General features: G+C 73.7%; 45 protein-coding genes and 1 pseudogene (1 of these 46 running past the window's edge). 32 read left to right on the top strand and 14 right to left on the bottom strand.

Annotated features, from left to right (window positions below; translation table 11 throughout):
• Nucleotides 1-1,942, bottom strand: the 5' portion of a protein-coding gene (locus tag AB0M03_RS11230; protein ID WP_363490887.1) for a DEAD/DEAH box helicase. 359 nt of this gene lie to the left of the window's left edge; only the first 1,942 of its 2,301 coding nucleotides appear in the window; its start codon is at nt 1,940-1,942; the stop codon falls past the left edge of the window.
• A 231-nt stretch (nt 1,943-2,173) separates the two neighbouring features.
• Here AB0M03_RS11230 and AB0M03_RS11225 point away from each other — a divergent pair, with 231 nt between their 5' ends.
• Complete coding sequence (locus AB0M03_RS11225; protein ID WP_363490885.1) at nt 2,174-3,772, top strand: DUF4192 family protein; 1,599 nt, start codon at nt 2,174-2,176, stop codon at nt 3,770-3,772.
• A 40-nt stretch (nt 3,773-3,812) separates the two neighbouring features.
• Here AB0M03_RS11225 and AB0M03_RS11220 read toward each other — a convergent pair whose 3' ends face one another.
• Complete coding sequence (locus AB0M03_RS11220) at nt 3,813-5,126, bottom strand: alpha/beta fold hydrolase (RefSeq protein ID WP_363490883.1); 1,314 nt, start codon at nt 5,124-5,126, stop codon at nt 3,813-3,815.
• Nucleotides 5,127-6,148: 1,022 nt separating this feature from the next.
• Here AB0M03_RS11220 and AB0M03_RS11215 point away from each other — a divergent pair.
• The 7 genes from AB0M03_RS11215 (at nt 6,149) to AB0M03_RS11185 (ending at nt 15,953) form a co-directional block, all read left to right on the top strand.
• Entirely contained in the window at nt 6,149-8,158 is a 2,010-nt protein-coding gene (locus AB0M03_RS11215) for a glycogen debranching N-terminal domain-containing protein (RefSeq protein WP_363490881.1), read from the top strand.
• Between the two features lie 236 nt (nt 8,159-8,394).
• Entirely contained in the window at nt 8,395-9,138 is a 744-nt protein-coding gene (locus AB0M03_RS11210; protein ID WP_363490879.1) for an NUDIX domain-containing protein, read from the top strand.
• A gap of 270 nt (nt 9,139-9,408) precedes the next feature.
• Entirely contained in the window at nt 9,409-10,611 is a 1,203-nt protein-coding gene (locus tag AB0M03_RS11205; RefSeq protein WP_363490877.1) for an ATP-binding cassette domain-containing protein, read from the top strand.
• Complete coding sequence (locus AB0M03_RS11200) at nt 10,608-11,420, top strand: hypothetical protein (protein WP_363490875.1); 813 nt, start codon at nt 10,608-10,610, stop codon at nt 11,418-11,420. The genes AB0M03_RS11205 and AB0M03_RS11200 overlap by 4 nt, the downstream gene beginning before the upstream one ends.
• 192 nt (nt 11,421-11,612) lie before the next feature.
• Nucleotides 11,613-12,539, top strand: a complete 927-nt coding sequence (locus AB0M03_RS11195) for an FCD domain-containing protein (RefSeq protein ID WP_363490873.1) — start codon at nt 11,613-11,615, stop codon at nt 12,537-12,539.
• Nucleotides 12,540-13,172: 633 nt separating this feature from the next.
• Complete coding sequence (locus AB0M03_RS11190; protein WP_363490871.1) at nt 13,173-14,810, top strand: RNA polymerase sigma factor; 1,638 nt, start codon at nt 13,173-13,175, stop codon at nt 14,808-14,810.
• A gap of 225 nt (nt 14,811-15,035) precedes the next feature.
• Entirely contained in the window at nt 15,036-15,953 is a 918-nt protein-coding gene (locus tag AB0M03_RS11185; protein WP_363490869.1) for a serine protease, read from the top strand.
• Between the two features lie 148 nt (nt 15,954-16,101).
• Here the strand turns inward: AB0M03_RS11185 and AB0M03_RS11180 are convergent, their stop codons facing one another.
• Complete coding sequence (locus AB0M03_RS11180) at nt 16,102-16,332, bottom strand: hypothetical protein (protein WP_363490867.1); 231 nt, start codon at nt 16,330-16,332, stop codon at nt 16,102-16,104.
• A gap of 497 nt (nt 16,333-16,829) precedes the next feature.
• Between AB0M03_RS11180 and AB0M03_RS11175 the strand changes: the two genes are divergently transcribed.
• The 3 genes from AB0M03_RS11175 to AB0M03_RS11165 all read left to right on the top strand — a co-directional run bounded on the left by AB0M03_RS11175 (nt 16,830) and on the right by AB0M03_RS11165 (nt 21,364).
• Nucleotides 16,830-18,938 (top strand): DNA topoisomerase IV subunit B, encoded by a 2,109-nt coding sequence (locus AB0M03_RS11175; RefSeq protein WP_363490865.1) that lies wholly within the window; start codon nt 16,830-16,832, stop codon nt 18,936-18,938.
• A 432-nt stretch (nt 18,939-19,370) separates the two neighbouring features.
• Entirely contained in the window at nt 19,371-19,736 is a 366-nt protein-coding gene (locus AB0M03_RS11170) for a DUF485 domain-containing protein (protein WP_363491007.1), read from the top strand.
• Nucleotides 19,733-21,364 (top strand): cation acetate symporter, encoded by a 1,632-nt coding sequence (locus AB0M03_RS11165; RefSeq protein WP_363490863.1) that lies wholly within the window; start codon nt 19,733-19,735, stop codon nt 21,362-21,364. The genes AB0M03_RS11170 and AB0M03_RS11165 overlap by 4 nt, the downstream gene beginning before the upstream one ends.
• A gap of 41 nt (nt 21,365-21,405) precedes the next feature.
• Here AB0M03_RS11165 and AB0M03_RS11160 read toward each other — a convergent pair whose 3' ends face one another.
• From AB0M03_RS11160 to AB0M03_RS11150, 3 genes are all read right to left on the bottom strand, one after another.
• On the bottom strand, nt 21,406-21,741 hold the full coding sequence (locus AB0M03_RS11160) for a hypothetical protein (protein WP_363490861.1): 336 nt from the start codon (nt 21,739-21,741) through the stop codon (nt 21,406-21,408).
• A gap of 241 nt (nt 21,742-21,982) precedes the next feature.
• Entirely contained in the window at nt 21,983-22,666 is a 684-nt protein-coding gene (locus AB0M03_RS11155) for a response regulator (RefSeq protein WP_363490859.1), read from the bottom strand.
• Nucleotides 22,663-24,249 carry a sensor histidine kinase gene (locus AB0M03_RS11150; RefSeq protein ID WP_363490857.1) on the bottom strand — a complete coding sequence of 529 codons (1,587 nt, stop codon included), beginning with the start codon at nt 24,247-24,249 and terminating at the stop codon, nt 22,663-22,665. The genes AB0M03_RS11155 and AB0M03_RS11150 overlap by 4 nt, the downstream gene beginning before the upstream one ends.
• Nucleotides 24,250-24,485: 236 nt before the next feature.
• On the opposite strand from AB0M03_RS11150, the gene AB0M03_RS11145 reads away from it, so the two are divergent.
• From AB0M03_RS11145 to AB0M03_RS11135, 3 genes are all read left to right on the top strand, one after another.
• Nucleotides 24,486-25,310 carry an ABC transporter ATP-binding protein gene (locus AB0M03_RS11145; protein ID WP_363490855.1) on the top strand — a complete coding sequence of 275 codons (825 nt, stop codon included), beginning with the start codon at nt 24,486-24,488 and terminating at the stop codon, nt 25,308-25,310.
• Complete coding sequence (locus tag AB0M03_RS11140; RefSeq protein WP_363490853.1) at nt 25,300-26,169, top strand: ABC transporter permease; 870 nt, start codon at nt 25,300-25,302, stop codon at nt 26,167-26,169. The genes AB0M03_RS11145 and AB0M03_RS11140 overlap by 11 nt, the downstream gene beginning before the upstream one ends.
• 65 nt (nt 26,170-26,234) lie before the next feature.
• Complete coding sequence (locus AB0M03_RS11135; RefSeq protein WP_363490851.1) at nt 26,235-27,296, top strand: ABC transporter substrate-binding protein; 1,062 nt, start codon at nt 26,235-26,237, stop codon at nt 27,294-27,296.
• 53 nt (nt 27,297-27,349) lie between these two features.
• On the opposite strand, the gene AB0M03_RS11130 is transcribed toward AB0M03_RS11135, so the two are convergent.
• Nucleotides 27,350-28,249 carry a sucrase ferredoxin gene (locus AB0M03_RS11130; RefSeq protein ID WP_363490849.1) on the bottom strand — a complete coding sequence of 300 codons (900 nt, stop codon included), beginning with the start codon at nt 28,247-28,249 and terminating at the stop codon, nt 27,350-27,352.
• 109 nt (nt 28,250-28,358) lie between these two features.
• On the bottom strand, nt 28,359-30,809 hold the full coding sequence (locus tag AB0M03_RS11125) for a DNA topoisomerase IV subunit A (protein WP_363490847.1): 2,451 nt from the start codon (nt 30,807-30,809) through the stop codon (nt 28,359-28,361).
• Between the two features lie 308 nt (nt 30,810-31,117).
• On the opposite strand from AB0M03_RS11125, the gene AB0M03_RS11120 reads away from it, so the two are divergent.
• The 4 genes from AB0M03_RS11120 to AB0M03_RS11105 all read left to right on the top strand — a co-directional run bounded on the left by AB0M03_RS11120 (nt 31,118) and on the right by AB0M03_RS11105 (nt 36,342).
• Nucleotides 31,118-32,455, top strand: coding sequence for a pitrilysin family protein (locus tag AB0M03_RS11120; protein WP_363490845.1), 1,338 nt, complete (start codon nt 31,118-31,120; stop codon nt 32,453-32,455).
• 8 nt (nt 32,456-32,463) lie between these two features.
• Nucleotides 32,464-33,831: a pitrilysin family protein gene (locus tag AB0M03_RS11115; RefSeq protein ID WP_363491005.1), complete on the top strand. Its 1,368-nt coding sequence runs from the start codon at nt 32,464-32,466 to the stop codon at nt 33,829-33,831.
• A 304-nt stretch (nt 33,832-34,135) separates the two neighbouring features.
• Entirely contained in the window at nt 34,136-35,329 is a 1,194-nt protein-coding gene (locus tag AB0M03_RS11110) for an RtcB family protein (protein WP_363490843.1), read from the top strand.
• Nucleotides 35,330-35,430: 101 nt separating this feature from the next.
• Nucleotides 35,431-36,342 carry a glutaminase gene (locus tag AB0M03_RS11105; protein ID WP_363490841.1) on the top strand — a complete coding sequence of 304 codons (912 nt, stop codon included), beginning with the start codon at nt 35,431-35,433 and terminating at the stop codon, nt 36,340-36,342.
• Nucleotides 36,343-36,414: 72 nt separating this feature from the next.
• On the opposite strand, the gene AB0M03_RS11100 is transcribed toward AB0M03_RS11105, so the two are convergent.
• Nucleotides 36,415-36,693 carry an HPr family phosphocarrier protein gene (locus tag AB0M03_RS11100; RefSeq protein ID WP_363490839.1) on the bottom strand — a complete coding sequence of 93 codons (279 nt, stop codon included), beginning with the start codon at nt 36,691-36,693 and terminating at the stop codon, nt 36,415-36,417.
• A gap of 166 nt (nt 36,694-36,859) precedes the next feature.
• On the opposite strand from AB0M03_RS11100, the gene AB0M03_RS11095 reads away from it, so the two are divergent.
• The 5 genes from AB0M03_RS11095 (at nt 36,860) to AB0M03_RS11075 (ending at nt 43,140) form a co-directional block, all read left to right on the top strand.
• Nucleotides 36,860-39,652, top strand: a complete 2,793-nt coding sequence (locus AB0M03_RS11095) for a GNAT family N-acetyltransferase (RefSeq protein ID WP_363490837.1) — start codon at nt 36,860-36,862, stop codon at nt 39,650-39,652.
• A gap of 122 nt (nt 39,653-39,774) precedes the next feature.
• On the top strand, nt 39,775-40,365 hold the full coding sequence (locus AB0M03_RS11090; protein WP_363490835.1) for a DUF5998 family protein: 591 nt from the start codon (nt 39,775-39,777) through the stop codon (nt 40,363-40,365).
• A 12-nt stretch (nt 40,366-40,377) separates the two neighbouring features.
• Complete coding sequence (locus AB0M03_RS11085) at nt 40,378-41,535, top strand: nucleotide pyrophosphatase/phosphodiesterase family protein (RefSeq protein ID WP_363490833.1); 1,158 nt, start codon at nt 40,378-40,380, stop codon at nt 41,533-41,535.
• Between the two features lie 48 nt (nt 41,536-41,583).
• Complete coding sequence (locus AB0M03_RS11080; RefSeq protein WP_363490831.1) at nt 41,584-42,231, top strand: thymidine kinase; 648 nt, start codon at nt 41,584-41,586, stop codon at nt 42,229-42,231.
• A gap of 54 nt (nt 42,232-42,285) precedes the next feature.
• Nucleotides 42,286-43,140 carry a sulfurtransferase gene (locus tag AB0M03_RS11075; protein WP_363490829.1) on the top strand — a complete coding sequence of 285 codons (855 nt, stop codon included), beginning with the start codon at nt 42,286-42,288 and terminating at the stop codon, nt 43,138-43,140.
• A gap of 95 nt (nt 43,141-43,235) precedes the next feature.
• Here the strand turns inward: AB0M03_RS11075 and sepH are convergent, their stop codons facing one another.
• The 3 genes from sepH to AB0M03_RS11060 form a co-directional block, all read right to left on the bottom strand.
• Nucleotides 43,236-44,309, bottom strand: coding sequence for a septation protein SepH (gene sepH, locus AB0M03_RS11070; protein WP_363490827.1), 1,074 nt, complete (start codon nt 44,307-44,309; stop codon nt 43,236-43,238).
• Nucleotides 44,310-44,758: 449 nt separating this feature from the next.
• A complete protein-coding gene (locus AB0M03_RS11065; RefSeq protein WP_363490825.1) occupies nt 44,759-46,075 on the bottom strand; it encodes a D-arabinono-1,4-lactone oxidase in 1,317 nt (438 codons plus the stop codon).
• Nucleotides 46,076-46,172: 97 nt separating this feature from the next.
• Nucleotides 46,173-47,420: an MFS transporter gene (locus AB0M03_RS11060; protein WP_363490823.1), complete on the bottom strand. Its 1,248-nt coding sequence runs from the start codon at nt 47,418-47,420 to the stop codon at nt 46,173-46,175.
• Between the two features lie 140 nt (nt 47,421-47,560).
• On the opposite strand from AB0M03_RS11060, the gene AB0M03_RS11055 reads away from it, so the two are divergent.
• Entirely contained in the window at nt 47,561-48,697 is a 1,137-nt protein-coding gene (locus AB0M03_RS11055; RefSeq protein ID WP_363490821.1) for a ferrochelatase, read from the top strand.
• A gap of 29 nt (nt 48,698-48,726) precedes the next feature.
• A complete protein-coding gene (locus tag AB0M03_RS11050) occupies nt 48,727-49,542 on the top strand; it encodes an inositol monophosphatase family protein (protein WP_363490819.1) in 816 nt (271 codons plus the stop codon).
• Nucleotides 49,543-49,745: 203 nt separating this feature from the next.
• Here the strand turns inward: AB0M03_RS11050 and AB0M03_RS11045 are convergent, their stop codons facing one another.
• Entirely contained in the window at nt 49,746-49,931 is a 186-nt protein-coding gene (locus AB0M03_RS11045; protein WP_363490817.1) for a hypothetical protein, read from the bottom strand.
• 515 nt (nt 49,932-50,446) lie between these two features.
• Here AB0M03_RS11045 and AB0M03_RS11040 point away from each other — a divergent pair.
• The 4 genes from AB0M03_RS11040 (at nt 50,447) to AB0M03_RS11025 (ending at nt 54,569) form a co-directional block, all read left to right on the top strand.
• A complete protein-coding gene (locus AB0M03_RS11040; RefSeq protein ID WP_030277361.1) occupies nt 50,447-51,100 on the top strand; it encodes a response regulator transcription factor in 654 nt (217 codons plus the stop codon).
• 105 nt (nt 51,101-51,205) lie between these two features.
• Nucleotides 51,206-52,522 carry a HAMP domain-containing sensor histidine kinase gene (locus tag AB0M03_RS11035; protein ID WP_363490814.1) on the top strand — a complete coding sequence of 439 codons (1,317 nt, stop codon included), beginning with the start codon at nt 51,206-51,208 and terminating at the stop codon, nt 52,520-52,522.
• Nucleotides 52,523-52,813: 291 nt separating this feature from the next.
• Entirely contained in the window at nt 52,814-53,791 is a 978-nt protein-coding gene (locus AB0M03_RS11030; RefSeq protein ID WP_363490812.1) for an acyl-ACP desaturase, read from the top strand.
• Nucleotides 53,792-54,269: 478 nt separating this feature from the next.
• The gene (locus AB0M03_RS11025; protein ID WP_030277357.1) at nt 54,270-54,569 is read left to right on the top strand and encodes a DUF4193 domain-containing protein; all 300 of its coding nucleotides are present in this window, start codon (nt 54,270-54,272) and stop codon (nt 54,567-54,569) included.
• 319 nt (nt 54,570-54,888) lie between these two features.
• Here the strand turns inward: AB0M03_RS11025 and AB0M03_RS11020 are convergent, their stop codons facing one another.
• The gene (locus AB0M03_RS11020; protein ID WP_363490810.1) at nt 54,889-55,338 is read right to left on the bottom strand and encodes a DUF3093 domain-containing protein; all 450 of its coding nucleotides are present in this window, start codon (nt 55,336-55,338) and stop codon (nt 54,889-54,891) included.
• Nucleotides 55,339-55,521: 183 nt separating this feature from the next.
• On the opposite strand from AB0M03_RS11020, the gene AB0M03_RS11015 reads away from it, so the two are divergent.
• From AB0M03_RS11015 to AB0M03_RS11005, 3 genes and pseudogenes are all read left to right on the top strand, one after another.
• On the top strand, nt 55,522-56,064 hold the full coding sequence (locus AB0M03_RS11015) for a PaaI family thioesterase (RefSeq protein WP_363491003.1): 543 nt from the start codon (nt 55,522-55,524) through the stop codon (nt 56,062-56,064).
• Nucleotides 56,061-56,525, top strand: a pseudogene (gene dut, locus AB0M03_RS11010) (dUTP diphosphatase); the annotation flags it as partial. The gene AB0M03_RS11015 and the pseudogene dut, both read left to right, overlap by 4 nt.
• Nucleotides 56,526-56,608: 83 nt before the next feature.
• On the top strand, nt 56,609-57,397 hold the full coding sequence (locus AB0M03_RS11005) for a DUF3710 domain-containing protein (RefSeq protein ID WP_363490808.1): 789 nt from the start codon (nt 56,609-56,611) through the stop codon (nt 57,395-57,397).
• Nucleotides 57,398-57,671: the final 274 nt, after the last annotated feature.

Genomic DNA, 57,671 nt, shown 5'->3' with positions numbered 1-57,671 from the left:
GGTTGCCGTCCGGGCCCTCGGGGCCGGCCCAGCCGCCGGGGCCGCGCGCCCAGTCGGCCAGGACGCCGACCAGGGCGTCCACCACCTCGGTGGGGACGGGGCCGTCCGGCGCCGACTCGGCGAGCAGCGAGCGCAGCCGGGTGCCCCAGCCGATGTCGGAGAGCCGCCCCAGGGCGCGGCCGGTCTCGGCCTGCTCGCCGGCGGGGATGCGGCCCTTGAGCGGCACCCCGAGCGTGTCCATCCCCGTCGGCCACAGCCGCCGGGGCTCGAATTCCACGCCCGGCCGGCCGAGCGCCGCCCGGGCCGCCGCCAGCGCCTCGGCCGACACCTCGGCGCCGTGGGCGGGGCCCGCGCAGTTGTCGCACCGCCCGCAGGGGGCGGCCTCCGGGTCGTCGAGCTGGCGCCGCAGGAACTCCATCCGGCAGGCGGTCGAGGCGGCGTACTCGCGCATCGCCTGCTGCTCGGCCTCGCGCGCCGCGGCGACCTTGGCGTACCGCGGCGCGTCGTACGCCCACGGCCGGCCGGTGGCCTCCCAGCCGCCGCGGACCCGGCGGACCGCGCCGTCCACGTCCAGCACCTTGAGCATGGTCTCCAGTCGGTTCCGCCGGAGGTCCACCCGGGCCTCCAGGGCGGCGGTGGACAGCGGGCGGCCCGCCTCCGCGAGCGCGTCGATAGTCCGCCGGACCTGGTCCTCCGGGGGGAAGCCGAGCGAGGCGAAGTACCGCCAGATCGCCTCGTCCTCCCGGCCCGGCAGCAGCAGCACCTCCGCCCGGTCCACCCCGCGGCCGGCCCGCCCGACCTGCTGGTAGTACGCGATGGGCGAGCCCGGGGAGCCCAGGTGCACCACGAAGCCGAGATCCGGCTTGTCGAAGCCCATCCCGAGCGCGGACGTCGCCACCAGCGCCTTGACCCGGTTGGCCAGCAGGTCGGCCTCGGCGCTGCGGCGGTCGGCGTCCTCCGTCCGCCCGGAGTACGAGGCCACCGGATAGCCGCGGGAGCGCAGGAACGCCGTCACCTCGTCCGCCGCGGCGACGGTGAGGGTGTAGACGATGCCGGAGCCGGGCAGCTCGGCGAGGTGGTCGGCCAGCCACGCCAGGCGGTGGGCCGCGTCGGGCAGGGGGAGCACGCCGAGGGTGAGGCTCTCCCGGTCCAGCGGGCCGCGCAGGACCAGTGCGGGCGCAGCGGCCGGCCGGCCCGCCTCCCCGGCGGCGGACCGGTCGGGCGCGCCGGTGCCGAGCTGCTCGGCCACGTCGGCGGTGACCCGGGCGTTGGCCGTGGCGGTCGTCGCCAGGACCGGCACGCCGGGGGAGAGGTCGGCCAGCATCGTCCGCAGCCGGCGGTAGTCGGGCCGGAAGTCGTGGCCCCAGTCGGAGATGCAGTGCGCCTCGTCGACGACCAGCAGGCCGGTGGAGGCGGCGAGCTTCGGCAGCACCTGGTCGCGGAAGTCCGGGTTGTTCAGCCGCTCCGGGCTGACCAGCAGGATGTCGACGGCGCCCGCCGCCACCTCGGCCTGGATCTCGTCCCACTCCTGCGGGTTGGCGGAGTTGATCGTCCGGGCGTGGATGCCGGCCCGGGACGCGGAGTCGACCTGGTTGCGCATCAGTGCGAGCAGCGGCGAGACGATCACCGTCGGGCCGGCCCCGGCAGAGCGCAGCAGGGCGGTGGCGATGAAGTAGACGGCCGACTTGCCCCAGCCGGTGCGCTGCACCACCAGCGCCCGCCTGCGGTCGACCACCAGTGCCTCGACGGCCCGCCACTGGTCCTCCCGGAGCACCGAGGCGGGCCCGGCCAGCTCGCGCAGGACGGCCTCCGCCCGCTCGCGGACAGCGGCACGATCCGCAGGCCCGGCGGCGTCCGGGCCCTCCGCGGCGGAACGGTCGGCTGCGGCGCCGGCCTCTGCGCGGTCGGCGTCGTCGGTGGGGCGGGGAGTGCGCTCGTCCATGGGTTCATGCATACCGCGTTCCGCCGACAATCGGCCAATACGGGGCTGCGCCGGTGGACCGGACGTACGGCGCGGGAGAAATAGTCGGACAGAATGCCTGACATTCGATCAGTTCAATTGAATGGTAGGGGTTTTGCGTTTCGACCGTGGTGGGAGTGCCGGCCGCGGATTTATCCACAGGTTTTTCCACAGGCCGGATCCCGCGGTCGAAATTGCGGCACTCTTCGGGCCATGAACCACGACGAGCACCGCACCCCGTCGGCCGGCCCCCTCGCAGGCCCGCCGACCACCCTCCTCCCGATGCAGATGCGCGGCCCGGCCGACATGGCCGAAATGCTCCCCTACCTGCTCGGCTTCTTCCCCGACGACAGCATCGTCGCCGTCGGCCTGCAGGGGCCCTCCCTCCAGCAGGGCGGCGTCGTCCGGGTCGACATCCCCGAGGACCCTGCGCACTGGCAGCCCGTCGCACGCGATATCGCCGCCCTGCTGATGGACCTCTCCGAGAAGCGCGACCGCCGCCCCGACCAGGTGCTGCTCTACCTCGTACGCGATCCCGTCGACGCCGCCGAGGCACCGGGCGGCGCACCGCCGGGCGGCCACCGGCCGGTGGAGTCGCTGCGCCCGCTCGCCGACCGGCTCGCGGCGGCCTTCCGCGGAGCGGGCGTGGCGGTGAAGGAGTCGCTGTGCGTCTCGGGCGGCCGCTGGTGGTCCTTCCTGTGCACCCGCCCCGGCTGCTGCGACCCCTCCGGCACACCGATCAGACCGTCCCACCTGCCCAGCCCCATCGCGGCCGCCGCGGCCTTCGCCGGCCTGGCGCCGCGGGGCAGCCGCAGGTCCATCGTCGCCGGGCTGGCCCCGGTCGGGCCGCCGGCCGCGGACGTCCAGCGACAGGAGATCGAGCGGGCCGGGCCGGGCTTCCTCCAGGAGCTCGCGGTGGGCCGCGCCCACACGGTCGACCGCACGGGCGCACTGCTCGCCGAGGTGATGGCGGAGTTCCGCGACGGTGCACGCGAGATCGACCCGGAGCGCACCGCCCGGCTCCTGCTGGGCCTGCAGGACAAACTCGGCCGGGACCGCGGCGCGGAGTTCGCCGAGCCGGACGAACTGGCCACCGCCCAGCGCGTCTGGCGGTTCCTCGTCCAACGCTGCGTGAGCCCGTTCGAACACCTCGCCCCGCCGCCGCTCACGCTGCTCGCCTGGACGGCCTGGCTGGCCGGCGACACCGCCACCGCCCGGATCATGCTCTCCCGGGCACTGGAGGTCGACGCCCGCTACACCCTCGCCCAGCTGCTGTACGAGTCCATCAACGGCGGCCTCGCCCCCGAGCGGCTGCTGGAGAGCGTCCGCGAACAGCGCGCGGGCCGCCGCCCGGCAGCGCCCTGCACCGGGCAGAGCCCCGGCGGGACACCCCGGGGGCCGGTCTTCCGAACCCGGCCGACCGGCGGCCCCGCCGAAGGCCGAACGGAGGGCCGCACCGAGGGCCAGGACGCCGACCGGACGCCCGACCGCATCGCCCCCGCCGGCCCCTCCTCCGGCCACCACGAGGGGCACAGCCCCGAACCCGAACCCGAAACCGGGCCCGAACCGGCGGCCGGTCCCCCGGCCGGCCGCGAACCCTCGCACGGACCCGACCCCGCACCGGACGGCGGCGCCGCACCGGTGGCCCGGCCGTCGGGCTGCGGCCGACCCCACGGTCCGGTGCGCCCGCCCGCGCGGCCGCCCGTGCGGGCATCCCGGGGCCGTCCGGCCCCGCAGGCCCGCCCCGGCATCGGCGGAGCCGTCGGGCGGGCCCTCGGACAGCGCCGTGCCCAGCGGCCGACAGGCCGCTGACGTGCGGCCCGATCAGAGGGTCCGGGTCCGGTGCCCGCCGCTACACCTCGCCGCGGGCCATCCGGATCAGACGGTCGAGCACCACCCGGCCGCTCACCCGCAGCGCGTCGTGCTCCCACTCGTTGGTCAGCCAGAACCGCAGGTTGCGCACGGCCCGCGCGGTCTCCAGCGAGTCGGCGGTGTCCACGTACATGTCGTCGAAGTAGACGGCCGCGAACACCGGCACCTCGTTGGCCGCCAGCCGCTCGGGGGAGTACAGGTCGGGCCAGTCGCGGCGCTCCGCGAGCAGCTGCGCCGTCTCGCGCAGCGGCCGGAGCGCCGGGTCGGTCTCGAACATCCAGGGGTAGATCATCTCCCCGGTGAACAGCACCGGAGCGTCCGAGCCGAGCGCGGCCTCGGCGTCGAAGGCGGGGAACTCCTTGCGGACACGCTCGGCGGCCCAGGCCGTGCCCGCCGGGTCCACCGAGCGCTGGCCGTAGATCGACTCGTGCAGCACCGCGTACAGCGGGTTCTGCGCGAAGGACAGCTGCGCCTGCGCCCCGGCGAGGAAGGTGTCGGACAGCTCCGGCCCGTCGACGCCCTCGACCCAGGCCTCCTCCAACAGGTAGTGGAGGGCCCCCGAGCCGCTCCCGGCACCGAGCATCAGGCCCAGGGCCTGGAAGGCCTGCACGGTCAGCAGCCCGCCGTCCGGCAGCGCCGCCGGCCGCTTCGCCAGGTGCGCCGCGATCCTGCGGACGGCGGCCACGTCCTGCGGGTGACGGGCGTAGTGCGCCGCGTTCTTCGCAGCCACCCGTGGGTACGCCGCGCGGTAGACGTCGTCCGCCGAGGCGCGCAGCCCCGCGAGCCCGCCGGTGACGAACGCCTCACGGAGCCTCTCGGGCGCCAGCGACAGGTACGTCAGGGTGCAGAAGCCGCCGAAGCTCTGGCCGAGGAGGCTCCACCTGCCCTGGTCGCCGAGCAGCAGACGGCGGATCAGCTCGGCGTCCCGGACGATCGAGTCGGCACGGAAGTGCGCCAGGTACTCGGCCTGCTCGGCCGGCCCGCCGCGGCGGGCCAGCGTCTGCCGGTTGGCCGGGGTCGACCGTCCCGTGCCGCGCTGGTCCAGCAGCAGCACCCGGTAGTCGTCCAGGGCCCGGTTCAGCCAGTCGTCGCGCCCCAGCGGTCGGCCGGCCTTGCCGCCCGGGCCGCCCTGCAGGTACAGCAGCCAGGGCAGGTCGTCGTGCTCCCGGCCGGAGGCCACGACCTCGCGGGCGTACACCTCGATCCGTTCGCCCTCCGGCCGCTGGTGGTCGAGCGGCACCCGGAAGACGTGGTCCGTGGTGACGATTCCGGGCAGTCGGCCGACGGTGGACATGCAGCTCCTCGGTACGTGCTGGTCGCAGGCGCGGTGCGACGCGCGTCGACCATGTTCCGGGTACGAGCGCCGCCGATCCGCACCGTATCCTGGCGGCGGACGGGAGCCGGTGGGGGAGGGCCACCGAGGTGGCCGAGCCGCTTCCGGCGGCCGGGGCGGGCAGCGTCGACGGGGGTGACGGGGTCGGCCGGGCGGTCGCGCCGGGCCGGCGCGCCACTGCCGCCGTACGGGGCGGCGTGACCTGCGGCACATGCAGGACGTTCACCCAACGGGGCCGGGCGGCACCGCCCGCCCGCAGGCCCTGCACCGAGCCGACGTGCACCGCACCACCGGTGCGCGCATGCCGACACCGGCCGGGCCGGACGGGCAGCGCGGAGCAACGGCCGGTACCGGCCGTGCGGTGCGTGGACGGACCGCCTGCCCCCACCGATCGACCTGCCCCACCGGCAGAGCAGCACACCTGCCCCACCGGCAGAGCAGCACAGACCGCGAACGAGCACGCTCGCGGTCGACCGGCCCAGCAGCAGCCGGCCGACCGAGGGGAGGAGAGATCGGTGACCGTCTCCAGGCCACCACAGCCGGGCGCACCGGCACCGTCGGCGACCACACCGCCGCCGCCCGCGCCCGCCGCACCGCCCACCGGGCCGGTGCCGCCGCCCTCCGGACCTCCGGCACCCCCCGTGCCGCCGGTCCGCCAGGGGCCCGCGGTCCCCCCGGTGCCGTCCGCACCTCCGGCACCGGCGGCGCCGCCAACACCCTTCGCACCCCCGCAACCGGCGGCACCGCCCACGGGCGCCCCGCCCGGGGGTGCAGCGGGGCCGCGTCCGGGCCGAGCACCGGCCGGCGCGCCGCCCGCCGGTCCGCCGCCCGCCGGTCCGCCGACCACCATCCCGCCCTACGGCGTCCCGCTGACACCGACCCCGCCGTACGGCGTGCCGGTGCCGCCCGCCGGGCCCGCCCAGTCGAGACCGCCTGCGCCGCCGCGGCCCCAGACCGCGACCGCCCACGACATGCTGTTCTGCGTGGCAGCCCCGGCGATGGCCGCGTCCGGCATCGACGGGCAGCTCCGCGGGCAGGGGCTCCAGGGCTTCTACCGGTCCGGCATGCGCACCCTGGCACGGATGGAGCTGCGCCTCGGCGGCATCGAGCCGATGCCCCTCCAGGGCGCCCTCACCTCCGCCGCCGAGGCCCGCTTCGTCGGCAGCGTCCGCATCCCCGGCGACCCGGACCCCGACCCGGCACTCACCGTCGAACGCCTGCGCCACGCCGACGGCACGGAGACGGTCACCGTCCGCAACGCGGGCGGCCGCCCGGCCCGCCTGCCGTTGGAGATCACCCTCGGCACCGACCTCGGCCTGCTGGGAGACATCGCGGCCGGCCAGCGCGCCGCCGACCTGCCGAGCCAGGTCCAGTCGTCCGGCCTGCGCTGGTCGGGCGCCGGCCGCAGCGCCACCGTCTCCGCGCGGCCCTCCCCGCACGCCGTACTGGCCGGCGCGGGTGTGCTCCGCTGGGACCTCGAGGTGCAGCCCGGCGCCCGCTGGTCCGTCGAACTGCGCAGCGAACTGGAGAGCGCCCCGGCCGGCAGCCGGCCGCCCACCGGCCGCGGCCAGGGCGTCCCGCTGCCCTGGGCCGAGCCCGAGGTGCGCTGCGACGACGCCCGGGCCGAGCGCCTGGTGCCGAGCTCCCTCGACGCACTGGGTGCCCTGCTCCTCGCCGACGCCGACCGTCCGACCGACCTGTACACGGCCTCCGGCGCGCCGTGGCGGTTCGGCCTCACCCCGGCCGACGCCCTGTGGGCGGCCCGCTGGACGCTGCCGCTCGGCACCCGCCTCGCGGCCGGCACCCTCCGTGCCCTGGCACGCCGTCAGCACACCGGTCGGCCGCCCGGAGCCACCGGCCCGGCAGGTGCGGCCGGAGCGGCCGGGCAGCTCCCGGACGGGCTCGTCCCCGGCCCGATGCGACACGGCGGCCCCGAGCTGCCGCCCTCCTGCACCGCCACGGAGGCCACCCTGCTGTTCGTCACCGTGCTGGCCGAGGCCTGGCGTTGGGGCCTGCCTCGGCACGAGGTGATAGAGCTGCTGCCGGCCGTCGAGCGCGCCCTGGCCGCCCTGCGCAGCTCGGTCGCCGAAGGGCCGGACGGACCCGAGGGGTTCGTCGTCGACCTCAGCCGCTCGCCCGAGGACAGGTCCACCCGCTCGGCCGCGGCCCGCTGCGAGGTGCAGGCGCAGGCCTACCGGGCGGCGCTGCACGGCGCCGAGCTGCTCGCGGCCTTCGCCCGGCCGGGAGCGGCCGAGTGGCGCAGCTGGGCCGCGGCGCTCCGGGAGCGTTTCCGGGAGCGGTTCTGGATCGACGACCTGTCGGGCGGGCGTCCCGCCGCCGCACTGCTCGGCGGCGGGCGGACGGTCCCCGCGGTGGCGTCCTCCTTCGTGCACCTGCTCGACGTCGGCCTCTCCCGGGACGGCGAGCTGCACGAGGGCCTGCTCGACCGGGAGCAGACCCGGCTCCTCGCCCAGCGCCTGACCGCTCCTGAGCTGGACTGCGGCTGGGGCCTGCGGACACTCGGCGGCAAGTCGCCGCGGTTCAATCCGCTCGGCCACCGCAGCGGCGCCGTCCGGGTGCACGAGACGGCGCTGGCCGTGGCCGGCCTCGCCGACAGCGGCCTGGAGCGGGAGGCGGGGCTGCTGCTGGAGGGCCTGCTGGGTGCCGCCGAGCACTTCGACGGCAGACTGCCGGAGATGTACGCGGGGGAGCAGCGGGTGACCGGATGCCCGCCGGTGCCGCACCCGGCTGCGTGCCGGCCCGCCGCCCTGTCGGCGGCGGCCGGGGTCCATCTCGTCCTTTCCATGGCCGGCGTCCGCCCGGACGTGCCGGGCGGGCGGGTGGTCGTCCGCCCGGCCGCCAGCACGCCGTTGGGCGAACTCCAGCTGACCGGACTGCGGGTGGCGGAGGAGCCGTTCTCGGTCCGGGTCAGCCGGATCGGCGTGGCCGTCGTGGAGGAGGCTTCGCCGCAGCTGCAGCTCGGCGCGGGCTGACCCGTTCCCCCGAGGCGTCACCCCGGGGGTGCCCCGCCGAGGGCCTCCCGGGGCACCCGCCCGCGCACAGCACCGGCCGGGGCACTCGCGGCACGTCGGCTCCGCCCCGCCCGCCCCGCCTATCCGGGCCGCTCCACCCGCCCCGCCCGCCCGGGCCGTCCGTTCGGGAGCATCCGGTCGGGCCGGCCTCCCGGTACTCTGTGTTTATCGTCAGAAAGACGACTATGATCGTCGTCATGTCGCGCTATGACCCGTCGGCCTTCCCCCCGTTCGCCGTCACCGTCGACCTGGTGGTACTGACGGTCCGGGACCACGAGCTGTGCGCGCTGCTGGTCCGACGGGGCGAGCCGCCCTTCCAGGGGTACTGGGCCCTGCCCGGCGGCTTCGTGCGCCCGGACGAGGGCCTGGGCGAGGCGGCGTCCCGCGAACTCGCCGAGGAGACCGGGCTGCGTGCGCACTCCGCACCCGGCCAGTCCGCGGCCGGCGTCCACCTGGAGCAACTCGCCACGTACGGCCACCCGCAGCGCGACCCGCGCATGCGCGTGGTCAGCGTCGCCCACCTGGTACTCGCCCCCGACCTGCCCACCCCGCGCCCCGGCGGCGACGCCAGCAGTGCCCGCTGGGCCCCCGTCCGCGATCTGCTCGACGACAGGCCCGCCGACGGCGTCCCGCTCGCCTTCGACCACGGCCGGATCCTCGGCGACGGCGTGGAACGCGCCCGCTCCAAGATCGAGTACTCCTCGCTGGCCACGGCCTTCTGCCCGCCCGAGTTCACCGTCGGCGAGCTGCGCCGGGTCTACGAGGCGGTGTGGGGCGTGGTCCTCGACCCGAGGAACTTCCACCGCAAGGTCACCGGCACCCCGGGCTTCCTGCTGCCGTCCGGCGGAACGACGACCCGCCAGGGCGGTCGCCCCGCCCAGCTCTTCACCGCGGGCGGGGCGACCGTCCTCAACCCGCCGATGCTCCGCCCGGAGGCCTGACCCGCCGCTGCCGCCGGGCCGGCACGCGCCCGGCCGCAGCACGCGGGCCCGGCCCCGGACCGGGGCGACCGGCTGCCCGACGGTCAGTCAACTGTTCCGTTACGTCCCCTGATCGAGTGAGGTAGACGGGCAGCGCTCCCTGTCGGCCGCCGCAATGCCCGGAATCTCCCCCGCCGAGTCCTAGGGTGCTGGCGCGGGCACGCCGGAGCACCACGCTCCGCGGGCCCGCGGCCCACCCGGTCGGCCGAGGCATGGGAGCAGCAGGCAGCGATGATCCAGATCACCGGCTTGACCAAGGTCCACCGGCGGGGCGGCCCGCCGGCGCTGCTCGACCTCACCTTCGACACCCGCCCCGGCACGCTCACCGCCCTCCTCGGCGACGAGGGCGCGGGCAAGAGCACGGCCGTCCGACTGATGGTCGAACTCGAACGCGGCCGCGGTGCCGCCCTCTTCGACGGCCGCACCTACCGCAGGCTCCGCCGCCCGGAGCACACCGTCGGCGTGGTGCTCGAGACCGGCGCGTGGGGCCTCGGCCACCCCGGCCTGCGGGCCGCCGACCACCTGCGGATGCTCGCCGCCGCCATCGGGGCGCCCGCCCGCCGCGCCGACGACCTGCTGGAGCAGACCCGCCTCGCCGGGGTCGCCACCCACCGGCTGCGCACCTTCTCCCCCGGGATGAACCGCCGCCTCGCCCTCGCCGCAGCCCTGCTCGGCGAACCCCGGGCCCTCCTGCTGGACGAGCCCACCGCCGGCCTGTCCCCGCGCAGCACCGAGTGGTTCCAGTCCTTCCTGCGCTCCTTCGCGGCCTCCGGCGGCACCGTGCTGCTCACCACCAGGGCCCCGCAGGAGGCGGCCCTGGCCGATCGCGTGATCACCCTCGTCCGCGGCCGGCAGGTCGCCGACCAGGGCGCGGCGGAGTTCCACGGCACCCGCCTCTGCCCCGAAGTGGTCGTCCGCGGCCCGCAGATGGGGCGCCTCGCGGACCTGCTGCTCGCCCAGGGCGCCCGCGTCCGCGCGGACGGCGGCTCGGGCATCGCGGTCGGCGGCGTGGCCCGCGCCGAGATCGGCGAACTCGCCCACCGCCACGGCATCCTGCTCCACGAACTCGCCGACCGGACGACAGGACGGCCGTTGCCCGCACCGACCCTCCCCGCCGGTTCCGGCCGCTCCGGCCAGACCGTCCGGCTTCGCCGAGCCTCGCTGCCCCAGCCCGCCGTACCCGCGCGCGGCGCCCTGCCGACCAGGGGCGGACCGGTCACGGCGTCGTTCCCCGGCACCGAACCGCCTCCCTCCGGCCGGCCCGTGCCCGTCGCCGGGCCGGCGCCCGCGCCCGCACCGGCGCCCACACCCGCGGAAGCGCCCGCGGATGCGCCCGCCCCCGGGCCCGCGCCCCTGCCGCCGTCGACGCCCGGCCCCTTCCCGTCCGACCGCCCGGTGTCCGGGCCCGACCGCCACCGCAGCGAGGCACCGTGAAGGCCCTGGCGTACGAGGTCCGCAGGCTCCGCAGTGTGCGGTCGACCTGGCTGACGGCTGCGGTCGTCCTGCTGTCCGGTGCCGCGGTGGCCGTCGTGATGGCCCGGCAGCAGCCGGGCCCGTCCCCGGCCGATGCAGTGCGGGCGGTCACCGCGGTGGTTCCGGTGCTGCCGTCGCCGGTCGCGGCGCTCGGGGCGGGTGTCCTCGGCGCGCTGTCCTACGCGCACGAGGTGAGCCACCCGGGCCTGCCCGCTTCCCGGGTCGCGCTGCCGCGCCGGCTCGGGCTGCTCACCGCCAAGCTGCTGGTGGTCGGCGCGGTGTGCCTCGCGCTGTCCGCGGCGACGGCCCTGCTGAACGGGTCGGTGTTCGCCCTGGCCCTGCCCCCGGGGACCGACGCCCGGGAACTGCTCGATCCCGGTGCGCAGGCCGGGGCGGTGCGGCCGCTGGCGCTGTTCGCCGTCCTGGTGGTGCTGTCCGGTTGGGCGGGCCTGCTCGCCACCTGCCTGGTGCGGAACGCCGCAGCGGGCCTGGCCCTGCTCACCGCCCTGGCCGTCCTGGGGGAGCCCCTCGCCGGGCTGCTGCTGCGCAGGACCGACCCGGACGGGGTCGCCGCGCTGCCGGCCGTCAGGGAGGTGCAGGACCTGCTGCCGTTCGAGAACGCGCTGGAGCGGCTGCGGCTCGGTGACGGGCGGGTGGCCGCCGAGGCCGTGCACCTGCCGGTGCCGGTGCTGCTGGCGATGGTGCTGGCCCCGCCCGCTCTGGGCCTGCTCGGTGCGGTCGCCGTCCAGTTCCGGCGCCGGGCGCTCTGACAGGCCGGAAGGAAGACGGGCCGGAGGGACGGGACGGGCCCCGAGGGACGGGACAGCCGGAAGGGGCGCCGACCTCGGCGTTCGTCACCCAGCGTCAATGGAAAGTGCTCCGCGTGATGTTCGAGCGGTCGAATTGGGAGGCTCTGCCTGATAAGAAGTCAATGATCCAGCCGCAGACGATCACCCTTTCGTGTGCTTTTCACGAGAATCCTCAAGCCGCGTGGGGTGATCGCCGACAAAGGACGTGTGAGTACCCTTGCGCACCCCGCCATGACCACTGCCCGTTCGGCCGACCCGATGGCCGCCGCCGACCTCGACCGCTTCCCCTACGCCGAACGGCCCGTCCCGCCCGCCCCCCGCTGGGAGGGCGCCGAGTCCGAGCTCGCCCGGGTCGGCCGCAAGACCACCAGCAGCCGCGGCCGCGGCCTGCACGGCCAGCTCGTCCAGCAGCTCGGCCAGATGATCGTCTCCGGCGACCTCGGCGCCGACCGCCCTCTCGTGCCGGAGGAGATCGGCCAGCGCTTCGAGGTCTCCCGCACCGTCGTCCGCGAGTCCCTGCGGGTCCTGGAGGCCAAGGGACTGGTCAGCGCCCGGCCCAACGTCGGCACCCGGGTCCGCCCGGTCGCCGACTGGAACCTCCTCGACCCCGACATCATCGAGTGGCGCGCCTTCGGCCCGCAGCGCGACGAGCAGCGCCGCGAGCTGTTCGAGCTGCGCTGGGCGATCGAGCCGCTGGCCGCCCGCCTCGCCGCCGGCCACGGCCGTGAGGACGTCCAGCACCGCCTGGTCGAACTGACCGAGGTCATGGCCCACGCCGCCGCCCAGGGCGACACGGTCGGCTACTCCCGGGCCGACGCCGAACTGCACGGTCTGGTCCTGCAGATGGCGGGGAACCGCATGCTGGAGCACCTCTCCGGCATCGTCTCCTGCGCCCTCCAGGTGTCCGGCGGTCCCGGCTCGACCTGCGAGCGGCCCTCGGACGCGGCGATCAGCCTGCACGCCCGCCTGGTCGACGCCCTCGGCACCGGGGACGGCACCGCGGCGGAGACGGCGATCCGGGCGCTGCTCACCGTGCACCCGGACATCGAGCACGCCGTCCCGGCACCGCGCGAACACTGATCCGGGCAGGGCGACCACCGTGCGCGAGCGCCGGACCCCACCCGGCGCCGACCCGGTACTCGACGTGAGCACCGACACCCCGGCGTCCCGCATCCGGCGCCGTCGGAACCCGCCCAGGCCGCCGGCACCTGCGCCGGGCCGTGAGCCCGGGCCGCCGGTACCGGCGCGAGCCGCGGCACCCGGCGCGAGGAGCGGATCGGACCCCGCTCCGGGCGCCGGCACCGGACCCCGCCCGGCGCAGGTGCCGCGCCCGTCCGGCCGACCGCCGTTCGGCCCCTGCACCACGGCCCTTCCGCGGCCCCGCGGCCCGTCCCCCAAGGCTTCGGGGGGCCGTGCCGGCGGGCAGTGGAGGGGCCCGGAGGCGGTTCCGCCGGTGGTGTGACCCGCGCCACGAACGGGATGCGTAACACTGGAGGGGTGGCAGCGATGTGTACGGAGCGGAAGCAGCTCCGGAATACCACCACCATGTCAGAATGCTGTGTTGGTCTGCGGCGCTGCTGCCGTCCCGCAAACCCAGTCCTCGTCCACCAGTCCGAGCCGGTCGGAGTCGACCCCGCACGTGAGCGTGCGTGATCGTCTCCGGTTCTCTCGTACGGCCGGGTACGGGTTCGAGTCCACTCATCGTCCGAGAGGTTGTTCGTGTCGGCCAGCACATCCCGTTCCCTCCCCCCCGAGATCGCCGAGTCCGCAGCACTGCTCGCGCTCATCGAGCGGGGCAAGGCCCAGGGGCAGATCGCCGGTGACGACGTGCGTCAGGCCTTCGAGGCGGACCAGATCCCGGTCACCAAGTGGAAGAACGTCATGCGCAGCCTCAACCAGGTGCTGATTGAGGAAGGAGTGGACCTCATGGTCAGTGCGGCCGAACCGGCCGGCTCCAAGCGCAAGAGCGTCGCGGCCAAGAGCACCACCAAGCGCACCGCGACCAAGACGGTCACCACCCGTACCCCGGCCGCCCCGACGAAGCCGCCGGTGCGCATCGCACCGGCTGCGACGCCGGCCGCCCCCGTGGCCGCCCCGGCCGTGGTCGCCTCCGTCGCCGCCGAGATCAGCGTGGTCGAGGCCTCCTCCTCCGAGGTCGTCGCGGCCAAGGCGGCGGCCGCCAAGAAGGCCGCGCCCGCCAAGAAGGCCGCCGCGAAGAAGACCGCCGCGCCCGCGAAGAAGACCGCCGCCAAGAAGACCGCCGCCACCAAGAAGGGCGACGAGGAGCTGCTCGGCGGCGAGGAGGAGCTGCTCGAGGACGTGGCGCTCCCCGGCGACAAGGCCGCCGAGGGTTCCGACACCCCGGAGGAGGAGTCGGAGGGCTTCGTCCTCTCCGACGACGACGAGGACGACGCGCCGGCCCAGCAGGTCGCCGTCGCCGGTGCCACCGCCGACCCGGTCAAGGACTACCTCAAGCAGATCGGCAAGGTCCCGCTGCTCAACGCCGAGCAGGAGGTCGAGCTCGCCAAGCGCATCGAGGCCGGCCTGTTCGCCGAGGACAAGCTGAGCCAGGCCGACAAGCTCGCCCCCAAGCTCAAGCGCGAGCTGGAGATCATCGCCGAGGACGGCCGCCGCGCCAAGAACCACCTGCTGGAGGCCAACCTCCGCCTGGTGGTCTCGCTGGCCAAGCGCTACACCGGCCGCGGCATGCTCTTCCTGGACCTCATCCAGGAGGGCAACCTCGGTCTGATCCGTGCGGTCGAGAAGTTCGACTACACCAAGGGCTACAAGTTCTCGACCTACGCCACCTGGTGGATCCGCCAGGCGATCACCCGCGCCATGGCCGACCAGGCCCGCACCATCCGCATCCCGGTGCACATGGTCGAGGTCATCAACAAGCTGGCCCGCGTCCAGCGCCAGATGCTCCAGGACCTGGGCCGCGAGCCCACCCCGGAGGAGCTGGCCAAGGAGCTCGACATGACCCCCGAGAAGGTCATCGAGGTCCAGAAGTACGGCCGCGAGCCCATCTCGCTGCACACCCCGCTCGGCGAGGACGGCGACAGCGAGTTCGGTGACCTGATCGAGGACTCCGAGGCGGTCGTCCCGGCCGACGCGGTCTCCTTCACCCTGCTGCAGGAGCAGCTGCACTCGGTGCTCGACACCCTGTCCGAGCGCGAGGCCGGCGTCGTCTCGATGCGCTTCGGCCTGACGGACGGTCAGCCGAAGACGCTGGACGAGATCGGCAAGGTCTACGGGGTGACCCGTGAGCGCATCCGCCAGATCGAGTCCAAGACCATGTCGAAGCTGCGGCACCCGTCGCGTTCGCAGGTCCTGCGCGACTACCTCGACTGATCCCCGGGGGAACCCCCGGAGACCCGGCGAGCCCGAAGGGGCCCGGAGCAGACGCTCCGGGCCCCTTCGGCGTTTCCGCAGCCGCCGCCACGAGGTCACTTCTCTTCCGCCGCCCGGCTCCCGTGATCGCTCGTACGGGTGGCGGTGCGCCACATGACGACACGTAAGGTAACCGCTCGACTACGCTGTGGCGGTTGTCTGTCGTCGACCACGCTTGGAGACCCAGTGCCTTCCCTGGACGCCTCCGCCTTCCGGCCCCGATCCCTCGCCCCCCGCAGCAGCCCGGGCCCGGCGCCCGCAGCCGTCGGTGCCGGCCGCGGGCGCGCACGGCGGGCGCTGGCCGCGGCGCTGCTGGCCTCACTGCCGGCCTCGCTGGTCGTGCTCGGCACCGCCGGGCCCGCCCACGCGCAGCGCAGGATCGTCGGCGGATCGACCTCCTCCACCGCCGACCACCCGTGGATGGTCGCGATCGCCAGCCGCCAGCAGTTCGGCACCACCCGCTCCGGGCAGTTCTGCGGGGGCGTGCTGGTCTCCGCGACCAAGGTGGTCACCGCCGCGCACTGCTTCTACGACGAGCGCACCGGCCGCCGCGCCGACCGGCCCGGCCTGCAGGCCGTGATCGGCCGTGACGATCTGCGCACCCGCGACGGACGGGAGGTGACGGTGCGCAGTGTGTGGATCGACCCCGGGTACGACTTCGGCCACAACCTGCGGGACGTGGCGGTGCTCACGCTCGCCGAGGCGCAGTCCGGTCGCCCGGTGATCGGCATGGTCGGCCAGGGGGAGACCGGGCCGTACGCGGCGGGCACTCCGGCGACGGTCTACGGCTGGGGCGACACCCGGGGGAACGGCAGTTACTCGCCGATCCTGCGGTCGGTCGACGTGCCGGTGATCGCCGACGAGGTGTGTTCGCGCGCCTACCCTGCGGGTGGGGACAGCCCGTACGACGCGCGGGTCATGGTCTGCGCCGGCGCCGAGCAGGGCGGGCGGGACGCCTGCCAGGGCGACAGCGGCGGGCCGCTGGTGGTCGCCGGCCGGCTGGCGGGGCTGGTGTCCTGGGGGACGGGCTGCGCGGAGGCGGCCCACCCCGGCGTCTACACCCGGGTGGCCGCGGTGAGCGACGATGTGCGCTCCGTGCTCTGACGCTCACCGTCCGACGCGGTGTCAGTCCGTGTGCACCCGCTCACGGATGGCGAGGGTCGGGACGGAAAAGGGCCGGACGGCAGGTCGATCGACCTGCCGTCCGGCCCGTCGGCCCGTGCCGACTTGGCTCGTCGCGCGAGTGCTGCGGTCAGCGCTCGTCGTCGTTGGCCGTGGCGGGCGTCGTGCTCAGACGACCCGTCTCGTCCTGTATCTCCACCGAGATCTTCTTGAGCTCGGGCTCGAACTTCCGGCCGTGGTGGGCACAGAAGAGCAGTTCTCCGCCGCTGGCGAGGACAACGCGCAGGTAGGCCTGGGCGCCGCAACGGTCGCAGCGGTCAGCCGCGGTGAGCGGGCTCGCAGGGGTCAGAACAGTAGTCACGTCGCCTCTTCTCTAGCTCGACGAGCTGTCGTACCAGGGTCAACATCCAACCAGGTCGATTTCGTTCCCGCTCGTGGCTTTTCTTCTCTGAGGATTCTGCTTGTGTTGATGAGGACGTGCCCCGGGGCCCGGCGGTTCATGCGTGCCGGTTCCCGTGGCGGCCACCCCTCGTCGAACGCCCGATCGAGGCGATGTCCGAGGTCCGCGTAGCATAATCCTCTGCTGGGTTGGAGCATAAGCCCCGTCCCGAGCACCGGTAGCCTGCATCGCAGCAGCTCCGCCGCCTGCGACCGGGTGCCACGGTCCGCCAGGAACCGTGGTGGCAGGAGGAGATGGCGTTCCGGCGCCCCGGTGCCCGGCCAAGGTCGTGTTCGCGCAGCGCGTACAGGCTGCGACGGCCGCCACACTCCGCCGTCTCGCCCTGTGAGAGCGCGTCGGGGGCGGGCGGTGGTCCGAGCAGACGAGTCAGAGAACTTCATTGAGGAGTGCAACGCCGCATGAGTGCCGAATCAGTGCCGTCCGCCCTGCTGGCCAAAGACGACGGTTCCAACTACACCGCTCGGCACCTGCTCGTCCTGGAGGGCCTGGAGGCCGTCCGCAAGCGCCCCGGCATGTACATCGGGTCCACGGACAGCCGCGGCCTGATGCACTGCCTGTGGGAGATCATCGACAACTCCGTCGACGAGGCGCTCGGCGGCTTCTGCGACCGGATCGAGGTCCTCCTGCACCACGACGGCTCGGTGGAGGTCCGCGACAACGGCCGCGGCATCCCCGTCGACGTCGAACCCAAGACCGGCCTGTCCGGCGTCGAGGTCGTCATGACCAAGCTGCACGCCGGCGGCAAGTTCGGCGGTGGCTCCTACGCCGCCTCCGGCGGTCTGCACGGCGTCGGCGCCTCCGTGGTGAACGCCCTCTCCGCCCGCCTGGACGTCGAGGTCGACCGCAGCGGCCACACCCACGCGATCAGCTTCCGGCGCGGCACCCCCGGCATCTTCACCGAGCTCTCCCCGGACGCCCCGTTCGAGGCGGCGAGCGGCCTGGTCAAGAAGGGCAGGGCCCCGCGCGGCCGCACCGGCACCCGCATCCGCTACTGGGCGGACCGGCAGATCTTCCTCAAGGACGCCCGGCTCTCCCTGGAGAGCCTGCACGCCCGCGCCCGGCAGACCGCCTTCCTCGTCCCCGGCCTCACCATCATCGTCCGTGACGAGCGCCTGACGGAGAGTGAGGAGGTCGACGAGGCGACCTTCCGCTTCGACGGCGGCATCGCCGAGTTCTGCGACTTCCTCGCGCCCGACAAGCCGATCTGCGACGTGGTGCGGCTGCACGGCGAGGGCAACTTCAAGGAGACCGTGCCCGTCCTCGACGAGCTCGGCCACATGACCCCCACCGAGGTCACCCGCCACCTCGGCGTGGACATCGCGCTGCGCTGGGGCGCCGGCTACGACACCACCATGCGCTCCTTCGTGAACATCATCGCCACCCCCAAGGGCGGCACCCACGTCACCGGCTTCGAGCGCTCCCTCGCCAAGACCGTCAACGAGGTGCTGCGCGGCGCCAAGATGCTCCGCGTCGCCGAGGACGACATCACCAAGGACGACGCCCTGGAGGGCCTCACCGCGGTGGTCACCGTCCGGCTCGCCGAGCCGCAGTTCGAGGGCCAGACCAAGGAGGTGCTCGGCACCTCGGCCGCCAACCGGATCGTCGCCGCCGTGGTCGCCAAGGAGCTGAAGGCCTTCCTGACCTCCGCCAAGAAGGACGAGAAGGTCCAGGCCCGCGCCGTCCTGGAGAAGGTCGTCGCGGCCGCCCGCACCCGGGTCGCCGCCCGGCAGCACAAGGAGGCGCAGCGCCGCAAGACCGCGCTGGAGACCTCCTCGCTGCCGGCCAAGCTGGCCGACTGCCGCAGCGACGACGTCGACCGCAGCGAACTCTTCATCGTCGAGGGGGACTCGGCGCTCGGCACCGCCAAGCTCGCGCGCAACTCCGAGTTCCAGGCGCTGCTGCCGATCCGCGGCAAGATCCTCAACGTGCAGAAGGCCTCCGTGGCCGACATGCTCAAGAACGCCGAGTGCGCTTCGATCATCCAGGTCATAGGAGCGGGCTCCGGGCGGACCTTCGACATCGACCAGGCCCGTTACGGCCGGGTCATCTTCATGGCCGACGCCGACGTCGACGGCTCGCACATCCGCTGCCTGCTGCTGACCCTCTTCCAGCGCTACATGCGGCCGATGGTCGAGCAGGGCCGGGTGTTCGCCGCGGTGCCGCCGCTGCACCGGATCGAGCTGACCAACCCCAAGCGCGGCCAGGGCAAGTACCACTACACCTACTCGGACGCCGAACTGCGGCGCACCCTGCTGGAGTTCCAGTCGAAGGGGCTGCGCTGGAAGGAGCCGGTGCAGCGCTACAAGGGCCTCGGCGAGATGGACGCGGACCAGCTGGCGGAGACCACCATGGACCCGCGGCACCGCATCCTGCGCCGGATCAACCTCGGCGACCTGGAGGCCGCGGAGAAGACGTTCGACCTGCTGATGGGCAACGACGTCGCCCCGCGCAAGGAGTTCATCGTGGATTCCGCCGCGACCCTGGACCGCTCGCGCATCGACGCCTGAGCGCGGCCCCGGCCCGACGGGCCCTCCACCCCGCGGGGCGGAGGGCCCGCGGCGTGTCGCCGGGGCAGCGGGGTCGGCCCCGTGGCTGACCTGGCGTCAGAACGCTTCGCGCAGTGGGCCGTCCGGGCGGAGGGGCTCCGTTCGTGAGGCCCGCCCTCCCCTCATCAGTTCGAGTGAACGTATCTGCACCGGTTGGCGGCGGCGCCCCGCGGAGCTCCATCCTGGTCGGGTCACTGCGGCCGGAGGGTTCCGTTCCGGCGCCGAGTCCGACGCCGCCCGTCCGCGCGCGTCCCCGTTCAGGAGCGTCCCGTGGCGCAGCAGCAGAGCTTCGACTGGTGGGCCGGCCAGGTGCCGGGCCGCCCCGCCGCCCGGCAGGCCCGGGTGCCCGCACCGGCCGCCGCCGCGCCGTCGGCAGCGCCGGAGCCGGAGCAGGTGTCGGAGCCGGAGCAGGCGTCGGGGCAGGTGCCGGAGACCTCCGTGCCGGCCGCGGGCGAGGTGTACCGGGCGGTGCAGTCCAGCGAGGCCTTCGACACGATCCGCCGCAGCCACCGGGGTTTCGTCCTGCCCGCCACCGCGCTCTTCCTCGGCTGGTACCTGCTGTACGTGCTCGCGCAGGCCGCCGCTCCCGCCCTGATGCGGCGCCAGGTCGCCGGCCCGCTGAACGTCGCGTGGCTGCTCGGCCTCGGCCAGTTCGCCTCGACCTTCCTGCTGACCTGGCTGTACGCCCGCAACGCCCGGACCAAGCGCGACCGGGCCGCCCTCGAGCTGCGCTGGGACACCCAGGACCGGCTCCGGTGAGCGCGCCCGCCGCCGCCCCGGCCGGCCACCACGGCCTGGCCGTCGCCCTGTTCGCGGTGGTCGTGCTGGTCACCCTGGCGATCACCCTGTGGGCCGGCCGCCGCGGCCGCGCCGCCGAGGACTTCTACGTCGGCGGCCGCGGTTTCAGCCCGCTGCAGAACGGCCTCGCCCTCTCCGGGGACTACCTCTCCGCCGCCTCCTTCCTCGGCGTGACCGGCCTGATCGCGCTGTACGGCTACGACGGGGTGCTCTACAGCATCGGCTTCCTGGTGGCCTGGCTGGTGGTGCTGATGCTCGTCGCCGAGCTCGTCCGCAACGCGGGCCGCTACACCCTGGCGGACGTGCCGGCGCTGCGGATGCGTGCCCGCCCGGTGCGGGCCGCCGCGGGCACCGCCAGTCTGGCAGTCTCCCTGCTCTACCTGATCGCCCAGATGGTCGGCGCCGGCAGTCTGGTCGCGCTGCTGCTCGGCACCGGTGACGGCCCGGCCAAGGCCTGGACGATCGTCGCGGTCGGCGCCCTGATGATCGTCTACGTGACGGTCGGCGGCATGCGCGCCACCACCTGGATCCAGATCGTCAAGGCCGTGCTGCTGGTGGCCGGTTCGGTGCTGCTGACGGTGCTGGTGCTGGTCCGCTTCCACGGCGACCTCGGCGCGTTGATGCAGGCCGCGGCCGACCGCAGCGGGGCCGGCCGTGCCTACCTGGAGCCCGGGCTGAAGTACGGCGCCGCCCTCACCAGCCGACTGGACTTCGTCAGCCTCGGCCTCGCCCTGGTGCTCGGCACCGCCGGGCTGCCGCACATCGTCTGCCGCTTCTACACGGTGCCGACGGCCCGCGCCGCCCGCCGCTCGACGATCTGGGCGATCGGCCTGGTCGGCGCCTTCTACCTGATGGCCGTGGTGCTCGGCCTCGGCGCGGCGGCGCTGGTCGGCACCCGGGCGGTGCGCAGTGCCAACCCCGCGGGGAACACCGCCGTGCCGCTGCTCGCGGCCGAGCTCGGCGGCGGGCCGGGCGCCACCCGCGGGGTGGTGCTGTTCGCGCTGATCTCCGCGATCGCCTTCGCCACCATCCTGGCGGTGGTCGCCGGCCTGACCCTGGCCTCCTCCGCCGCCTTCGCGCACGACCTGTACGCCGGGGCCCGGCGGCGCGGTCGGGCCGGGGAGGCCGGGCCGGGGACGACCGAGCAGGAGGAGGTGGTGGCGGCCCGGATCTCCGCGGTGGTGATCGGAGCGCTCGCCATCGTGCTCAGCCTGTTCGCCCAGCGGCTGAACGTGGCCTTCCTGGTCGGCCTGGCCTTCGCGGTCGCCGCCTCGGCCAACCTCCCCACCCTGCTGTACAGCCTGTTCTGGCGCCGTTTCACCACCCGCGGCGCGGTCTGGGCGGTCTACGGGGGGCTGCTGCCGGCGGTGCTGCTGGTGGTGTTCTCACCGGTGGTCTCGGGTGCGCCGACCGCGGTCCTCCCCGGGGTGGACTTCCACTGGTTCCCGCTGGAGAACCCGGGTCTGGTGTCGATCCCGCTGGGCTTCCTGGCCGGCTGGCTGGGCACGGTGACCTCCCGTGAGCCGGCCGACGGGGACCGCTTCGCGGAGATGGAGGTCCGCTCGCTCACCGGCGCCGGGGCGGTGTAGCGGCCCGCCCGTGCGGCAGCCCCGGCGCCGGTGAGCGGACGTCAGATCGTGCAGGTGGTGTTCTGCAGGTCCGGGCGGTCGGCGGGGCCGCCGGTGGCGCAGACGATCGCACGGTAGTCGGTGCGGACGGCCGGTGTGGTCAGCGCGAGGTTGCCGGTGCCGATCAGCGAGGACGCGGCCACCGTCTCCCACGGCCTGCCCCATGCCCGCTGGATGCGGACCTCGACCCGCAGCAGGGCGGGCCGGGCGTGGTCGGTCGCGTCCAGGCGCGCCGCGCCCACCACGCCCTCGGTGCTCGGCTGCTGCCAGACGCACGGCCGGACGGTCGCCGTCTGGCACTCCGGCTGAGGCGCAGCCACCGCGGAGCCTGTGGTCACAGCCGTGATCGTTGCCACGGCCGCGGCCAGACCTGCGATACGTGAAATCATGGCACTGTTCTCCTTTGAATCAGAGCCTTGTCGGGTTGCCTGCGCCGACTATGTCATGTCCGTGACAGAATAGCCACCGTGAGTGTGCATCGCATGACCGAACGTCAGGCGTCCCGACGATTAACCACGGGCCGGCCGACCACAGGCCGGCCGACCGCAGTGCGCCGCGCGTGCCGCCGCGGCGGCGGGCCTACCGCCCCGCCAGGCCGTACCGGTGCTCCGGCCGGCCGGTGTCCCCGTACCGCAGGCTCAGCCGCAGCCGCCCGTCCCGCGCCAGCTGCTTCAGGTAGCGCTGCGCGGTCGAGCGCGACAGCCCCGTCCCGTCCGCGACCTCCTGCGCGGACAGCGGCTGCCCGGCCCGCCGCAGCGCGCCCAGCACCAGGTCGGTCGTCGGCGCCGAGTGCCCCTTGGGCAGCGAGGTGGGCGCGGCGGCCGTCCGCAGGGCGGCGAACATCCGGTCGACCTCGTCCTGGCCGGCCTCCCGGGCACCCGCCCCGGCGAGCGCGTGCCGCAGCTCGGCGTAGCCGGTGAGCTTCTCCCGCAGCCCGGCGAAGGTGAACGGCTTGACCAGGTACTGCAGCGCGCCGTGCTGCATCGCCGCGTGCACCGTGGAGACGTCCCGGGCGGCGGTGACCATCATGACGTCGCAGCCGATGCCACTCTCGCGCAGCCGCCGCACCAGGGCGAGACCGGTCTCGTCGGGCAGGTGGTGGTCGAGCAGCACCAGGTCGACGGGGGAGCGCTCCAGCGAGGCGAGGGCCTCCGCGGCGCTGTGCGCCCGGCCGGTGACCCGGAAGCCGGGCACCTTGGCGACGTACGCCGCGTGCACCTCGGCGACCCGGAAGTCGTCGTCCACCACCAGTACGTCGATCATGCCGCCTCCGCCGGGTGCAGGGCCTCGGGCAGTTCCACCGTGAACCGGGCGCCGCCGAGCGGGCCGGTGCCGACCGCGAGCCGGCCCCCGGAGCGCTCCGCCACCCGCCGGACCAGCGCAAGGCCGAGGCCCCTCGGCCGGTGCGCGGGGGCGTCCTTGCTGGTCCAGCCCTCCTCGAAGACCAGCGCCCGCAGCTCCTCGGGCACGCCGGGGCCGCTGTCCGCGACCTCGACGAGCAGGGTCGCACCGACCGGGCGCAGCCGGACCTCGACCGCGCCGGGACCGGCGCCGACCGCGTCCAGCGCGTTGTCGACCAGGTTGCCGACCACGGTGACCAGGGCGCGCGAGTCCACCGCGGCGTCCGGCAGATGGCTGTCGGCGGTGACGGCGAGGGTGATCCCGCGCTCGGCGGCGACCGCGGCCTTGCCCGCCAGCACTGCGCCGACGTGCGGATCCTGCACCTGCTCGCCGATCCGGGCGGACAGTGCGGCGTGCGAACCGGACTCCTCGGAGATGAACGCCGCCGCCTGCTCGTGCCGGCCGAGCTCCAGCAGGCCGAGGAGGGTGTGCATCCGGTTCGCGTGCTCGTGGTCCTGCGCCCGCAGCGCCTCGGTGAGGCTCCGGGTGTTGTCCAGCTCCCGGACGAGCGACTCCAGTTCGGTGCGGTCGCGGAGCGTGGTGACGGCTCCGCCGTCCGCGGTGGCCATCCGGTTGACGACCAGCACCCGGTCGTCGCGGACGGCGGGCAGGTCGGTGCCGGTGATCCGGCCGGTCAGCACGTCCGCCAGCCGGCCCGGCGGCAGCAGCGAGTCCACCGTCTGGCCGGTGCAGTCCTCCGGCAGGGCGAGCAGCCGCAGCGCCTCGTCGTTGGCCAGCCTGATCCGGCCCGCGCCGTCGAGCGCCACCATGCCCTCGCGGATGCCGTGCAGCATCGCCTCCCGCTCCACCAGCAGCGCGGAGATGTCCGCGACCGCGATGTTGTGGGTGCGGCGCTTCAGCCGGCGGGCCAGCAGCAGCGTCGCGGCCAGGCCCGCGGCCAGGCCGGCGCCCGCGCACAGCAGGATGCCGTTCGCCATCGACAGCAGCCGGCGGCGGATCGACACGTCGCTGATCCCCACCGACACCTCGCCGACGATCCGCCCGTCCGCGAGCCGCAGCGGCACCTTGCCGCGGGCGGTCCGTCCCAGCGTGCCGTCCTGGATCGCGGTGACGCTCTCGCCGCGCAGCGCCGGCTGCGGGTCGGTGGAGACCCGCAGCCCGATCCGGGACGGGTCGGTGTGCGAGAGCCGGATGCCGTCCGAGTCGGTGATCACCACGAAGCTCGCACCGGTCGCCAGCCTGATCTGTTCGGCGTTCCGCTGCGCGGTCGCCGAGTCCCGGACGGCCGCGGCCCGGGCGAGCGACTCGTCGGCGGCCGTCACCTGCGCGATCGACAGGGCCCGCTGCATCGCGTCCCGGTCCAGCTCCCGGCTGACCGGGGCGAGGAACAGGCCCGCCGTCACCGCGGTGACGCCGACGGTCACCACCGTCTGGCTGAGCAGAAGCTGGGCGAAGACCCGGCGCGGCCAGTGCAGTCGCCTCATCGCGGCCTCCTTCGGTGCTCAGCGGGGGCGGGGTGGACGGTCACCCTACGTTTCGCCCGTGTTTCGTGCCAGCCCCGCCCAGCCGTTGTAGCGGAAGCAAAAGGAGCAGAACACCCCTCAACGCGGCAAAGCCGCGATAAGCCCGCAAGCCTCCCGCCGCGGCGGTGCCGCTCGTAGCGTCCCGGACCACAGCACCGAGCCGGCGACGACGCCGGCCGAGGAGGTAGGTGGTTCACGTGAGCCTGCACAAGGCCGGCGCCGTCCCGGCGATCGAGCTGACCGGGGCGACCAAACGCTTCCGGACGCCGTCCGGCACCCTGCACACCGCCGTCCGGGACCTCGACCTGACCGTCGCCCCCGGCGAGTTCGTCGCCGTCGTCGGCCCCACCGGCTGCGGCAAGTCCACCACGCTGACCCTGGTCAGCGGCCTGGAGGAGCCCACCGAGGGCGAGGTGAAGGTCTACGGCGGGAGCGTCGACGGGATCAACCCGAACGTCGGCTTCGTCTTCCAGCAGGACGCCGTCTTCCCGTGGCGCACCGTGCTGTCCAACGTCACCGCCGGGCCGCGCTTCCGCGGCGTGCCCGCCGACGAGGCCCGCGAGAAGGCCCGCGACTGGCTGGCCAGGGTCGGCCTCGCCGCCTTCGAGGACCGCTACCCGCACCAGCTGTCCGGCGGCATGCGCAAGCGCGTCGCGCTCGCCCAGACCTTCGTCAACGACCCGAAGATCCTGCTGATGGACGAGCCGTTCTCCGCACTCGACGTGCAGACCCGGGCCCTGATGTCCGACCAGCTGCTCGAGCTGTGGGCCGGCACCGGCTCCTCCGTCGTCTTCGTCACCCACGACCTCGACGAGGCGATCGCCCTCGCCGACCGGGTCGTGGTGATGACCGCGGGGCCGGCCACCGTCAAGGAGGTCTTCACCGTCGACCTGCCCCGGCCGCGCACCGTCGAGGCCGTCCGCCTGGAGCCCCGCTTCGTCGAGCTGTACCGCGAGATCTGGGCCTCCCTCGGCGAGGAAGTCCGCATCACCCGTGAGAGAGGAGCGGGTCGTGCCGCTTGAGACCGCCCCCGCTGCCGCCCCTGCGGCCGCCCCCGCCGCCACCCGCAGCGAGGTCCGCGAGAGGGCCGCCCGCAACCGTCGCAACGGCGTGTTCGCCGCCCGCGCCGGAGTCCTCGTCGCCTTCCTCGGCCTGTGGGAGATCTGCGCCCGCACCGGCGTGATCGACCCGTTCAACTTCTCCCAGCCGTCGAGGATCTGGGCCCAGATCTGGCAGTGGATCACCCACGGCACCGCCCAGGGCTCCCTCGGCGAGCAGATCGGCTACACCCTGTACGAGGCGCTCAGCGGCTGGGTGGTCGGCGTGGTCGCAGGCGTCCTGCTCGGCATCGCCCTCGGCCGGATCCGCTTCCTCGCCGATGTGTTCGGGCCCTACATCAAGGTCCTCAACGCGATCCCGCGCATCGTCCTGGCGCCGATCTTCCTCATCTGGTTCGGCCTCGGCCCGGCGTCCAAGGTCGCCTCCGCGGTCGTCCTGGTGTTCTTCCCGGTGTTCTTCAACGCCTTCCAGGGCGCCCGCGAGGTCGACCGCAACCTCGTCGCCAACGCCCGCATCCTCGGCGCCGACAACCGCAAGGTCACCCTCCAGGTCGTCATCCCCGCCGCCACCACGTGGATCTTCACCAGCCTCCACGTCAGCTTCGGCTTCGCCCTGATCGGCGCCATCGTCGGCGAGTACATCGGCGCCACGAAGGGCCTCGGCCTGATGGTCGCCGCCGCCCAGGGCACCTTCAACGCCGCCGGCGTCTACGCCGCGATGACCATCCTCGCCGTCGTCGCCCTGCTCACCGAAGGCCTGCTCACCTTCGCCGAGAAGCGGCTCTTCCGCTGGAAGCCCGCCGACTCCGGCGACGGCCGCTGACCTCGTCCCCACCCCGCAGACCCTCCGCAGAACCCACCCCCGCGCACCCAGGAAGGCCCCCACCCATGCGCAGAACCGCCGCCGCCGCCCTCGCCGCCGCCCTCCTCCTGCCGCTGGCCGCCTGCGCCAACGACGCCGCCTCCACCTCGCACGGCGGGGCCGCCCCCGCGGGCCCCACCGTCGAAGGCCCCAAGGTCAAGATCATGGTCGGCGGCCTCGACAAGGTCATCTACATGCCCGCCATGCTCACCCAGCGCCTCGGCTACTTCGCCGAGGCCGGCGTCAACGTCGAGCTGATGAGCGAGCCCGCCGGCGTCAACGCCACCACCGCCCTCCTCGCCGGCGACGTCCAGGGGGCCGTCGGCTTCTACGACCACACCATCGACCTGCAGGCCAAGGGCAAGAGCGTCGAATCCGTCGTCCAGTTCTCCCAGGCCCCCGGCGAGGTCGAGGTCGTCTCCGCCAAGCAGGCCGACGCCATCAAGAGCGGCGCCGACTTCAAGGGCCGCAAGCTCGGCGTCACCAGCATCGGCTCCTCCACCGACTTCCTCACCAAGTATCTCGCCGTCAAGAACGGCGTCGACACCAGCCAGTTCAGCCCCATCGCGGTCGGCGCCGGCCAGACCTTCATCGCCGCCATGCAGCAGGGCTCCATCGACGCCGGCATGACCACCGACCCCACCGTCGCCAACATCCTCGCCAAGAACATCGGCACCGTCCTCTACGACATGCGCACCCCCGAAGGCTCCAAGGCGGCCCTCGGCGGCCTCTACCCCTCGTCCTCGCTGTACATGAACACCGCCTGGGTCAACAGCAACAAGGACACCGTGCAGAAGCTCGCCAACGCCTTCGTCAAGACCCTCAAGTGGATGAACACCCACACCCCCGAGGAGATCGCCGCGAAGATGCCCGCCGACTACGCCCAGGGCGGCGCCGAGCAGTACGCGGCCGCCATCAAGGCCACCCTCCCCATGTTCACCACCGACGGCGTCATGCCCGCCGACGGCCCCAAGACCGTCCTCGCCGTCCTCGGCGCCTTCCACCCCGACGTCAAGGGCAAGGAGGCCAGCATCGACCTCGCCAAGACCTACACCACCGAGTTCGTCACCAAGGCCGCAACCGGCTGAGCCCCCCGGACCTGTGACGGCCCGCGCACCCCCGGACAGCGGGCGCAGGGCTGTCACAGCCGTTCCACCGGCCCCGCCACCATCCGCGACGGCCGGCCCGCCGCCTTCCCGCAGCTCTCCGGACGCGGCGGCTCACCCGCCGCCTCCACCACCGGCACCCGCCAGCGGCGCCCGTCCACGTGCCGCACCTCCACCGACCAGCCGCCGTCCACCGCCGCCTGGTGCACCGTCAGCGCCTCCGCCGACGACTCGCCCACCGCCAGCCGCACCGCGTGCTCCGCCGCCTGACCCGGACGCTCCCAGCACGACCGGCCCCGCGAGAACTCCGGCACCGTGTGCCCCGCCGCCGTCGACGCCAGCACCTCCTTCGCCGCCGCCCCCGACAGCCGCCCGTACGCATAACCGAACGGCAGCACCAGCATCGTCGGCGAGAACCGGTGACCCCCCAAATGGGTCACCTCCCACACCTCGCCCAGCCCCGACACCGCCAACTCCGCCGCCAACGGCCGCCCCAGCAGCGCACAGCACCGGTCCCGGCGGCCGTTCGTGCACACCAGCGCGATCGGGCCGCCGCCGTGCTCCATCCCCACACCGCCGTGCACCCCCGCACCCAGCGCCGCGAAATCCAGCCCCAGCAGCTCCGCCGGGTCCGCCACCGACCAGCGCCGCACCCACGACCGCCCCGGCACCGTGTGCGCCACGATCACCCCGTGCCGCGCGACCTCCCGCGCATCCGCATGCCGCCCCGGTGTGCGCACCAGCGCCACCCGCACACCGGATCCCGCCGACGCCGCCTCCAGTGCACGCCCCACCTCGGCATCGAGATGGCTCTCCACCAGCGCCTTCGCACCCCACGGCCCCGCCTGCTCCACCAGCAGCCAGGTCGAGGCCGTCGCCGCAGTCGCGGCGAGCGGCTCGGACAGTTCCAGCGACAGCGTCGCGCAGGTGCTCACCCAGGCAAGCCTACCCTCGCCACCCCCGCCCGCCACGGCGGCGAAACCCCGCCCCAACAGCACGGGGGCGCTGCACCGGCAGCGCCCCCGACACCCTCACGACCGGCCGCTACGCCCGGCCGCCGACCGCCGAGACCTGCGCCGACACCGGCGAACCCGAACCGTCCCGGCGCGGATCGCGCTCCGGCAGCTCCACCGGCGAACCGTTCGCCGCCGCAGCCAGAGCCGGCGCCGCACCCGCCCACGCGAAGGCCAGCACGTCCTCACCGCGCAGGAACCGCTGGCAGCGCACACCACCCGTCGCCCGGCCCTTGCGCGGATACACCTCGAACGGCGTCACCTTCCACGTCGTGTGCTCGCCCCCCGCGAGCGTCCCCGACGCCGCCGCCACCGACAGCACCACCGCGTCCACCGCAGGATCCACCGCCGTGAACGACAGCACCCGGTGCCCGTCCGCCAGCTTGATGCCCGCCATGCCGCCCGCCGGACGGCCCTGCGGACGCACCTGGCCCGCCGGATACCGCAGCAACTGCGCATCCGAGGTGATGAAGACCAGATCCTCCTCGCCGGTGCTCAACTCCACCGCACCGACCACCTCGTCGCCCTCCTTCAGGGCGATCACCTCGAACTCGTCCTTGTTCGCAGGCCACTCCGGCACCACACGCTTCACCACACCCTGCACCGTGCCCAGCGCCAGACCCGGCGACGACTCGTCCAGTGTCGTCAACGCCAACGCCCGCTCCCCGGCCTCCAGCCGCAGGAACTCCGACACCGCGGCACCACCCGCGAGCGACGCCGCACCACCCGGCGGCAACTGCGGCAGATCGATCACCGGCAGCCGCAGCACCCGGCCCGCCGACGTCACCAGACCCACGTCCGCCCGCGCCGTCGCCGCAACCGCCGACACCACCACGTCGTGCTTCGCCCGCTGCTCCGACACCGCCACCGACTCGCCGTCGGCCGTCCGCGCCAGCAGACCCGTCGACGACAGCAGCACCCGGCACGGATCGTCCGCCACCTCCAGCGGCACCGACAGCGCCGCACTCGGCACCGCCCCCGCCTCCAGCAGCACCGTCCGCCGCGCCGTGCCGAACTGCTTCGACACCGCGCCCAGCTCCGACGACACCACGCTGCGCAGCCGCGAATCCGACTCCAGGATCTCCGTCAGCTCCGCGATCTCCGCGTTCAGCCGCTGCTGCTCGGTCTCCAGCTCCACCCGGTCGAACCGGGTCAGCCGCCGCAGCGGAGTGTCCAGGATGTACGCCGTCTGCACCTCCGACAACGAGAAGCGCTCGATCAGCCGCTCCTTCGCCTGCGCCGCGTTGTCGCTCGACCGGATGATCGCAATCACCTCGTCGATGTCGACCAGCGCCACCAGCAGACCCTCGACCAGGTGCAGCCGCTCCTGGCGCTTGCGCCGCCGGAAGTCGCTCCGCCGCCGAACCACCTCGAACCGGTGGTCGACGTAGACCTCCAGCAGCTCCTTCAGACCCAGCGTCAGCGGCTGCCCGTCCACCAGCGCCACGTTGTTGATGCCGAAGGTCTCCTCCATCGGCGTCAACTTGAACAGCTGCTCCAGCAGCGCCTCCGGCACGAACCCGTTCTTCACCTCGATCACCAGGCGAAGACCGTTCTCACGGTCCGTCAGGTCCTTGACGTCCGCAATGCCCTGCAGCTTCTTCGCGTTGACCAGGTCCTTGATCTTCGCGATCACCTTCTCCGGCCCCACGCTGTACGGCAGCTCGGTGACCACGATGCCCTTGCGCCGCGCCGACACGCTCTCGATCGACGTCGTCGCCCGGATCTTGAACGTCCCCCGGCCGTTCTCGTACGCGTCCCGCACACCCGACAGGCCCACGATCCGGCCGCCCGTCGGCAGGTCCGGACCCGGCACGAAACGCATCAGCGTCTCGAGATCCGCGTTCGGGTGCTTGATCAGGTGCCGCGCCGCCGCCACGACCTCCCCCAGGTTGTGCGGAGGCATGTTCGTCGCCATGCCCACCGCGATGCCCGACGCGCCGTTCACCAGCAGGTTCGGGAACGCCGACGGCAGCACCGTCGGCTCGGCCTCGCTGCCGTCGTAGTTCGGACCGAAGTCGACCGTCTCCTCGTGGATCGACTCCACCATCGCCAACGACGCCGCCGTCAGCCGCGACTCCGTGTACCGCATCGCCGCCGGCGGGTCGTCGTTCCCGAGCGACCCGAAGTTCCCGTGCCCGTCGATCAGCGGCAACCGCATCGAGAACGGCTGCGCCATGCGCACCACGGAGTCGTAGATCGACGCATCACCGTGCGGATGCAGCCGGCCCATCACCTCGCCCACCAGGCGCGCACACTTCACGTGCCCGCGATCCGGCCGCAGACCCATCTCGTTGGCCTGGTACAGGATGCGCCGGTGCACCGGCTTCAGACCGTCCCGGGCATCCGGCAGCGCCCGCGAGTAGATCACCGAATACGCGTACTCGAGGAACGAGCCCTGCATCTCGTCCACCACGTCGACATCGAGAATCCGCTCCTCGAAATCACCGGGCGGCGGAGTGGGCGAACTGCGGCGGGCCATCGCGGCGGGGCTCCTTGCGTGTCGGACTGGCGGCTGACCGGCGGCCTCCGACCGGAAACCGCCGCGTCGAACCCTACGGGGGCACGGCGCCCCCCATTGTGGACCCTCCCACCCACAGCCATGCCAACCCCCGCCGCACCCAGGCCCCTGCACCCCACCGCAGCCCCCGCCCCGACACCCCGCCGCGTCCGCCCCTGGCGAACGCCCCACGAGCGCGGACACATCCCGGGCCCCCGCGCGTTGCACCACAATGGGGACACGCACACAGCCCCCGACCTGCACAACCACCAGGGAAGGACCCACAGCGCATGGCCCAGCCGGCCCCCGCCTCCCACCGAGGCCTCGCCATCACCGAACACCGCCTGGCCAACGGCCTGCGCGTGGTGCTCTCCGAGGACCACCTCACCCCGGTCACCGCCGTCTGCCTCTGGTACGACGTCGGCTCCCGCCACGAGGTCAAGGGCCGCACCGGCCTCGCCCACCTCTTCGAGCACCTGATGTTCCAGGGCAGCCGCAACGTCTCCAACAACGGCCACTTCGAACTCGTCCAGGGCGCCGGCGGCTCGCTCAACGGCACCACCAGCTTCGAGCGCACCAACTACTTCGAGACCATGCCCGCCCACCAGCTCGAACTCGCCCTCTGGCTCGAGGCCGACCGGATGGGCTCCCTCCTCGACGCGCTCGACGACACCTCCATGGAGAACCAGCGCGACGTCGTCAAGAACGAGCGCCGCCAGCGCTACGACAACGTCCCCTACGGCACCGCCTTCGAGAAGCTCACCGCCCTCAGCTTCCCCGACGGCCACCCCTACCACCACACCCCCATCGGCTCCATGGCCGACCTCGACGCCGCCACCCTCGAGGACGCCCGCGCCTTCTTCCGCACCTACTACGCCCCCAACAACGCCGTCCTCGCCATCGTCGGCGACCTCGACCCCGAACAGACCATCGCCTGGGTCGAGAAGTACTTCGGCACCATCCCCGCCCACAACGGCAAGCAGCCCCCGCGCGACGGCACCCTCCCCGACACCATCGGCCGCGAACTGCGCGAACTCGTCGAGGAGGACGTCCCCAGCCGCGCCCTCATGGCCGCCTACCGCCTCCCCCACGACGGCACCCGCGAGGCCGACGCCGCCGACCTCGCCCTCACCATCCTCGGCAGCGGCGAATCCAGCCGCCTCTACAACCGGCTCGTCCGCCGCGACCGCACCGCCGTCACCGCCGGCTTCGGCCTGCTGCGCCTCGCCGGCGCCCCCAGCCTCGGCTGGCTCGACGTCAAGACCAGCGGCGACGCCACCCTCGACGCCATCGACACCGCCGTCGACGAAGAGCTCGCCCGCTTCGCCGCCGAAGGCCCCACCCCCGAAGAACTCGAACGGGCCCAGGCCCAGATCGAGCGCGAATGGCTCGACCGCCTCACCACCGTCGCCGGCCGCGCCGACGAACTCTGCCGCTACGCCGTCCTCTTCGGGGACCCCAAGCTCGTCAACGAGGCCCTCCCCAAGGTCCTCGACATCACCGCCGAAGAAGTCCGCGCCGTCGCCGCCGCCCGCCTCCACCCCGAGAACCGGGCCGTCCTCGCCTACGAGCCCACCACCACCGGCCCCGACGCCGACGACACCACCGAGCAGGAGACGGCCGCGTGACCACCCCGATGACCTTCCACCCCCAGCCCACCGCCGGCACCGCCACCCCCTGGGCGTTCCCGGCACCCCAGCGGCTCACCCTCGGCAACGGCATCACCGTCCTGCACTGCCACCGCCCCGGCCAGCAGCTCGTCGCCGTCGACCTCGTCCTCGACGCCCCCCTCGCCGCCGAACCCACCGGCCTCGACGGCGTCGCCAACATCCTCGCCCGCGCCCTCAACGAAGGCACCGAGCACCACACCGCCGAGGAGTTCGCCGCCGAACTCGAACGCGCCGGCGCCACCCTCGACGCCCACGCCGACCACCCCGCCATCCGCGTCAGCCTCGAAGTCCCCGCCTCCCGGCTCGAACGCGGCCTCACCCTCCTCGCCGACGCCCTCCGCGCCCCCGCCCTCCCCGAGGACGAGATCGAACGCCTCGTCGCCAACCGCCTCGACGAGATCACCCACGAACTCGCCAACCCCGCCCGGCGCGCCGCCAAGGCCCTCTACGCCACCCTCTTCGACGCCACCGACCGGCTCTCCCGCCCCCGCAGCGGCACCACGGACACCGTCCGCACCATCGACCGCACCGCGGTCGACGCCTTCTACCGGGCCCACGTCCGGCCCTCCACCACCACCGCCGTCGTCGTCGGCGACCTCACCGGCACCGACCTCCCCGCCCTCCTCGAGAGCACCCTCGGCACCTGGACCGCCGAAACCGCCGAGGCCGCCGCCCACGCCCCCGTCACCGCCGACGACAAGGGCCGCGTGATCATCGTCGACCGGCCCGGCTCCGTCCAGACCCAGCTCCTCATCGGCCGCATCGGCCCCGACCGCCACGACCCCACCTGGGCCGCCCAGATCCTCGGCACCTACTGCCTCGGCGGCACCCTCACCTCCCGCCTCGACCGCGTCCTGCGCGAGGAGAAGGGCTACACCTACGGCGTCCGCGCCTTCGCCCAGCCGCTGCGCTCCGCCGCCGACGGCACCGGCCGCGCCCTGCTCGCGATCAGCGGCTCCGTCGACACCGCCTCCACCGCCCCGGCCCTCGCCGACACCTGGACCATCCTGCGCACCCTCGCCGCCGAGGGCCTCACCGACGCCGAGCGCGACGAGGCCGTGCAGTTCCTGGTCGGCGTCGCCCCGCTCAAGTACGAGACGGCCGGCTCGGTCGCCGCCACCCTCGCCGACCAGGTCGAGCAGAACCTGCCCGACGACTACCAGGCCGAGGTCTACCGCCAGCTCGCCGAGCTCGGCACCGAGGCCGCCACCGAGGCCGTCGTCGCCGCCTTCCCGCCGGACCGCCTGGTCACCGTGCTCGTCGGCGACGCCGCCGTCATCGGCGACGCCGTCCGCGACCTCGGCATCGGAGAGGTCACCGTCGTCGCCAACTGACGTACGGCACCCCGGGCCCGGCGGAGCATCAGCTACGCCGGGCCCTCGCGTTTATTGCATTGCGCCGAAGTCGGCCCGCGTGGGTAGATACTCCCGCTGCCGCACACCGCGGCCGCACCGGACACAGCGCGAGAGGAGGCGGTCACCATGCGGGTCGAGCGCGGCCATCGACGCTCCCCACGACCGTCCTCCGGCTGTTCCGCCGCCTGAGCGCGGTCACACGGACTTCCCCGAGCCGCACCGGGACCAGTTGCGCGGCACCCCCCTACGCTGGAAACAAGCGACCTGTGGAGGTCGAATCACCATGTCGTACACCGAGGTACCCGGCGTCCGCGTGCCCATCCGGATGTGGACCGACCCGGCCACCGTCGAGGGCCAGGCCATGCAGCAGCTGCGCAACATCAGCTCGCTCCCGTGGCTGCACGGCCTCGCCGTCATGCCGGACGTCCACCTGGGCAAGGGCGCGACCGTCGGCTCCGTGATCGCCATGAAGGGCGCCGTCTGCCCGGCCGCGGTCGGCGTGGACATCGGCTGCGGAATGACCGCGGTCAAGACCTCGCTCACCGCGAAGGACCTGCCGGACGACCTGTCCCGGCTCCGCTCCAAGATCGAGCAGGCCATCCCGGTCGGCCGCGGCCTGCACACCGACCCGGTCGACCCGGGCAAGCTGCACGGGCTGGCCGCCGGCGGCTGGGACCGCTTCTGGGACGGCTTCGACGGCATCGCCCCGGAGGTCCGCTGGAAGCGCGAGCGGGCCGCCCAGCAGATGGGGTCGCTCGGATCCGGGAATCACTTTGTTGAGGTATGTGTGGACATGTCCGGTTCGGTGTGGCTGATGCTGCACTCCGGATCGCGCAACATCGGCAAGGAGCTCGCCGAGCACCACATGGGCGTCGCCCGGTCGCTGCCGCACAACCAGGGCCTGATCGACCGCGACCTCGCGGTGTTCATCTCGGACACCCCGCAGATGAACGCCTACCGCCAGGACCTGTTCTGGGCGCAGGACTACGCGAAGCGCAACCGTGCGGTGATGATGGCGCTGTTCCAGGACGTCGTCCGGCGGGAGTTCCCGAAGGCGAAGGTGGCCTTCGACCAGATGATCAGCTGCCACCACAACTACGTGGCGGAGGAGCGGTACGACGGCGTCGACCTGCTGGTCACCCGCAAGGGCGCGATCCGGGCCGGCTCCGGCGACTACGGGATCATCCCGGGTTCGATGGGCACCGGTTCGTACATCGTCCGCGGTCTCGGCAACGACGCCGCGTTCAACTCGGCCTCGCACGGCGCCGGCCGCAAGATGAGCCGCACCGCCGCCAAGAAGCGGTTCACCACGCGCGACCTGGTCGAGCAGACCAAGGGCGTGGAGTGCCGCAAGGACTCGGGCGTCGTCGACGAGATCCCGGGTGCGTACAAGTCCATCGAGAAGGTGATGGACCAGCAGCGCGACCTGGTCGAGGTGGTCGCCCACCTCAAGCAGGTCGTCTGCGTGAAGGGCTGAACTCAGGCCGGGGTGCGCGGGAAGCGCACTCCGGCCTTCCCCGGTCCCGCCGCATCGAACCCGGGCGGGGTGGTGCGGGCGGGCGGGGACACAATGGCCGCGTGGACTACCAGGGACTTCTGCGGGAATCGATGGAGGCCGCCCTCGGGGCGCCGGCGCGCGGGCGGGCGGCGGACTACATTCCGGCGCTGGCGCAGGCCGATCCGGAGGCGTTCGGGATGGCGATCGCGACGGTGGACGGCGGTGTGTTCGGGGTGGGCTCCTGGGAGGAGCCGTTCTCGATCCAGTCGGTCTCGAAGCTGTTCACGTTGGCGCTCGCCCTGGCGGAGGGCGGCGAGGCGCTGTGGCGCGGGGTGGGCCGGGAGCCGTCCGGGAATCCGTTCAACTCGCTGGTGCAGCTGGAGACCGAGCACGGGATTCCGCGCAATCCGTTCATCAACGCCGGTGCGCTGGTGGTGACGGACCGTCTGCTGGAGCTGACGGGCGATGCGGTGGGGGCGGTGCGGGAGTTCCTGCGGCAGGAGTCCGGGAACGGGTCGGTGGCCACGGACGACGCGGTGGCGGCCTCCGAGGCGCGGCACGGCCACCGGAACGCGGCGATGGCGCACTTCATGGCGAGCTACGGGAATCTGCGCAACCCGGTGGACAGTGTGCTGGCGCACTACTACGCGCACTGCGCGATCTCGGCGAGCTGCCGGGACCTGGCGCTGGCGGGGCTGTTCCTGGCGCGGCACGGGGTGCGGGTGGACGGCTCCCGGCTGCTCACCCGGAGCGAGGCGAAGCGGATCAATGCGGTGCTGCTGACCTGCGGCACGTACGACGCGGCGGGGGAGTTCGCGTACCGGGTGGGCCTGCCGGGCAAGAGCGGCGTCGGCGGGGGCGTGCTCGCGGTGCTGCCGGGCCGGGGCTCGGTGTGCGTGTGGAGTCCGGGCCTGGACGCGGCGGGGAACTCGGTGCTGGGGGTCGCGGCCCTGGACGCGCTGACCACGGCGACCGGCTGGTCGGTCTTCTAGCCGAACGGGAGACGGACGAAGGGGTGCACCCGGCGGGAACGCCGTGGTGCACCCCTTCGTCGTGGGTCGCGGTCAGGCGGCGGGGAGCTCGTCGAGGCCTTCCTGGACGAGCTTGGCGAGGCGGTCGAGGGCCTGGTCGGCGCCGTCGGCGTCGGAGGCCAGGATCACGGTGTCGCCGCCCGCGGCGCCGAGGGCGAGGAGGCCGAGCATCGAGCCGGCGTTCACGGGGGCGCCGCCGTCCTTGGCGATGGTGACGGGCACGCCCGTGGAGGTGACGGCGCGGACGAAGATGGAGGCGGGACGGGCGTGGAGGCCTTCGGCCCAACCGACGGTGACGCGGCGCTCTGCCATGGGACGTGCCTTTCGGTGGTGCTGGGTGGAGCCAGTTGTCTAGACCAGTGTCGCACGTCCGCCGCACGTCCGGAACGGTGCGCCACCGGGCACTCCCACCTTCGCCCCGGCGGCGCCGTACCCGCCGTGCGGCTCGCCGCGGCCCGCCCCGGATAACCTGGCGGTTGTGGACGAATCCGGGACGGAACCCCGCACCGACCAGGCCGACGAGACCGGCTACCCGCAGCACTGGGAGGCCGACGTCCTGCTGCGCGACGGCGGCGCGGCCCGGATCAGGCCGATCACGCCGGCCGACGCCGAGCGGCTGGTCGAGTTCTACGACCAGGTCTCCGACCAGTCGAAGTACTTCCGCTTCTTCGCCCCGTACCCGCGGCTGTCCGACAAGGACGTCCGCCGGTTCACCCACCACGACTACGTGAACCGGGTCGGCCTGGCCGCGGTGGTGCGGGACGGCATCATCGCCACCGTCCGCTACGACCGGATCGACAAGGACGGCCGCCCCTCGACCACCGGGACGGACGCCGAGGTGGCCTTCCTGGTGCAGGACGCCCACCAGGGCCGCGGGGTCGCCTCGGCGCTGCTGGAGCACATCGCGGCGGTCGCCCAGGAGCGCGGCATCCGCCGGTTCACCGCGGAGGTGCTCCCGGAGAACCGCAAGATGGTGAAGGTCTTCACGGACGCCGGCTACACCCAGCACCGCAGCTTCGCCGACGGCGTGGTGCACCTGGAGTTCGACCTGGAGCCGACGGCGGCCTCGCTGGCGGTGATGCGGGGCCGCGAGCACCGGGCGGAGGCGCGCTCGGTGCAGCGGCTGCTGACGCCGAGGTCGGTGGCGGTGGTCGGGGTGTCGCGCAGCCCGCTGTCGGTGGGGCGGGGGCTGCTGCGGAGTCTGGCGGGCTTCCGGGGCGAGCTGTACGCGGTGAACCGCAGCGCCCCGGAGGGCACGGTGCTGGACGGGGTGGCGACCCACCGGTCCCTGTTGGACATTCCCGGACCGGTGGACCTGGCCCTGATCGCGGTGCCGGAGCCCGCGGTGCCGGCCGCGGTGGCGGACTGCGGCGCGCACGGCGTGCAGGGCCTGGTGGTGGTGACGGCCGGCTACGCGGAGACCGGCCCGGAGGGGCGGGACCGGCAGCGGGCACTGGTGCGGCAGGCGCGGGCGGCGGGGATGCGGGTGGTGGGGCCGAACGCGTTCGGCCTGGTGTCGACCGATCCGGAGCGGCCCTTGAACGCCTCGCTGGCACCGGTGCTGCCGGCCCGCGGCCCGTTCGGGGTGTTCTGCCAGTCCGGGGCGATCGGGGTGGCGCTGCTGGAGGCGGCGCACCGGCGGGGGCTCGGGGTGTCGTCGTTCGCGTCGGTGGGGAACCGGGCGGACGTGTCGGGCAACGACCTGTTGCAGTACTGGGAGGAGGACGCCGCCACCGAGGTGGTGCTGATGTACATGGAGTCGTTCGGGAATCCGCGGAAGTTCACCCGGATCGCCCGGCGGCTGGCGGCGTCGAAGCCGGTGGTGGTGGTGAAGGGTGCGCGGCACACGGGGAGTCTGCCGCCGGGGCACGCGGTGCAGCCGGCGGCGAGCCGGTTGAAGGACGCGACGGTGGACGCGCTGTTCGAGCAGGCCGGTGTGGTGCGGGTGGAGACGATCACGGACCTGTTCGACACGGGGGAGCTGCTGGCGGGGCAGCCGCTGCCGGCCGGGGACCGGGTCGCGGTGGTGGGCAATTCGGACTCGCTGGGTCTGCTGACGTACGACGCGTGCCTGGGGAGCGGTCTGCGGCCGCGGTCGCCGGTGGACCTGACGACGGCGGCGACGGGGGAGAACTTCCGGATCGCGCTGGACACCGCGCTGGGCGATCCGGCGGTCGATGCGGTGATCGCGGTGGCGATCCCGCCGATCGGGGTGCAGGGGGCGCCGGAACCGGAGCGGGAGCTGCCGGAGGACGAGCCGGAGATCGCGGCTGCGCTGCTGGACGCGGGGGTGCGGGCGCGGGAGCTGGGCAAGCCGCTGCTGCTGGCGCACCTGGCGCTGGGCGGGCTGGCGGAGCGGTTGCGGTCGGGTCGGATCCCGTCGTTCCCGGCTCCGGAGCGGGCGGTGCGTGCCCTGGCGCATGCGGTGCACTACGCGCAGTGGCGGGAGCGGAGCGCGGAGGCGGAGCGGACGGCGCGGATTCCCGAGCTGGAGGGGATCGACGAGGGGCGGGCGCGGGCGCTGGTGGAGGAGGCGCTGAGCTCGCGTCAGGGGGTGGCGGCGCGGACGCAGCCGGGCGGCGCGCGGATCACGCTGCCGGAGGGGGACGCCGAGGCGCTGCTGGCCTGCTACGGGATCGCGGTGCGCCCGGTGCTGGCGGCACCGGACGAGGAGTCGGCGGTGCGGGCGGCGGCGCGGCTGGGGTATCCGGTGGCGCTGAAGGCGACGGCGGACCATCTGCGGCACCGGCCCGACCTGGGCAGTGTGCGACTGGACCTGACCGGCGAGGAGGGGCTGCGCCGGGCGTTCCGGGAGCTGGACGCGCTGCTGGGCGGGGCGGCGCAGGCCCGGCCGGTGGTGCAGGAGCTGGCGCCGCGGGGCGTGGACACGGTGATCGGGGCGACGGTCGACCCGGCGGTGGGCGCGATCCTGAGCTTCGGCCTGGCGGGGGCCCCGGCGGAGCTGCTGGGGGACGTGGCGCACCGGCTGGTGCCGGCGACGGACCGGGACGTGGCGGGGCTGATCCGGGAGGTGCGGGCGGCTCCGCTGCTGTTCGGGTGGCGGGGGGCGGACCCGGTGGACACAGGGGCGCTGGAGGAGCTGCTGCTGCGGGTGTCGCGGCTGGTGGACGATCTGCCGGAGGTGGCGTCGGTGGATCTGGAGCCGGTGGTGGTGGCGCCGCAGGGGCTGGCGGTGCTGGGGGCGGTGGTGCGGATCGCGCCGCTGCCGGTGCGGACGGATCTGGGACCGCGCGCGATGAGCAGCCTGTAGCCTTGCTTGGCTGCGCCGGTCGGCGGCGCTGACCAGCCCCCGCAGGGCGGGCCCGGCAGACGGGCTCGGAAGCTCGGCGCAGTGCCGCCCGCTTCGTCGGCGGGACATGCCAGGATGGAGACATGGCCAAGACCGGTACCACCACCACGCAGGACCTGCGTTCCGCGATCGAGCGCAGCGGCTACTACCCGGCCCTGGTGTCCGAGGCCGTGGAGTCCGCGGTGGGCCCCGAGCCGATCACCTCCTACCTGGTGCACCAGGAGACGACGTTCGACGCGAACGAGGTTCGGCGGCATGTCACCGTGCTGGTGCTGACCCCTTCGCGTTTCGTGGTCAGCCACACCGACGAGCAGAACGGCGATGCGGCGACGCCGGTGCCGTACGCGACGACGTCGACCGAGAGCGTCCGGCTGGACCGGATCAATTCGGTCGTGCTGAGCAGGATGGTGGCGAATCCGGAGACGTACACGCCGGGGACGCTGCCGCGTGAGGTGGTGTTGACGATCGGCTGGGGTGCGGTTCAGCGGCTGGACCTGGAGCCGGCGGGCTGTTCGGATCCGAACTGCGACGCGGACCACGGGTACACGGGTTCGGCGACGGCGGACGACCTGTCGCTGCGGGTGAGCGAGGCGGGGGACGGCCCGGAGACGGTGGCGCAGGCCCTGGTGTTCGCGCGGGCGCTGTCCGAGGCGACCACCGCCACCCGGGTCTGAGGCCGCCGCTGCATGCTCGGTTATGACGCTTTCGAGATCCTTGATCCTTCGGACGCTCCGGCGCCCGCGTACGGCTGCGGTTCGCTGGCGGACCTGCTGCCCGCGGTGGCGGCGGGGCTCGGCGTGCCCGGTTTCGAGAGCGGGCTGCTGCTGGAGCCCGCGGACCGGGTGTGCGTGTTCCTGGTGGACGGCATGGGGTGGGAGCTGATCCGGAGGCATCCGGAGTACGCGCCGTTCCTGACGTCGTTGACGGCGGGGGCGAGTCCGATCACGTCGGGGTTCCCGTCGACGACGGCGACGTCGCTGGCCTCGGTGGGGACGGGCCTGACGCCGGGCGTGCACGGCCTGGCCGGGTACACGGTGCGGATTCCGGGCCGGAACGAGCTGATGAACCAGCTGCGCTGGCAGCCGCCGGTGCCGCCGCGGGAGTGGCAGCCGTATCCGACGGTGTTCGAGCTGGCGGACCGGGCGGGGGTGGCGACGGCGCAGGTGTCGTCGCCGTTGTTCGCGCAGACGCCGTTGACGCAGGTGGCGTTGTCGGGGGGCACGTTCCTGGGCCGGACGACCGGCGAGGAGCGGATGGATCTCGCGGCGCGCTGGCTGGGCGAGCACGACCGGGCGCTGGTGTACACGTACGTGAGCGAACTCGACGGTGCGGGGCACCGGTTCGGCGTGGACTCGGACGAGTGGCGGATGACGCTGAACACGGTGGACCGGCTGGTGAAGCGGCTGGCCGAGCAGCTGCCGCCGCGGTCGGCGCTGTACGTCACGGCGGACCACGGCATGATCGACATCGCGCCGGAGGACCGGGTCGACTTCGACGAGGACTGGGAGCTGTCGGCGGGGGTGGCGCTGCTGGGCGGCGAGGGCCGGGCCCGGCACGTGTACGCGGTGCCGGGGGCGGCGGCGGACGTCCACACGGTGTGGAGCGAGGTGCTCGGCGACCGGATGTGGGTGGCGACCCGGGACCAGGCGATCGCGGCGGGCTGGTTCGGTCCCGTGGTGGACGAGCGGGTGTACCGGCGGATCGGCGACGTGGTGGCCGCGGCCCGTGACGACGTCGCGGTGATCGCCTCGCGCAGTGAGCCGGGGGAGTCGTCGATGATCGGGCTGCACGGCTCGATGACCCCGGTGGAGCAGCTGGTGCCGCTGCTCGACGTCCGTACCTGATTCCCGCGCACCGATTTCCTCCCCGACCGAAAGGCCCCTGCCCCACCCATGGCTGAACTGGTGTTCTTCTCGGGCACGATGGACTGCGGCAAGTCGACGCTGGCGCTGCAGATGGACCACAACCATGCGGCGCGCGGCCGGCAGGGCATCATCTTCACCCGGCACGACCGGGCCGGTGCGGCGACGATCTCCAGCCGGCTCGGCCTGCGGGCGGACGCGGTGGAGGTGACCGACGACTTCGACTTCCAGGCGCACGTGGTGCACCTGCTGTCGGCGGGCGGCAAGGCCGACTACCTGATCTGCGACGAGGCGCAGTTCTTCTCCGCGGAGCAGATCGACCAGCTGGCCCGGGTGGTCGACGAACTCGGCATTGACGTCTACACGTTCGGCATCACCACGGACTTCCGGACGAAGCTCTTCCCCGGTTCGCAGCGCCTGATCGAGCTCGCCGACCGGGTGGAGGTGCTGCAGGTGGAGGCGCTCTGCTGGTGCGGGGCCCGGGCCACCCACAACGCCCGCACGGTGGGCGGGGTGATGGTGGTGGAGGGCGCCCAGGTGGTGGTGGGCGACGTGGCGGTCTCCGAGGACCAGATCGGCTACGAGGTGCTGTGCCGCCGCCACCACCGGCGCCGGCTGACCGCGGCGACGGCCCGTGCCTCGGTGCTCTCCCCGGACGTGCTGCCCTTCGAGGGCTGACGGGGGCTGACGCGCCGTCGACAGCGCGCGCCCGGGGCTTGCGACAATGGCGGTATGACCTCTTCGGGTACGTCCCCGCTGATCTCCGTCGGCGAGCTCGCCGCGGCCCTGGACGGCCCGCGGCCGCCCGTCCTGCTCGATGTTCGCTGGCAGCTCGGCGGCCCGCCCGGGGCCGGCGAGTACGCGGCCGGGCACCTGCCGGGCGCGCACTACGTGGACCTGGACACCGAGCTCGCCGCCCCGCCCGGTCCGGCCGGCCGCCATCCGCTGCCGGACCTCGAGGTCCTGGCGGCGGCGCTGCGCCGCGCGGGTGTGGACGCGGACCGCCCGGTGGTGGTGTACGACGCGGGGCCGGCGATGTCGGCGGCCCGCGGGTGGTGGCTGCTGCGCTGGGCGGGCCACGGCGACGTGCGGGTGCTGGACGGCGGTCTGGCCGCGTGGCGGGCGGCCGGGCTGGCCGTGTCGACGGAGCAACCGGCGGACGGGGCGGGCGATTTCGAGCCGGTGCCGGGCGGCCTGCCGACGGTGGACGCGGAGCAGGCGGCGGCGCTGGCGCGTTCCGGGGTGCTGCTGGACGCGCGGGCGGGCGAGCGCTACCGGGGCGAGGTGGAGCCGATCGATCCGCGGGCGGGCCACGTCCCCGGTGCGGTGTCGGCGCCGACGGCGGACAACGTGGGTGCGGACGGGCTGTTCCGCAGCCCGGCCGAGCTGGCGGCCCGGTTCGCCGCGCTGGGCGCGGACGGGTCGGTGCCGCTCGGCGTGTACTGCGGTTCGGGGGTGACGGCGGCGCACGAGCTGCTGGCGCTGGAGAGCGCGGGCATCACGGGTGCGACGCTGTACCCGGGCTCCTGGAGCGAGTGGTCGGGCGATCCGGCCCGCCCGGCGGCAACCGGGGCACTGCCGGGCTAGGACACCCGGGCGGCTGACGGGTACCCGTGCGCCGCCGAAGGACAGCCCGAGGGGCGGTCACCCGCACGGGTGACCGCCCCTCGGGCCGTGTCCGGTTACTCCTGCTTCTTGCGGCGGCTGCCGAAGACGATCTCGTCCCAGCTGGGCACGGTGGCCCGGCGGCCGGGGCGGACGCCGTCGGCCTCGGCCTGCCGGTCGGTGGTGCCGACCAGCCGCTCCCGGTGCGGGGCGACGGCCCGCGGCATGAGGATGTCCGCGTACGCCGATCCGGCGCCGACGCTGGCGGCGGGGGCGGCCGGCTCCTCGGCCTCCTCCGGCTCCTCGACGGCGGGCACCGGCTCCGGCGCGGGGCCGATCGCCAGGTCGCCGCGGTAGGCGGGCACGACGTCGAGCAGGCTGGTCAGTGAGTCGCGGTTCTCCGCGGACGCCTCCCTGGCCTCGCGGACCTCCCGGCCGGACATGATCCGGTCGGCGGAGGGCCGCTCGATCATCGCGCGGGCCGGCCGCTCCTGGGGGAGCCGCGCGATCCGCGGGATGAACGGGAAGACCGAGTCCTCGTCGCGGTCGACGTTCTCGCCGATCAGGGCGCGCGCCTCGTCGTCGTTGGGCTGCACCAGGCGGCGGGGCGGGTCGTACGTCCAGCTGGCGCGGCGGTGTTCGCCGTCCGCGCGGTAGCTGAGGATGACCTCCCAGGTGCCGTCGTCGCGGCGCCAGGAGTCCCACCGCTCGGTGTCCTTCTCGGCGGCGCGCAGGGTCAGCCGCTCGGCGACGGCCTCGCCGAGCTGCGGGCCGGTGGACTCGCCGTGCCGGCGGATGGCGGTCTTGCGGGCGCGCTCGGCCATGAAGGCCCGCTCGGCCAGCACCGGGCCCTCGAAGCGCCGGACGCGCTCGACGGAGATCCCCGCCGCCTGTGCGACCTCCTCGGCGGAGGCACCGGCTCGTATCCGGGCCTGGATGTCACGGGGCCGCAGGTGGCTCTCGACCTCGATCTCGATCTGGCCGAGGCGCGGCCGGTCGCCGCGGACGGCGGCGCGCAGCCGCTCGTCGATGGGGAGGGTGTACTCCGTGCTGTCGGCAGCCTTGAGCACCAGCCGTGTGCCGTCGTTGCTGACGGCCACGACGCGCAGTTCGGGCACGGTTACCTCCCGGGTGGTGCCTGCCGACGTCACCTGCGTCGCTGCTCCCGTACTGAGTGTGGCCTGCCCGCCTGCGACTGGCCACAACCTTGCTGAGTTACCCGGCGTGTCGGGCTCCAGCCCGGGCACGCCGCTGTGGCACGGTTGCCTGTTCGCCACGTCGCCGGTCGACGTCGCGCCCGGGCCCCTCGTCCGCTGTCAGACGGGCAGTCAACAGGAACGCCGAAGGCTCAGGCCCAACGAACAGTACTCCATTCGTGGCACCCAGCGGGGCGGCTCGCCGCTCAAGTCTCCCGCGATTCACCGGAATCTCAAGAGCGGCCACACCGGAGAGCGCTCCGCGATCGCCGAACGGTGATCATCTTCACATATATCGACTGCGCCGAACCGGATTTTCGCCCGTTGTGTCCCCGGCCGAGCACAATGGACAGAATTGTTCGAATCTCCGGCGTGTGACCGAGGGAACTGCTTCCGACGCGGCGTCAGTCCCCCAGCACCCGGCGGAGGTAGTCGTTGGTGAACACCCGATCCGGGTCGACCTTCTCGCGCAGCGCCGTGAAGTCGCCGAAGTGCGGGTACACACCGGCGAGGTACTCGGCGTCGCGGGTGTGCAGCTTCCCCCAGTGCGGGCGGCCCTGGTGCGCCGTCATGAGGCGCTCCACCTCGGTGAAGTAGCCGCTCTCGGCGGTGCCCCGGTAGAGGTGGACGGCGATGTACACGCTGTCCCGGCCGCTCGCGGTGGACAGCCACAGGTCGTCGGCGGGCGCCACCCGCACCTCGACCGGGAAGCTGATCCGCCAGTCGGAGCGCTCCACCAGCGCCTTCAGCTCGCGCAGCACGGTGGTCGCCGCCTCGCGCGGCACCGCGTACTCCATCTCGATGAAGCGCACCCGGCGCGGGCTGGTGAACACCTTGTACGCGGTGTCGGTGTAGGTGCGCTCGCTCCAGGCGCGGCCGGCGACCTGGGCGATGGCGGGGATCGCGGCGGGGAAGCGCCGGCCGATGCGGCAGGCGCCCTCCCAGACGGTGTTGGACAGGAAGTCGTCGTCCAGCCAGGCCTTGAACCTCGGCAGCGGCGCGGCCGGGCCGGTGGTGCGGTTGTTGCGCTTGGTGGTGCACAGGTCGGTGTGCGGGAACCAGTAGAACTCGAAGTGCTCGTTGACGGCCGCGAGGTCCTCGAAGCCGTCGACCACCGCCCCGAAGGGCATCGGCTTCTCGTGGGCGGTCAGCAGGAAGGCCGGCTCGACGGCGAAGGTCAGCGCACTGACCACGCCGAGTGCGCCGAGGCCGAGCCGGGCGCCCCGGAAGAGCTCCGGGTTCTCGGTGGGGGAGCACTGCTGGATGCTGCCGTCGGCGAGGACGATCTCCACCGCGCGGATCTGCGCGGCCAGCGAGCCCGAGTCGCGGCCGGTGCCGTGGGTGCCGGTGCTGGTCGCGCCGGCGACGGTCTGCACCTCGATGTCGCCCATGTTGGTGAGGGAGAGCCCGGCGGCGGCCAGCAGCCGGTTCAGCCGGGCGAGCGGCAGGCCGGCCTCGACGGTGACCGTGCCGGCCTCCCGGTCGAGCGAGCGGACGGCGGTCAGGGCGTCCGGGCGGACGAGAACCGCGTCGCCGGACGAGGCGATCGCGGTGAAGGAGTGGCCCGACCCGACGGCCTTGACCCGCTGCCCCCGCTCGGCGGCCCGGCGCACGGTGTCGGCGATCTCCTCGGCGGAGCCGGGCGCGACCGTCCGGGCGGGCCGGGCGGTCTGGTTGCCGGCCCAGTTGGTCCAAGTGCCGGGGGTGGTGCCGTGGGGCATGCCGAGTGCCTCCTGCTCACGAACTACCAGTGGGTAGGGTGAGCGTAGTCACTCGGCCGCTCCCGGTAAATGCCCCGACGGACCCGCCCGGCCCTGCTCACCGACCCGCGGCGGTGCCCACCGGCTCCGGCTCGGGCACGTGCAGCCCGCCGCGCAACCGGGGCAGCCCGGCGAGCGCGGCGAGGGCGGCGAACAGCGCGGCCGCCACCGGCACCCAGTAGGCGGTGGCGGCGCCCGCGGCGTCCACCACCCAGCCGGCCAGCGAGGAGCCGAGGGCCACGCCGAGCGCCAGCCCGGTGGTCGTCCAGGTCATCCCCTCGGTGAGCTTCGCCGCCGGGACGAGCCGCTCGACCAGGGCCATCGCGGTGATCATCGTGGGGGAGATGGACAGCCCGGAGAGGAACAGCGCAGCGCCGATGCCGACCAGGCCGGCGGTGCCGTGCAGCAGGGAGGCCACCAGCACCAGCGGCAGGATGCCGACCGCCATCGCGCCGACCCCGCCGAGGAACCGCCCGGCCATCGAGCCGCGCGGCCGCAGCGTGCCGAAGACCACGCCGGCCAGGCAGGAGCCCAGCGCGTACACCGCGAGCACCAGGCTGGACGCGGCGGTGTGCCCCTGCGCCTCGGCGAAGGCCACGGTGACCACCTCGACCGCCCCGAAGATCGCGCCGGTGGCGACGAAGGTCACCACCAGCACCTGCAGGCCGGCCGACCGGAGCGCCGAACCGCCCTCGCGGTGGGCCGCCGGGTGGAGCGGCGGCTCGGTGGAGCGCTGCGCGGTGAACCACACCACACCGACCAGCAGGAAGACGCCCGCCAGCGCCACGCCCGCCTCCGGGAACACCGAGGTGGCCAGCCCGATCGACAGGATCGGCCCGACGATGAAGCAGACCTCGTCCATCACCGCCTCGAAGGAGTACGCGGTGTGCAGCCGCTCCGGCCGGTCGCTGTAGAGGTGGGCCCAGCGGGCCCGCACCATCGAACCGGTGCTCGGCATGACGCCCATGCCGGCCGCGGCCACGAACAGCGTCCAGGTCGGGGCGCCGAGCCGGGCACAGGCCAGCAGCAGCGCCGCGGCCGCCATGGTCAGCGCGGTCGCCGGGAGGGCCGCCCGGCGCTGCCCGTACCGGTCGACCAGCCGGGACACCTGCGGGCCCAGCACCGCCGCGGAGACCGCGAGGGTCGCGTAGACCGCGCCCGCGATCCCGTAGGAGCCCTGCAGCTGGGCGAGCATCGTGGCGATGCCGATGCCGGTCATCGAGATCGGCAGGCGCGACACGAAGCCGCTGGACGAGAAGGCCAGACTGCCGGGCGCGGCGAAGATCTGGCGGTAGCTGGACAGCACGGGTGCTCCGGGGAATGGTGCGTAAGGAACGTCGATCGTAACGACAGCTTACGAACCGCCCCGCGACGCCCGCGAAGGGATTTCCGGCGGACGGGTGGGCCGCAACGGCCCGGACACCGCCGGGTGGCAGGATCGGAGCCATGTCCGACTCGCGCACCCCCACCGACCACAAGCCCTACGACGCGCTGCTGCTGCTCTCCTTCGGCGGCCCGGAGGGACCGGAGGACGTCGTCCCGTTCCTGGAGAACGTCACCCGCGGCCGCGGCATCCCCAAGGAACGCCTCGCCGAGGTGGGCAAGCACTACTTCCTCTTCGGCGGGGTCAGCCCGATCAACGAGCAGAACCGCGACCTGCTCGCCGCGCTGCGCAAGGACTTCGCCGACCACGGCCTCGACCTGCCGGTCTACTGGGGCAACCGGAACTGGGCGCCCTACCTGGCCGACGCCCTGAAGGAGATCGCCGCCGACGGCCACCGCCGGGTGCTCACCCTCGCCACCAGCGCCTACGCCGGATACTCCGGCTGCCGCCAGTACCGCGAGAACCTCGCCGACGCGCTCGCCGGACTCGCCCGCGACGGCCTGCCCGCGCTGCGCGTCGACAAGCTCCGGCACTTCTACAACCACCCGGGCTTCGTCGAGCCGGTGATCGACGCCACCCTCGCCGCGCTCGCCTCGCTGCCCGAGGACGTCCGCGACGGCGCCCACCTGGTGTTCACCACGCACTCCATCCCGAACGCGATGGCCGACAGCTCCGGCGCCCCCGACGACCCGGCCCGCGGCACGCCCGGCGGCGCCTACGTCGCCCAGCACCTCGACGTCGCCCGCCTGGTCGCCCAGGCCGTCGCGGCCGCCACCGGCACCGCCGACCGCCCCTGGGAGCTCGTCTACCAGAGCCGCTCCGGCGCCCCGCACGTCCCGTGGCTGGAGCCCGACATCTGCGACCGGCTGGAGGAGCTCCACGCCGACGGCGCGCCCGCGGCGGTGATGGTGCCGATCGGCTTCGTCTCCGACCACATGGAGGTCAAGTACGACCTCGACACCGAGGCCGCCGCCAAGGCCGCCGAGCTCGGCCTGCCGGTCGCCCGGGCCGCCACCGTCGGCGCCGACCCGCGGTTCGCCGCCGCCGTGCGCGAACTCGTCCTGGAGCGCGCCGCCGTCGAGCGCGGCGCCGCCGCCGAACGCCGCGCCCTCGGCACCCTCGGTCCCAGCCACGACGTCTGCGCCGCGGCCTGCTGCCCCAACCCGCGCGCCCCGCGGCCCGCCGCCGCCGAACAGTGACCCGCACCCCGAACCCCGGAGGACCCCGCGTGACCGGCACCGTGCCGACCGACCCGCTGCTGGCCGAACTGCTCGCCGTCGCCGAGGAGGCCGCCCGCGCCGCCGGTGAACTGCTGCACCGCGGCCGCCCGGCCGACCTCGGCGTCGCCGCCACCAAGTCCAGCCCGGTCGACGTGGTCACCGAGATGGACCTCGCCTCCGAGAAGCTCGTCCAGGAGCTGATCGCCACCCGCCGCCCCGAGGACGGCTACCTCGGCGAGGAGGGCACCGACCGGCCCGGCACCAGCGGCGTCCGCTGGGTCGTCGACCCGCTCGACGGCACCGTCAACTACCTGTACGGGCTGCCCTCCTGGGGCGTCAGCGTGGCCGCCGAGCTGGACGGCGAGGCCGTCGTCGGCGTGGTCGCGGTGCCCGCCCGCGGCGAGCTCTTCCGGGCCGTCCGCGGCGCCGGCGCCGACCTCGACGGCCGCCCGCTCGCGGTGCGCCCCGCCCCGCCGTGGGGGCAGGCGCTGATCGCCACCGGCTTCAACTACGTGCAGGCCGAACGCGTCCACCAGGCCGAGGTGCTGCTCGCCCTGATGCCCGAGGTCCGCGACATCCGCCGGGCCGGCGCCGCCGCCGTCGACCTGTGCGACCTCGCCGCCGGCCGGGTCGACGCCTTCTACGAACGCGGCCTCAAGCCCTGGGACATGGCGGCCGGCCTGCTGATCGCCCGGGAGGCCGGTGCCCTGGCCGGCGGCCGCCCCGGCCGGCCCGCCGACGGCGACCTCACCGTCGCGTCCGTCCCCGGCGTCTTCGAGCCCCTGCAGGCCCGTCTGGACGCCCTCGGCGCCTGGCACGGCTGATTCCCCGCAGGCGTCCCGCAGAGACGGCGAAGGGCCTGCCACCGCCCCGCGAGGGGGCGGCGGCAGGCCCTTCGGGCACAGGTCCGGAGTACAGAAGGGCCCTGGCACGGGTGGTGCCAGGGCTCGCGGATGCGTCCTGCTGTGTCGCCTGGTGGTGCGGTTGCCCCGCGGGGGCGGGGCGGGTGTCGGTCCTGCGGCCGGGATCAGGCAGCCGACCGGTGCATCTCGTGCACCGGATCGATGCCGTGGTCGGCGGCCAGCCGACGCAGGTCCTCCAGCTCGGACTGCTCGACCTCGGCCAGGAACTCGTCCCCGGACTCGAGAGCGCGGTGGAGATCCTGCTCGGCGTTCTGTATGCGCTGCAGGATTCCGGCGGTGAAGGCGTCCATACGGCCCCCTTGCTGTGTCGGACGGGCACGGGCCCGCATGCTCCCCGGTCGGTGGACACTGCCACGGGACGCCCCACGGTCGGTACGGTGCCGGCCCCGGGTGGGCGCGGAGACGGCGCGGCGGCCGCTCCCGATGACGTCGATCCCCCGATCCGGTGCGGATGAGCACACGGCGGGTAGGTGCGATCCGCGCACGGCGCGATCGCGGTGTGAGCTTGTCCTCCCCAACCGCACGCCCGGGAAACCTCTCCACCGCGAGAAAGTTGCCGGTGTCACAGTCCAACCGGAGGGAATGCTTTCGGTCCGCCGGTGCCCGGGCACCCGAACTCCAACATCGCCCCTGGTCAACCGGGTGGAGGCGGCCCGAGCCCGCAGCTTACAGCTGCTTTATCCGAAGACCAGGCAGGATGGAGGCACCGTCGGAGCCGTGTCCCTGGACGCGGCTCCGCGCCCGGCGCCCCACGGCCCGCACGGGCGGAGCACGGCGGGGCCGCTCCGAGGAAGGGACAACCACCGTGCGGGTACTCGTCGTCGAGGACGAGCAGCTGCTCGCCGAGGCCGTGGCCACCGGTCTGCGCCGCGAGGCCATGGCCGTCGACGTCGTCTACGACGGAGAGGCCGCCCTGCAGCGCATCGCCGTCAACGACTACGACGTGGTGGTCCTCGACCGGGACCTCCCGCTGGTGCACGGCGACGACGTGTGCCGCCGGGTGGTCGAGCAGGGCCTCGCCACCCGCGTCATCATGCTGACCGCCTCCGGCGACATCAGCGACCGGGTCGAGGGCCTGGAGATCGGCGCCGACGACTACCTCCCCAAGCCGTTCGCCTTCAGCGAACTCGTCGCCCGCGTACGGGCCCTGGGCCGCCGTGCCACCGTCCCGCTGCCGCCCGTCCTGGAGCGCGCCGGCATCAGCCTCGACCCCGGCCGCCGCGAAGTGCTCCGCGACGGCAAGCCCGTCCAGCTGGCTCCCAAGGAGTTCGCCGTCCTGGAGGTCCTGATGCGCGCCGGCGGCGCCGTCGTCTCCGCCGAGCAGCTCCTGGAGAAGGCCTGGGACGAGCACACCGACCCCTTCACCAACGTCGTCCGGGTCACCGTGATGACACTGCGCCGCAAGCTCGGCGACCCGGCCGTCATCGTCACCGTGCCCGGCTCCGGCTACCGCATCTGACACCCGGCAGCGGCGGAATCCGGCCAGAAAACGGACACCGCCCCCGATCCAGCCGCACCGGCACCGCCACCAGGCACCGCCACCGCAGCACCGAGAGGACAGGACATGACCACCCCGCCCCCCGTCGGCGGGGCCCCCGGCGCGCCCGCCGGCGGCCCGGGCCACGTCCCGCCGCGCCCCGCCCGCCCCCAGCCGGGCGCGTCGAGCGCGCCGGGGAACACCACGCAGCACTACCACCCCGGCGACGGCCTGTTCGCCTGGCTGTCGCTGCGCCCCACCGTCCGGATCAGGCTCACCCTGCTCTACGGCGGCATGTTCCTCATGGCCGGCGTCGTCCTGCTGCTGCTGATGTACTACTTCGTCCGCGAGGCCATGCAGAGCGGCACCCTGCCCGCCCTGCGGCTCGGCCAGGGCGTCACCATCACCACCCCCGACGGCCAGGTGATCACCACGCAGGGCGAGCTCACCCGCTGGCTCGACCACTACCAGGACGTCGAGGCCGACCGCTCCCTCAACACCCTGCTGCGCAAGGCCCTCACCGCCCTGATCTGCCTCGCCGTGATCGCCTTCGCGGCCGGCTACGCGATGGCCGGCCGGGTGCTCCGCCCGCTCGGCCGGATCACCCGCACCGCCCGCGAGGTGGCCGGCAGCGACCTGCACCGCCGGATCCAGCTCGACGGCCCCGACGACGAGCTCAAGGAGCTCGCCGACACCTTCGACGACATGCTCGACCGGCTCGACCGCTCCTTCGACTCCCAGCGCCGGTTCGTCGCCAACGCCTCGCACGAGCTGAGAACGCCGCTGGCGATCAACCGGACCCTGCTGGAGGTCCAGCTCTCCGACCCGGCCGCCTCCCCCGACCTGCAACAGCTCGGCAAGACCCTGCTCGCCACCAACGAGCGCAGCGAACAGCTCGTCGAGGGCCTGCTGCTGCTCGCCCGCAGCGACAACGAGATCACCGACCGCCGCCCGGTCGAGCTCTCCGAGGTGGCGCTGCGCGCCCTGGAGCAGCTGCGCCCCGAGGCGGTCACCCGGGAGGTCGAGCTGCGCCCGGAGCTCAACCCGGTGACCGTCTCCGGCAACGGCGTCCTGCTGGAACGGATCGCGCTCAACCTGCTGCAGAACGCGGTGCGCTACAACGCCCCCGACGGCTGGGTGGAGATCTCCACCACGCCCGCCCCCGGCGGCGTGGGCGAGCTGATCGTGACCAACACCGGCCCGGTGGTGCCCGGGTACGAGATGGAGCACATCTTCGAGCCGTTCCGCCGGGTCAAGGGCGCCGACCGCACCCGCAGTGACAGGGGGGTCGGCCTGGGCCTGTCCATCGTCCGCTCGGTGGTCCGCGCGCACGGCGGCACCATCGAGGCCACGCCGCGTCCCGGCGGAGGCCTGACCATCCGGGTGCGCATTCCCGGGCCCTGACCGTCACCGCACCGTCACTCCGTGCGCGGACCGATCGTCCGCACCGCCCCCGCCCCCTGCCGGCCGTGTCAAGACGACATAAGCGCTGGCAGGGGGCGGCTTGTCTTTTGCCGTCGGAACAACTTACGGTGTCGTAACCTACGCAGCCGTAGGCTGGGTCGAACAGGACGGCCGCCGCGTCCGCCTCCGCGCTCGTGCCGCCCGCCCCCGTCCCCGTTCCGTCACCGTCCGCGCCGCAGCCGTCGGCCCCATCGCCCGACGCGTCGGACGCCGCCCACAGGAGCACCAGCCGTGACCATCGCCCCCGTCCAGCGCACCGCCCCGCCCGCGTCGACCGCATGGACCGACGCCAAGCTGATCCTGGCCCTCGAAGAGGTCGTCGAGACCGAGCTGAACCGGCACCTGAAGGTCGCCAAGGAGTGGATGCCGCACGAGTACGTGCCGTGGGGGCAGGGGCGGGACTTCGACGGCGTGCTGGGCGGCGAGGCGTGGGCGCCGGACCAGTCCAAGGTGACCCCGCTGGCGCGGATCTCCCTGGTGGTCAACCTGCTGACCGAGGACAACCTCCCCAGCTACCACCACGAGATCGCCACCATGTTCGGCCGCGAGGGCGCCTGGGGCACCTGGGTGCACCGCTGGACGGCCGAGGAGGGCCGGCACGGCATAGCCATCCGCGACTACCTGCTGGCCACCCGCGCCGTGGACCCGGTCGAGCTGGAGCGGGCCCGCATGGCGCACATGTCGGAGGGCTTCGAGTCCGACAACGCGCACAGCATGCTGCACTCCGTGGCCTACGTGGCCTTCCAGGAGCTCGCGACCCGCATCGCCCACCGCAACACCGGCCACCACTCCGGCGACCCGCTGTGCGACCAGCTGCTGGCGAAGATCGCCAACGACGAGAACCTGCACATGGTCTTCTACCGGAACCTGCTGAAGGCCGCCCTGGAGATCGCCCCGGACGAGGCGATGAACGCCATCGCCGAGGTGGTCACCAACTTCCGGATGCCCGGTCACGGCATGCCCGGCTTCGAGCGTTCCGCCGCCCAGATCGCCATCGGCGGCGTCTACAACCTGCGCATCCACCACGACGACGTGCTGCAGCCCGTGCTGCGCCACCTGAAGGTCATGGAGATCACCGGCCTCGGCCCCTCCGGCCAGCAGGCCCAGGAGCTGCTCGGCGCCTTCCTGGACGGCCTGGACGCGCAGGCCACGAAGTTCGACGAGCGGCAGGCCGCGCTGCTCGCCCGCAGGGCCGCCAACCGCAAGTGAGCCCGGGCCGCGGCAGGCCGCCGCGGCCTACCCGGACCGCACCGGGAATGTCAGGATTTTCCGGAAAGACGTGAGATGTGACCAACCTCACACTGCGTCGCCGGACACGTTCGGCCGACGTCGCACGGTGACCGCCGCGCCTCCGGGCGCGGTGGCGCACGGTGACCGTCGTCGGCCGCTGCGGATTTGTCGATCTGTCGCCAATCCTGCTGTCTGCAGGGCGAATTGGCGAGCGGCCGACCCTCCCGCTGCTACCCAAGGTAGCCGCTCCGGTCGGCCTGCAGGCCCGGGCGGGTGACCCCGCCCCGATGCGTTCGAGCCCCGTTCGGTCACCCCAACGGGTCCGAAACTGGGTGTCGATTGAGTAACGGGGCTTGAAGTAAGGCAAAATCTCCGCCTCGGGTCGGGCACAAGACCGACCCCCCACGCGTTACGTGCGCTGGAGATACCGCACACACCCAAAGGGGGAGAGCGAAACATGGCTACGGACTACGACACCCCACGCAAGACCGATGACGACCTCAACGAGGACAGCATCGAGGAACTGAAGGCGCGGCGGAACGAGAAGACGACCGGTTCGGTCGACATCGACGAGTTCGACGCTGCCGAAGGTCTGGAGCTCCCCGGCGCCGACCTCTCGAACGAGGAGCTGTCGGTCCGGGTGCTGCCGCGCCAGGCCGACGAGTTCACCTGCATGAGCTGCTTCCTGGTGCACCACCGCAGCCAGCTCTACAGCGAGAAGAACGGTCAGCCGATCTGCCGGGACTGCGGCGCCTGAGCACCGTGCGGAATGGCTCGGGTCCGACGCCTCACCGTCGGCCCGGCAGGCCACCCCGCCGGCCCTGGGCAGCAAGGCCGGAGGCAGCAGACGCGGCCCCCTCGGGGGACCGCACCCGCAGGTCGGGCGCCTGCGACCACAGGAGCGCTGGGACGGTCCGCGGACGCGGATCCGTCCCTCCTCCGTTTCCGGGCCGCTCCGGGCCCGGTACCCGGGGCTCTCGGGCCAGGGAAGCAAGCGGGCAGCGAACGGTGGGCGACTTCCGGCCCTTTTCCGCCTGCGGGCCGGACCTGCCGACGGAGGCCCCGTCCGGCGCGGCTCAGCGCTGGGCGGCCCTGTGGGCACCCTGCAGCGCCTCCGCCAGCTTCTGCGGCGAGCGGGTCGACAGGTACAGGTACGGCGTCGGGTCGGCCGGGTCGGTGACCTCCACCTTCAGCGCCGTCGGAACGTAGCTGCGCAGCAGCATGAAGGCCCGCGAGTCGGCCTTCACCGAGCGCCAGGCGACCGCCTCGGCCGGGTTGAGGACCTCCGCGCCGCCGAGCGCGTCGACCGGGATGCGGGCCTGGCCGGCCACCAGCGACCCCTGGACGACCCGGATGCGGGCCGAGCCGTAGGAGCTGAGTGCGGCGGCGGTCGCGGCGATGCCGACGACGAGGCCGACCAGCGCCCCGATCGCGCTGAACCGCAGCATGACGAGGGCGAAGGACAGCCCGGTGACGAGCGGGAGCAGCCACCAGGACCGCGGGACCGTGAGGCGTTCGTCGTACATGCCCCTATTGTGGGCGCTCGCCGGCGCCGGTCCGCCGCCGACCCTCCCCATCGGAAGCTACTCGCGGGTAGCATCGCGGCCGTGACCGGTTCCATCGCCTCCGCCCGGGCGCCGCAGAGCGCCGACGACACGCAGGGGGCCCGTCCCGCCCCCCTCACTCCGACGACGCCCCCGGCCGACGCCGTGCTGCCGCCCCGCGCCCCCGGGGCGCCGGCGCCCGGCACACCGATCGGTCCGCACTACGACCTCTGCTTCGGCTGCGGGCCGCAGCGCCCCGAGGGCCTGCAGATCAGCGCGGTCGCCGGCGAGGGGCTGACGGTGGACGCGACCTTCACCGTCCGGGCGGTCCACCAGGGCGGCCCCGGCCTCGCCCACGGAGGCCTGCTCACCACGGCCATGGACGAGACCCTCGGCACCCTGAACTGGCTGCTGCACGCCCCGGCCGTGACCGGCAGGCTGGAGACCGACTTCGTCCGCCCGGTGCCGGTCGACAGCGTCCTGCACATCCACGCGTGGGTGACCGGTGTGCACGGGCGGAAGGTGTACAGCGCGGCCGAGGGCCGCATCGACGGCCCCGACGGCCCGGTCGCCATCCGGGCACAGGCGCTCTTCATCCAGGTGAAGCTGGAACACTTCACCACGCACGGTCGTCCCGAGGACATCAAGAAGGCCTTGGACGACCCGGACCTGTTCAAGCGTGCCAGAGCCTTCGAGGTGAACCCGTGACCAGCACCGCCCGTCCGCCGGTGGACGTCCTGATCAGGCGGATCGACGCCGATCTCCCGCTGCCCGCCTACGAGCACCCCGGCGACGCCGGCGCGGACCTCCGCACCACCGTCGACGCCGACCTCGCCCCCGGCGAGCGGGCCGTTCTTCCCACCGGTGTAGCCATTGCGCTTCCGGACGGTTACGCGGCGTTCGTACACCCGCGGTCGGGGCTCGCAGCTCGTTGCGGAGTTGCCCTCGTGAACGCCCCGGGGACGGTCGATGCCGGGTACCGTGGTGAGATCAAGGTGATCGTCGTCAACTTGGACCCGCGCGAGGCCGTCAGCTTCCGCCGAGGGGACCGCATCGCCCAGCTGGTCATCCAGCGGGTCGAGCGGGCGAGTTTCCACGAGGTCGGGGAGCTGCCCGGATCGGCGCGAGCCGAAGGCGGGTTCGGGTCGACCGGCGGCCACGCCGCGGTCTAGCATGCCCGCGGTCTCGCAGTAGTCGAGCAGGTATTCGCTTCGGTCTTGGATTCGGTCCTGGACCGGGAAGGACAGTGACCGTGTTCCGTCGTCGCCACAAGAGCGAGGACGCTGTCGAGCAGCTCGCCGAGGACGCCACCAGCGCCGACGAGACGGCCGATGACGTCGAAGGTTCCGCCGAGAGCGAGAACGACACCGAGCTCGACCCGGCGGACCGGGTCGGACTGCCGCCGGCACCGCGTCCGGACGGCCCGTGGGACTTCTCCGAGCTCGAGAAGCCCGAGGAGGGACGAGTGGACCTCGGGGGTCTGCTGGTCCCCGGGGTCGAAGGCATGGAGCTCCGGGTCGAGGTCGCCGGTGACGCGATCGTCGCCGCGACGCTCGTCCTCGGCAACAGCGCGATCCAGCTCCAGGCGTTCGCCGCTCCGAAGTCCGAGGGCATCTGGGGCGAGGTCCGTGAGGAGATCGCCAACGGCATCACCCAGCAGGGCGGCCTCATCGAGGAGGAGGAGGGCCCGATCGGCTGGCACCTCCGCGCCCAGGTCCCCGTCCAGCTGCCCGACGGCACCCAGGGCGCACAGCTGGTGCGGTTCGTCGGCTGCGACGGCCCGCGTTGGTTCCTGCGCGGTGTGATCTCCGGGCAGGCCGCCGTGCAGCCCGAGATGGCCGGCATCCTGGAGGAGATCTTCCGCCAGACCGTCGTCGTCCGCGGCGAGGCCCCGATGGCACCGCGCGACCCGATCGTGCTGAAGCTTCCCGAGGACGCCCAGATGGTCGCCGACGGCGCCCCCACCGAGGGCGGCGACCAGCGCTACAGCGCCTCGCTGGACCCCTTCGCCCGCGGCCCGGAGATCACCGAGGTCCGCTGAGCCGAGCACCTCGCCTCCGCCCGGTTGTGAGCCGGGCGGAGGCGATTTGCTTGCGGGCCCCCGGGCCCCGTACAGTTCCGGAGTCGCGCCGAGAGGGGCGACGAAAGCGAGTCGAAGGAAAACGCCCGGTGAAACGGGCCGAAAATCCTCTGATAAGCTGGGAACACGAAAGAGCGAAGCGCCCGGAGGGTCCGCTGGAAGGCGGTCCGAAGGAAGTGTCCGTTCCTTGAGAACTCAACAGCGTGCCAAAAGTCAACGCCAGATATGTTGACAT

The organism is Kitasatospora sp. NPDC051914, from assembly GCF_040680995.1.
Classification (GTDB): domain Bacteria; phylum Actinomycetota; class Actinomycetes; order Streptomycetales; family Streptomycetaceae; genus Kitasatospora.
The sequence above is the reverse complement of the archived record's forward strand: the minus strand, read 5'-3'. Positions and strand labels throughout refer to the sequence as shown.

Excerpts from the sequence above, each read along its gene's own strand:
- AB0M03_RS11225 (WP_363490885.1), top strand. The coding sequence starts at position 2,174 with ATGAACCACGACGAGCACCGCACCCCGTCGGCCGGCCCCCTCGCAGGC.
- AB0M03_RS11220 (WP_363490883.1), bottom strand. The coding sequence starts at position 5,126 with ATGTCCACCGTCGGCCGACTGCCCGGAATCGTCACCACGGACCACGTC.
- AB0M03_RS11210 (WP_363490879.1), top strand. The coding sequence starts at position 8,395 with ATGTCGCGCTATGACCCGTCGGCCTTCCCCCCGTTCGCCGTCACCGTC.
- AB0M03_RS11205 (WP_363490877.1), top strand. The coding sequence starts at position 9,409 with ATGATCCAGATCACCGGCTTGACCAAGGTCCACCGGCGGGGCGGCCCG.
- AB0M03_RS11175 (WP_363490865.1), top strand. The coding sequence starts at position 16,830 with ATGAGTGCCGAATCAGTGCCGTCCGCCCTGCTGGCCAAAGACGACGGT.
- AB0M03_RS11155 (WP_363490859.1), bottom strand. The coding sequence starts at position 22,666 with ATGATCGACGTACTGGTGGTGGACGACGACTTCCGGGTCGCCGAGGTG.
- AB0M03_RS11150 (WP_363490857.1), bottom strand. The coding sequence starts at position 24,249 with ATGAGGCGACTGCACTGGCCGCGCCGGGTCTTCGCCCAGCTTCTGCTC.
- AB0M03_RS11135 (WP_363490851.1), top strand. The coding sequence starts at position 26,235 with ATGCGCAGAACCGCCGCCGCCGCCCTCGCCGCCGCCCTCCTCCTGCCG.
- AB0M03_RS11125 (WP_363490847.1), bottom strand. The coding sequence starts at position 30,809 with ATGGCCCGCCGCAGTTCGCCCACTCCGCCGCCCGGTGATTTCGAGGAG.
- AB0M03_RS11120 (WP_363490845.1), top strand. The coding sequence starts at position 31,118 with ATGGCCCAGCCGGCCCCCGCCTCCCACCGAGGCCTCGCCATCACCGAA.
- AB0M03_RS11115 (WP_363491005.1), top strand. The coding sequence starts at position 32,464 with ATGACCTTCCACCCCCAGCCCACCGCCGGCACCGCCACCCCCTGGGCG.
- AB0M03_RS11110 (WP_363490843.1), top strand. The coding sequence starts at position 34,136 with ATGTCGTACACCGAGGTACCCGGCGTCCGCGTGCCCATCCGGATGTGG.
- AB0M03_RS11100 (WP_363490839.1), bottom strand. The coding sequence starts at position 36,693 with ATGGCAGAGCGCCGCGTCACCGTCGGTTGGGCCGAAGGCCTCCACGCC.
- AB0M03_RS11090 (WP_363490835.1), top strand. The coding sequence starts at position 39,775 with ATGGCCAAGACCGGTACCACCACCACGCAGGACCTGCGTTCCGCGATC.
- AB0M03_RS11085 (WP_363490833.1), top strand. The coding sequence starts at position 40,378 with ATGCTCGGTTATGACGCTTTCGAGATCCTTGATCCTTCGGACGCTCCG.
- AB0M03_RS11080 (WP_363490831.1), top strand. The coding sequence starts at position 41,584 with ATGGCTGAACTGGTGTTCTTCTCGGGCACGATGGACTGCGGCAAGTCG.
- AB0M03_RS11075 (WP_363490829.1), top strand. The coding sequence starts at position 42,286 with ATGACCTCTTCGGGTACGTCCCCGCTGATCTCCGTCGGCGAGCTCGCC.
- AB0M03_RS11065 (WP_363490825.1), bottom strand. The coding sequence starts at position 46,075 with ATGCCCCACGGCACCACCCCCGGCACTTGGACCAACTGGGCCGGCAAC.
- AB0M03_RS11055 (WP_363490821.1), top strand. The coding sequence starts at position 47,561 with ATGTCCGACTCGCGCACCCCCACCGACCACAAGCCCTACGACGCGCTG.
- AB0M03_RS11045 (WP_363490817.1), bottom strand. The coding sequence starts at position 49,931 with ATGGACGCCTTCACCGCCGGAATCCTGCAGCGCATACAGAACGCCGAG.
- AB0M03_RS11035 (WP_363490814.1), top strand. The coding sequence starts at position 51,206 with ATGACCACCCCGCCCCCCGTCGGCGGGGCCCCCGGCGCGCCCGCCGGC.
- AB0M03_RS11025 (WP_030277357.1), top strand. The coding sequence starts at position 54,270 with ATGGCTACGGACTACGACACCCCACGCAAGACCGATGACGACCTCAAC.
- AB0M03_RS11020 (WP_363490810.1), bottom strand. The coding sequence starts at position 55,338 with ATGTACGACGAACGCCTCACGGTCCCGCGGTCCTGGTGGCTGCTCCCG.